This is a genomic window from Acinetobacter sp. YH01009, from assembly GCF_013420765.1.
Lineage (GTDB): Bacteria > Pseudomonadota > Gammaproteobacteria > Pseudomonadales > Moraxellaceae > Acinetobacter > Acinetobacter amyesii.
Genome location: NZ_VOYE01000009.1, coordinates 1 through 57,671, shown reverse-complemented (window position 1 = coordinate 57,671; position 57,671 = coordinate 1). Strand labels below are relative to the sequence as shown.

The 57,671-nt window shown below is 42.1% G+C and carries 52 protein-coding genes (1 of these 52 running past the window's edge); 20 read left to right on the top strand and 32 right to left on the bottom strand.

Features of this window, described 5'->3' with window-relative positions; genetic code table 11:
- From FTT76_RS10530 to tviB, 12 genes are all read right to left on the bottom strand, one after another.
- Positions 1–1,102 carry the 5' portion of a DegT/DnrJ/EryC1/StrS aminotransferase family protein gene (locus tag FTT76_RS10530; protein ID WP_180190493.1) on the bottom strand. 68 nt of this gene lie to the left of the window's left edge, so the window shows 1,102 of its 1,170 coding nt (coding positions 1–1,102); it begins with the start codon at positions 1,100–1,102; the stop codon falls past the left edge of the window.
- Positions 1,103–1,137: 35 nt separating this feature from the next.
- Positions 1,138–1,794 (bottom strand): NeuD/PglB/VioB family sugar acetyltransferase, encoded by a 657-nt coding sequence (locus FTT76_RS10525; protein ID WP_180190492.1) that lies wholly within the window; start codon positions 1,792–1,794, stop codon positions 1,138–1,140.
- Positions 1,791–2,396 (bottom strand): sugar transferase, encoded by a 606-nt coding sequence (locus tag FTT76_RS10520; RefSeq protein ID WP_180190491.1) that lies wholly within the window; start codon positions 2,394–2,396, stop codon positions 1,791–1,793. The genes FTT76_RS10525 and FTT76_RS10520 overlap by 4 nt, the downstream gene beginning before the upstream one ends.
- A gap of 153 nt (positions 2,397–2,549) precedes the next feature.
- Entirely contained in the window at positions 2,550–3,089 is a 540-nt protein-coding gene (locus tag FTT76_RS10515) for a serine O-acetyltransferase (protein WP_180003610.1), read from the bottom strand.
- Positions 3,090–3,121: 32 nt separating this feature from the next.
- Complete coding sequence (locus tag FTT76_RS10510) at positions 3,122–4,261, bottom strand: glycosyltransferase family 4 protein (protein WP_180190490.1); 1,140 nt, start codon at positions 4,259–4,261, stop codon at positions 3,122–3,124.
- A complete protein-coding gene (locus tag FTT76_RS10505) occupies positions 4,258–5,352 on the bottom strand; it encodes a glycosyltransferase (RefSeq protein WP_180190489.1) in 1,095 nt (364 codons plus the stop codon). Before FTT76_RS10505 ends, FTT76_RS10510 begins: the two co-directional genes overlap by 4 nt.
- Complete coding sequence (locus tag FTT76_RS10500) at positions 5,349–6,467, bottom strand: glycosyltransferase (protein ID WP_180190488.1); 1,119 nt, start codon at positions 6,465–6,467, stop codon at positions 5,349–5,351. Before FTT76_RS10500 ends, FTT76_RS10505 begins: the two co-directional genes overlap by 4 nt.
- 31 nt (positions 6,468–6,498) lie before the next feature.
- The gene (locus FTT76_RS10495) at positions 6,499–7,047 is read right to left on the bottom strand and encodes an acyltransferase (protein WP_180190487.1); all 549 of its coding nucleotides are present in this window, start codon (positions 7,045–7,047) and stop codon (positions 6,499–6,501) included.
- Between the two features lie 119 nt (positions 7,048–7,166).
- A complete protein-coding gene (locus FTT76_RS10490) occupies positions 7,167–7,760 on the bottom strand; it encodes a DapH/DapD/GlmU-related protein (protein WP_180190486.1) in 594 nt (197 codons plus the stop codon).
- Positions 7,760–8,932, bottom strand: coding sequence for an oligosaccharide flippase family protein (locus FTT76_RS10485; RefSeq protein WP_180190485.1), 1,173 nt, complete (start codon positions 8,930–8,932; stop codon positions 7,760–7,762). The genes FTT76_RS10490 and FTT76_RS10485 overlap by 1 nt, the downstream gene beginning before the upstream one ends.
- 10 nt (positions 8,933–8,942) lie before the next feature.
- Positions 8,943–9,965, bottom strand: a complete 1,023-nt coding sequence (locus tag FTT76_RS10480) for an NAD-dependent epimerase/dehydratase family protein (protein WP_180190484.1) — start codon at positions 9,963–9,965, stop codon at positions 8,943–8,945.
- Positions 9,966–9,979: 14 nt separating this feature from the next.
- Positions 9,980–11,257, bottom strand: coding sequence for a Vi polysaccharide biosynthesis UDP-N-acetylglucosamine C-6 dehydrogenase TviB (tviB, locus tag FTT76_RS10475; RefSeq protein WP_180190483.1), 1,278 nt, complete (start codon positions 11,255–11,257; stop codon positions 9,980–9,982).
- Between the two features lie 399 nt (positions 11,258–11,656).
- On the opposite strand from tviB, the gene FTT76_RS10470 reads away from it, so the two are divergent.
- From FTT76_RS10470 to FTT76_RS10415, 12 genes are all read left to right on the top strand, one after another.
- Positions 11,657–12,733, top strand: coding sequence for a polysaccharide biosynthesis/export family protein (locus FTT76_RS10470; RefSeq protein ID WP_218955898.1), 1,077 nt, complete (start codon positions 11,657–11,659; stop codon positions 12,731–12,733).
- Complete coding sequence (locus tag FTT76_RS10465) at positions 12,733–13,161, top strand: low molecular weight protein-tyrosine-phosphatase (RefSeq protein WP_180190482.1); 429 nt, start codon at positions 12,733–12,735, stop codon at positions 13,159–13,161. Before FTT76_RS10470 ends, FTT76_RS10465 begins: the two co-directional genes overlap by 1 nt.
- A gap of 16 nt (positions 13,162–13,177) precedes the next feature.
- Positions 13,178–15,370, top strand: a complete 2,193-nt coding sequence (locus FTT76_RS10460) for a polysaccharide biosynthesis tyrosine autokinase (RefSeq protein WP_180190481.1) — start codon at positions 13,178–13,180, stop codon at positions 15,368–15,370.
- A 246-nt stretch (positions 15,371–15,616) separates the two neighbouring features.
- Complete coding sequence (locus FTT76_RS10455; RefSeq protein ID WP_078191625.1) at positions 15,617–16,330, top strand: FKBP-type peptidyl-prolyl cis-trans isomerase; 714 nt, start codon at positions 15,617–15,619, stop codon at positions 16,328–16,330.
- 54 nt (positions 16,331–16,384) lie between these two features.
- Complete coding sequence (locus tag FTT76_RS10450) at positions 16,385–17,077, top strand: FKBP-type peptidyl-prolyl cis-trans isomerase (RefSeq protein ID WP_180011068.1); 693 nt, start codon at positions 16,385–16,387, stop codon at positions 17,075–17,077.
- Between the two features lie 193 nt (positions 17,078–17,270).
- A complete protein-coding gene (locus FTT76_RS10445) occupies positions 17,271–18,011 on the top strand; it encodes a dienelactone hydrolase family protein (protein ID WP_168379440.1) in 741 nt (246 codons plus the stop codon).
- Positions 18,012–18,062: 51 nt separating this feature from the next.
- Entirely contained in the window at positions 18,063–18,422 is a 360-nt protein-coding gene (locus FTT76_RS10440) for an HIT family protein (protein WP_180190480.1), read from the top strand.
- Positions 18,423–18,575: 153 nt separating this feature from the next.
- Positions 18,576–19,622: an A/G-specific adenine glycosylase gene (gene mutY, locus FTT76_RS10435; RefSeq protein WP_180073494.1), complete on the top strand. Its 1,047-nt coding sequence runs from the start codon at positions 18,576–18,578 to the stop codon at positions 19,620–19,622.
- Between the two features lie 67 nt (positions 19,623–19,689).
- The gene (locus tag FTT76_RS10430) at positions 19,690–20,217 is read left to right on the top strand and encodes a M23 family metallopeptidase (protein WP_168379469.1); all 528 of its coding nucleotides are present in this window, start codon (positions 19,690–19,692) and stop codon (positions 20,215–20,217) included.
- A gap of 15 nt (positions 20,218–20,232) precedes the next feature.
- Positions 20,233–20,478, top strand: coding sequence for a hypothetical protein (locus tag FTT76_RS10425; protein ID WP_180003637.1), 246 nt, complete (start codon positions 20,233–20,235; stop codon positions 20,476–20,478).
- 20 nt (positions 20,479–20,498) lie between these two features.
- A complete protein-coding gene (locus tag FTT76_RS10420; RefSeq protein ID WP_180026208.1) occupies positions 20,499–21,068 on the top strand; it encodes a DNA-3-methyladenine glycosylase I in 570 nt (189 codons plus the stop codon).
- A 24-nt stretch (positions 21,069–21,092) separates the two neighbouring features.
- On the top strand, positions 21,093–22,115 hold the full coding sequence (locus FTT76_RS10415) for an NAD(P)-dependent alcohol dehydrogenase (RefSeq protein ID WP_180026209.1): 1,023 nt from the start codon (positions 21,093–21,095) through the stop codon (positions 22,113–22,115).
- A gap of 70 nt (positions 22,116–22,185) precedes the next feature.
- Here FTT76_RS10415 and FTT76_RS10410 read toward each other — a convergent pair whose 3' ends face one another.
- Complete coding sequence (locus FTT76_RS10410) at positions 22,186–23,622, bottom strand: PLP-dependent aminotransferase family protein (protein ID WP_180190479.1); 1,437 nt, start codon at positions 23,620–23,622, stop codon at positions 22,186–22,188.
- 107 nt (positions 23,623–23,729) lie between these two features.
- On the opposite strand from FTT76_RS10410, the gene FTT76_RS10405 reads away from it, so the two are divergent.
- Entirely contained in the window at positions 23,730–24,158 is a 429-nt protein-coding gene (locus tag FTT76_RS10405; RefSeq protein WP_257235086.1) for a hypothetical protein, read from the top strand.
- Positions 24,159–24,190: 32 nt separating this feature from the next.
- On the opposite strand, the gene FTT76_RS10400 is transcribed toward FTT76_RS10405, so the two are convergent.
- Together FTT76_RS10400 and dapB are read right to left on the bottom strand one after the other, a co-directional pair.
- Positions 24,191–24,835, bottom strand: coding sequence for an START domain-containing protein (locus FTT76_RS10400; RefSeq protein ID WP_180003644.1), 645 nt, complete (start codon positions 24,833–24,835; stop codon positions 24,191–24,193).
- A gap of 58 nt (positions 24,836–24,893) precedes the next feature.
- On the bottom strand, positions 24,894–25,715 hold the full coding sequence (dapB, locus tag FTT76_RS10395; RefSeq protein ID WP_078194102.1) for a 4-hydroxy-tetrahydrodipicolinate reductase: 822 nt from the start codon (positions 25,713–25,715) through the stop codon (positions 24,894–24,896).
- A 198-nt stretch (positions 25,716–25,913) separates the two neighbouring features.
- On the opposite strand from dapB, the gene FTT76_RS10390 reads away from it, so the two are divergent.
- Positions 25,914–27,557 carry a PglL family O-oligosaccharyltransferase gene (locus FTT76_RS10390; RefSeq protein WP_180049565.1) on the top strand — a complete coding sequence of 548 codons (1,644 nt, stop codon included), beginning with the start codon at positions 25,914–25,916 and terminating at the stop codon, positions 27,555–27,557.
- 84 nt (positions 27,558–27,641) lie between these two features.
- On the opposite strand, the gene dnaJ is transcribed toward FTT76_RS10390, so the two are convergent.
- The 4 genes from dnaJ to FTT76_RS10370 all read right to left on the bottom strand — a co-directional run bounded on the left by dnaJ (position 27,642) and on the right by FTT76_RS10370 (position 33,621).
- Complete coding sequence (dnaJ, locus tag FTT76_RS10385) at positions 27,642–28,760, bottom strand: molecular chaperone DnaJ (RefSeq protein WP_111885156.1); 1,119 nt, start codon at positions 28,758–28,760, stop codon at positions 27,642–27,644.
- A 106-nt stretch (positions 28,761–28,866) separates the two neighbouring features.
- Positions 28,867–29,244: a hypothetical protein gene (locus tag FTT76_RS10380; RefSeq protein ID WP_180011060.1), complete on the bottom strand. Its 378-nt coding sequence runs from the start codon at positions 29,242–29,244 to the stop codon at positions 28,867–28,869.
- A 133-nt stretch (positions 29,245–29,377) separates the two neighbouring features.
- Entirely contained in the window at positions 29,378–32,515 is a 3,138-nt protein-coding gene (locus FTT76_RS10375; protein ID WP_180190478.1) for an efflux RND transporter permease subunit, read from the bottom strand.
- Positions 32,515–33,621: an efflux RND transporter periplasmic adaptor subunit gene (locus FTT76_RS10370; protein WP_180049569.1), complete on the bottom strand. Its 1,107-nt coding sequence runs from the start codon at positions 33,619–33,621 to the stop codon at positions 32,515–32,517. The genes FTT76_RS10375 and FTT76_RS10370 overlap by 1 nt, the downstream gene beginning before the upstream one ends.
- Before the next feature lie 151 nt (positions 33,622–33,772).
- On the opposite strand from FTT76_RS10370, the gene FTT76_RS10365 reads away from it, so the two are divergent.
- The 4 genes from FTT76_RS10365 to FTT76_RS10350 all read left to right on the top strand — a co-directional run bounded on the left by FTT76_RS10365 (position 33,773) and on the right by FTT76_RS10350 (position 39,859).
- The gene (locus tag FTT76_RS10365) at positions 33,773–34,396 is read left to right on the top strand and encodes a TetR/AcrR family transcriptional regulator (RefSeq protein WP_143221706.1); all 624 of its coding nucleotides are present in this window, start codon (positions 33,773–33,775) and stop codon (positions 34,394–34,396) included.
- A gap of 153 nt (positions 34,397–34,549) precedes the next feature.
- The gene (gene ppc / locus FTT76_RS10360) at positions 34,550–37,234 is read left to right on the top strand and encodes a phosphoenolpyruvate carboxylase (protein ID WP_180005349.1); all 2,685 of its coding nucleotides are present in this window, start codon (positions 34,550–34,552) and stop codon (positions 37,232–37,234) included.
- 297 nt (positions 37,235–37,531) lie between these two features.
- Positions 37,532–38,836, top strand: coding sequence for a solute carrier family 23 protein (locus tag FTT76_RS10355; protein ID WP_078191643.1), 1,305 nt, complete (start codon positions 37,532–37,534; stop codon positions 38,834–38,836).
- Between the two features lie 114 nt (positions 38,837–38,950).
- Positions 38,951–39,859 carry a LysR family transcriptional regulator gene (locus tag FTT76_RS10350; protein WP_180190477.1) on the top strand — a complete coding sequence of 303 codons (909 nt, stop codon included), beginning with the start codon at positions 38,951–38,953 and terminating at the stop codon, positions 39,857–39,859.
- A 3-nt stretch (positions 39,860–39,862) separates the two neighbouring features.
- Here FTT76_RS10350 and FTT76_RS10345 read toward each other — a convergent pair whose 3' ends face one another.
- From FTT76_RS10345 to ilvD (FTT76_RS10305), 8 genes are all read right to left on the bottom strand, one after another.
- Positions 39,863–40,600 carry a sulfite exporter TauE/SafE family protein gene (locus tag FTT76_RS10345; protein WP_180190476.1) on the bottom strand — a complete coding sequence of 246 codons (738 nt, stop codon included), beginning with the start codon at positions 40,598–40,600 and terminating at the stop codon, positions 39,863–39,865.
- A 159-nt stretch (positions 40,601–40,759) separates the two neighbouring features.
- Positions 40,760–41,422 (bottom strand): hypothetical protein, encoded by a 663-nt coding sequence (locus tag FTT76_RS10340; RefSeq protein WP_180049575.1) that lies wholly within the window; start codon positions 41,420–41,422, stop codon positions 40,760–40,762.
- 61 nt (positions 41,423–41,483) lie between these two features.
- Positions 41,484–41,666 carry an IS3 family transposase gene (locus tag FTT76_RS10335; RefSeq protein WP_373685654.1) on the bottom strand — a complete coding sequence of 61 codons (183 nt, stop codon included), beginning with the start codon at positions 41,664–41,666 and terminating at the stop codon, positions 41,484–41,486.
- A gap of 267 nt (positions 41,667–41,933) precedes the next feature.
- On the bottom strand, positions 41,934–42,248 hold the full coding sequence (locus tag FTT76_RS10325) for a hypothetical protein (RefSeq protein WP_180049577.1): 315 nt from the start codon (positions 42,246–42,248) through the stop codon (positions 41,934–41,936).
- A gap of 228 nt (positions 42,249–42,476) precedes the next feature.
- Positions 42,477–42,764 carry a chorismate mutase gene (locus FTT76_RS10320; protein ID WP_078191648.1) on the bottom strand — a complete coding sequence of 96 codons (288 nt, stop codon included), beginning with the start codon at positions 42,762–42,764 and terminating at the stop codon, positions 42,477–42,479.
- Positions 42,745–44,067 carry a hypothetical protein gene (locus FTT76_RS10315; RefSeq protein WP_180049579.1) on the bottom strand — a complete coding sequence of 441 codons (1,323 nt, stop codon included), beginning with the start codon at positions 44,065–44,067 and terminating at the stop codon, positions 42,745–42,747. Before FTT76_RS10315 ends, FTT76_RS10320 begins: the two co-directional genes overlap by 20 nt.
- Positions 44,068–44,218: 151 nt before the next feature.
- Positions 44,219–45,904, bottom strand: coding sequence for a dihydroxy-acid dehydratase (gene ilvD, locus FTT76_RS10310; RefSeq protein WP_180049581.1), 1,686 nt, complete (start codon positions 45,902–45,904; stop codon positions 44,219–44,221).
- Between the two features lie 687 nt (positions 45,905–46,591).
- Positions 46,592–48,421, bottom strand: coding sequence for a dihydroxy-acid dehydratase (gene ilvD / locus FTT76_RS10305; RefSeq protein WP_180107271.1), 1,830 nt, complete (start codon positions 48,419–48,421; stop codon positions 46,592–46,594).
- A 437-nt stretch (positions 48,422–48,858) separates the two neighbouring features.
- On the opposite strand from ilvD (FTT76_RS10305), the gene fmt reads away from it, so the two are divergent.
- Both fmt and rsmB read left to right on the top strand, forming a co-directional pair.
- The gene (fmt, locus tag FTT76_RS10300; RefSeq protein WP_180190475.1) at positions 48,859–49,818 is read left to right on the top strand and encodes a methionyl-tRNA formyltransferase; all 960 of its coding nucleotides are present in this window, start codon (positions 48,859–48,861) and stop codon (positions 49,816–49,818) included.
- A complete protein-coding gene (rsmB, locus tag FTT76_RS10295) occupies positions 49,818–51,125 on the top strand; it encodes a 16S rRNA (cytosine(967)-C(5))-methyltransferase RsmB (protein WP_180049583.1) in 1,308 nt (435 codons plus the stop codon). Before fmt ends, rsmB begins: the two co-directional genes overlap by 1 nt.
- 74 nt (positions 51,126–51,199) lie before the next feature.
- On the opposite strand, the gene FTT76_RS10290 is transcribed toward rsmB, so the two are convergent.
- The 5 genes from FTT76_RS10290 to FTT76_RS10270 all read right to left on the bottom strand — a co-directional run bounded on the left by FTT76_RS10290 (position 51,200) and on the right by FTT76_RS10270 (position 56,988).
- Positions 51,200–51,307, bottom strand: a complete 108-nt coding sequence (locus FTT76_RS10290) for a methionine/alanine import family NSS transporter small subunit (RefSeq protein ID WP_078194501.1) — start codon at positions 51,305–51,307, stop codon at positions 51,200–51,202.
- 1 nt (position 51,308) lies between these two features.
- Complete coding sequence (locus tag FTT76_RS10285) at positions 51,309–52,793, bottom strand: sodium-dependent transporter (protein ID WP_111885142.1); 1,485 nt, start codon at positions 52,791–52,793, stop codon at positions 51,309–51,311.
- Positions 52,794–53,160: 367 nt separating this feature from the next.
- A complete protein-coding gene (locus FTT76_RS10280) occupies positions 53,161–53,691 on the bottom strand; it encodes a DUF1287 domain-containing protein (protein WP_373685453.1) in 531 nt (176 codons plus the stop codon).
- A 117-nt stretch (positions 53,692–53,808) separates the two neighbouring features.
- On the bottom strand, positions 53,809–55,254 hold the full coding sequence (locus FTT76_RS10275) for an aldehyde dehydrogenase family protein (protein ID WP_180049585.1): 1,446 nt from the start codon (positions 55,252–55,254) through the stop codon (positions 53,809–53,811).
- Between the two features lie 360 nt (positions 55,255–55,614).
- On the bottom strand, positions 55,615–56,988 hold the full coding sequence (locus FTT76_RS10270) for an MFS transporter (RefSeq protein ID WP_180049587.1): 1,374 nt from the start codon (positions 56,986–56,988) through the stop codon (positions 55,615–55,617).
- Between the last annotated feature and the right edge of the window lie 683 nt (positions 56,989–57,671).

Here is a 57,671-nt window from a genome sequence, read left to right as displayed (position 1 = left end):
GGTGTACAAGGAACATTAAGCTTGTTGCACCGAGCTGTTTAGCTTGCGGTAAAGACTGCGCAGGACGCCAAGGCGTATCATCAAAAGCTTTTTCTAAATACACTTCTGAACACGAGCCACTAAAACAAGGCACATTCAATGCATTGATTTCAGCCATGATTCGATCACGCGACCAGCCGTTGGGTAATGCATCGACATTGACTTGAACATAGCATTTATAGGCTGCATGCACATATTCAACAGATGGTTTTACTACAGTAAAATACGGACTATTTTCAAACGCCGCTTGGATACGCGCCATATTGGCATTACGTTTTGCAGTCCATTCTGGCATTTGTTTGAGCTGTAAACGGCCAATCACCGCCTGCATTTCCATCATGCGCCAGTTGGTGCCAAATGAGTCATGCAGCCAGCGGAATCCCGGCGGATGTTGCTTGTTATACACGCTATCAAAGTTTTTGCCGTGATCTTTATACGACCACATTTTTTTCCACAGACTTTCGTCATTGGTAGTAACCATGCCGCCTTCACCGCCAGTGGTCATAATCTTGTCTTGGCAGAAAGACCATGCACCAATATGCCCGATTGAACCTGCTGATTTGCCTTTGTACATTGCACCATGCGCTTGGGCACAATCCTCAATCACAAAAATGCCTTTTTCCTCAGCCAATTGCATGATTGAATCCATATCACACATCCAACCTGCCAAATGCACACAGATAATCGCTTTGGTATTTGGAGTGACGACTGCTTCAATTGTACGGCGTGAGATATTTTGTGAATCCAGTTCGACATCCGCAAAAATCGGATTGGCACCTGCGGTGACAATTGAACTTGCTGACGCTAAGAAGGTCCGTGAGGTGACAATCACGTCATCACCTGCACCAATACCCAAAGCTTTGAGGGCTAAATCGAGTGCTACTGTACCATTGGCCACGGCAACTGCATGCTTAGTTCCTGCAAACTGTGCAAATTCCTTTTCAAATTCACGGCATTCCTGACCTGTCCAATAATTCACTTTATTGGATAATAGGACTTTTGACACCGCATCGGCTTCTGCTTGGGTAAAGCTTGGCCAAGGCTCAAATGCACTGTTTAACATGGAATTTTCCCAGTCTAAAAATCGAGTTTAAAAATCTATTTTTTCGTCACAATACGGGCAGGATTGCCCACCACTGTTGCGCCTGCTGGGACACTTTTAGTCACGACAGCACCCATACCAACAATAGCACCTACACCAATCACTAAAGGCTGATCAGGTGTGCCCTGCTTAATCATCGCACCCGCGCCAATATAGGCATGGTCATGAATATGAATATTGCCGTTACATTTTACGCCTGGCGCGAAAGTAACGAAATCCCCAATCACACAATCATGCTCGACATAACTGTATAAATTGGCATGAAAACACTTGCCGATTTTGACATTGGAGCCAATGCTGACAAAGGGACTCAAAGCAGAACCTTCAGCGAGTTCAATTTGATCCATTAAAACCACATGGTCCGCAGTGATCGACCAAAGCTGAATGCCATCTGCTTCTAAACGCTGAGCGATTTTTTCACGCACACGACTATTGGCAATCGCAATTTGCACGTATTTTTCAGAAGCAAATTCATTTAGAAATGCTTGATAATTCATGGCACGATGACCATTGACCGAAGCGATGTCTGTTAAAGCATCATCGATAAAGATAATTTCAGCCGCATCACCTTGACGTGCCAATTGCTGACGCGCGACAGGCATGAGACTGCGTCCACAACCTGAAGCACCATAAATTGCATAAAGTGTGGTCATTTTTTTTGTTCCGGTGTGCCGGTAAATTTCGTCATGGTCGCCTCGCCTTCGGCGCTGATATCATCTTTGGCAATGACTTTTTTTATGGTTTTCAGCATGATTTTAAAGTCGAGCCATAGCGAATGGTTTTCAACATACCATGTATCAAGTTCAAATTTCTTTTCCCATGAAATGGCATTACGACCATTCACCTGAGCATGACCCGTGATGCCCGGACGCACATGATGACGCTTGGCCTGCTCACAATTATAGAGTGGTAAATATTCCATCAATAATGGTCGTGGTCCAACAATACTCATATCGCCTTTAATCACATTCCACAGTTCAGGCATTTCATCCAAACTGGTGGCACGGAGCATTTTTCCGAATGGCGTCAGACGCTCACTGTCAGGTAATGGATTGCCCTGCGCATCGAGTGCATCTTTCATGGTACGGAACTTCACCATTTCAAAGGGCTTGCCATACAGACCCGGACGTAGCTGACGGAATAAAACAGGAGAACCTAAATTCTTTTTCACCTTATAAGCCACCAAAGCATAAACAGGAGACAGCAGCACCAGCGCAGATGATGCGATCACAATATCCAATAAGCGCTTTAACATGGTTCACTCTTAAGATTAGATGAAGATGGGGAAATGGTATCCATTTCTAGCAATGATTATACCCTGTTCGAGACCATCAGATTTGTAAAATATTTCAACCGTCAAAGGGACTCAAGTAGTGCCCATTCCAAAAGATCCCGAAAATATAGTCGTTTAGAGATCGGTCCAACGACGATTGACTGCATGACCCGGGTTATTCATGCTGATCACCTTCGCGTAGTTTCCTACCGCAGTTGCATTTTCAGGAATGTCTTTCGTCACAACGCTGCCCGCACCGATAGTGGCATTATTGCCAATTTTTACATGCTCAATAATGCAGACATTTGGCCCAATATAAACATTGTCACCAATTTCTGCTGCTTGACGGCCGCCATTGGCACCAATCGTTGTAAATTGCGATAAATTTACATTATTGCCAAGCACAGTCGTAGGGTTAACAACCAGCGGCCCGCCATGACCAATAAACAGACCATATCCAATTTGAGTTGTGGTATGAATATCAATGCCGTACTGCTTTTTTTTATAATAATAAATGGGATAAGCCAACTTTGCCCAAAATGATTTTGCACTGGCCAAACGCAGCCAAAATGAAAAATTAAAACCACGATTGAAAAAATAAGTTTTCAAAAATGATTTAAAACCAAGATTGCCCGTATAACGGTATAAATCACTTTTTATATATTTTAAAGTCATCTGGATCGCCTCTTAAATTGGGTGAATCGCCTTTAATGGATACCCATTTCAGCCAGCATATGCTTATTCACTTGATGCACATCATATTTATTCAGCGCAATTTCTCGCGAACGCTGTCCCATATACTCAATCAGTTTTGGATCTTCAATAAAGTATTGCATGCATTGCACCAAATCATCTACAGACTTCACTCCGACCAAATAACCATTCACACCGTGCGATACCGTTTCACGACAACCTGGTGCATCGGTGGTAATAATAGCCCGTCCCATAGCCATCGCCTCTAATACCGTACGTGGCGTGCCTTCACGGTAGGAGGGCAACACGTAGACCGAGCTTTCCGCAATTGCAGGACGGACATCACTGAGTTTGCCCCAATATTTGAGGCGATCATCGGCAATCCATTCATCGAGTTCGGCTTTAGAAATAGCTGATGGATTATCATCAATCCAACCGACCAAATGAAATTCCGATTCAGGATATTGTGCTTTGATGATGCGCGCCGATTCAGCATATTCGCGCACACCTTTATCACCCAAAAGCCGTGCAATGAGTAAAAATGAGGCTTTAACTGTCCCCACATCATTTTGCGGTAAGGGCAAGACATCAAAGTCTTGCACATTCACCCCTGAACCATTCACCACCACCGTCGGCTTTACGACATCAAGCAAATGCATGTCTTGGAACAGCTTAAGGTCGTCAGGATTTTGAAAAAAGACTTTGTCGCTACGTTTGAGCGCTTGCGCATATAAGCCATGCACCAGTTTTTGAAATAGACTGCGCTTACCCGCTTCTACATTTTGAAAGGCATAACCCAGACCAGTAATTAAAGCAAAACGATGCGGCACTTTCACCAGCCATGACGCGAGCGTGCCATAAATCACAGGCTTAATCGTATAGGACAATACGTAGTCAGGCTGAATTTGACGGATCTTCTGATAGAGATGTTTTAACAGTTTTAAATCCGACAGCGGATTGGTGCCTGTGCGCTGCATGGGAATTTCATGCAGATGATAGCCAAGGGCTTGCAGTTTTTGCTGTTCTTCAGGGAATGATGCGAATTCAGGCGCCATAATATGAATTTCGTAGCCTTGTGCATGAATAGCTTCCAACAGTTTCCCGCGGAAATTTAAAACAGAAGGCAAAAAACTGCTGATCATCAGAAATTTCAACGGCTTTGCTCCCAAACTTGCATATATTGCTGACTCACTTTCTCAATACTGAAATGTGCTTCTACGCGCTCACGCACGGCTTGTTTCAACTGCAATTTTTCATCATTGCTTTGCTGCACATAATTTAAAATTGCTTGCACCAATACAGCCGAATTGCGCGGCGGTACAATTTCGCCAAGCTCTTGCACAATATATTGCGCATCACCAACATCGGTGCTGATACAAGGCAAACCTGATGCCATGGCTTCGACCAACACATTCGGAAAACCTTCGGTAATTGAAGTCATGAGGAATGCATCAATCGATTGATAAAAAGCAGGCATATCTGAGATTTGATCAAGCAAATGCACTTTTTGACTATCCAATTGATATTGATCGAATAAAGCCTTTACTTCAGGATTCTCTAAACTCGCTCCGCTACCTGCGACTTTAAAGATGATGTTTTTATCTTTCAGTAAACCCATGGTTTCAAACAAATACGGATAACCTTTGGCCGTGTGATAACGCCCTGCAAAACCAATCACGATTGGTTCATGCAATTGGGGATTAGGCTGAAATTTATCGAGAAACACGCCATTGGCAATCACTTGGCTATTGCCATTTTTAAAGCCGAAGGCCTGATGCTGCTGCATAGACGAATGCGCACAATAAATAATAGCACTAGGTTGCTGTGACAGTATTTTGCTTATGCCCAAGGCAATCTTGGTGCTGATTGATTCATCTTTAGGAGAAGCAAGAGAATGATGAATACCCCATACGACCTTTGGTTTTTTCGCTAAACCAATAACACTCAGACTGGTCAATGCATTGGCATGGTACATCCAGCATTGCACCCTTGCGGGCTGTAGCTTTTTGAGTAATGCGCGCAGCTGACTCACCGTACTCAGCGTATTTAAACCGTTCCAACCGAGCGCATAATGCGACTGACAACGCTCTAAAGTACTTTGGTACACCTCGGAAGTTTTCATCAGTGCAATGATCACGTGCTGATAGTCATGTTCAGTTTGCTGAATTAAGCGTGCCAACATCATTTCGGCACCACCCACGCCTGCAAAGTTGGTGATCACATGTACCATCAAAGGTTTGCTCATGCCGCCGACTCCATCATTCGCAAATACTGCTTGAGCACGGTTTGCTTATGAAACTGCTGAATATGTGATTCAAAATCAGCATCTTGATATTGCACATAATCTGCAAATATCGCTTGCTGCATCGCTTGGGTTAAACCTGCCTGATCATTACATTCAACCAATAAACCAAACTTAGAGTTTTCTAGAATTTCCATTGGTCCACTTGGACAGTTGGTACTCACCACTTTCACTTTAGAGGCTAAGGCTTGAATAAGTACACCCGGCAAGCCTTCCCAATTCGAGCTTAAAACAAATAGCGATGCATATTTAAAATAAGCGTATGGATTGGCATCAAAGCCCGGTAAATCCACCACGTCTTTCAAACCCAAGTCAGCAACTAGAGCTTCAAATTCAGCGCGCAATTCCCCTTCCCCCAAAATGATCAGACGTGTTTCAGAATGCTGATCATGTAAGGCTTTAAAGGAACGAATTAGAAAACCAAAGTTTTTTGCTTCAGTCAGGCGACCTACCGCCAAAATTACTTTATTTTGATCATCAAAAAATCGGTGTGTTACAGGCGCTTTAAGCTTTTCAAAATAGGCATCATCCAGCACAGGGTTATAAATGGTGCTGAGGTTATTTTTTTTATAGCCATAATATTCACGAAAGTCCGTTTCTACACCTTTGGAGACACAGACTACTTGCTGGGCCATGGGATAGGTCCAATTCACCAAAGTTTTCAGCACAAATTTGGTAATGCCCTGCAATTTCAAATTCTTAGATGGCGTCGATACTTCACGGAAAATTAATGCGGTTTGAACGCCTGCCAGCTTTTTGGCAATGCCCGCCACAATATTGGTATGGGTTTGCGTTGCCACCAAACAATCATAGTGCTCAGCTTTCAGCTTCATCTTTAACGGTGTAATGCTATTCATCACCCGACCGCAATTAAAATTGACCAATTGAATTTTCCGGCTGACTTCAGGCAACAGCTTAGCTTTATCACCTGTGACATCACACACGCCCAAATGAATATTCAGACCTTGTTCAGCAAAGCTGTTCGCCAGTTGAATGACTGTACGTTCTGCACCGCCACCGCCCAAGCTCGGCAAAAAGAACATAACTTTATTCAACATAATCAGACCTAAATTTTAAAATGGGAGAATATTAATGCAGTGTTTTTGAGGCTTGAATCGCCATGGCACGTTCCACCCGCTCACGATAATCCGTGATGCCCGCCAGCTCACTGTCGCTGGCACAGGTACTTTGAATTTTGGCTTGATAGTCTGCAAAACTGGATACCACTTTGGCAGGTACGCCAATCGCCACGCTATGATCAGGAATGTCTTTGGTCACCACCGAGCCAGCACCAATTACCACATTGGAGCCAATGCTCACACCGGGCATAACGATTGTATTGACCCCAATAAATACATGCGAACCGACTTGAATTGGTGCAAAGCGTTGGTAGCGTTTACCTTGCGCATCTTTCACCAAACACGTACTGCCATCATGAGTAATAAATTTCACCCCTGAAGTTACAGTCACATGATCACCAATGCTGACCAAAAATGGTTCTGAGCCCCAGCTTTTAATATAAATTCGGCAATTTTCACCGACTTTTACGCCTTTTTTACGTGCATAAGCCACACTGCCCTTTGCCATAAAATAAGCCAAATCAAACAGCTGTCGAAAAGCAGAAACCATAAATGACATACACAGTACCTGAATGAAGCGAGGCAACTTAAAAGGAGGAAAATAAGTCAGCTATTTTACGCTGAAAATCCACTTTACGATATGGAAACCGCAGTCACGATGCAGGATGAAAAATAAGATCAGATCGATTTGATTTTTTTGGCAGGACTGCCGACATACACCCCTGACACATCCAAAGGCTTCGACACAAGACTACACGCACCAATCACGGAATCATTTGGAATCGTTACGCCATCAAGTATTGTGACACGGGCACCGAGCCAAATATTTTCACCCAAGCTGACCCCTTGTTTAGTGATGGCATCTTTCACCAACACATCAGGTTCACCAAACTTATGATTGCTCGCAATGATGATACTTTGCGTGCCGATACGGGTATTATCGCCAATGCTCACACCGCCACAACCATTGATAAATGACTTAGAATTGATACTCACGTCTTTGCCAATAGACACCTTGCCACCAAAGCATTTGATATAACAGCTTTCACCAATAAAACTGTGATCTGCGATTTCTAAAATTGCGCCTTGCTCGACAATTAAACTGACATGATCGCCAATATAAACATTCTGACCGATTTTGACCTGACCGCTGATATCGACCGTACAGGCTTTGCCGAAATAACGAAATTTCGTGCCAAAAGCCACATTATAAAATTGCTGACGGCATTGTGCAGTGAACCAATTCATCAGTTTTAACAGTTTAAAAAACATCAGCTTTTGTTTCTCCACACCACATATAAAATGGCAAAGTTATAGATGATGAGTGCCACCGGCACCGCCAAGAGCATATAAATTTTATCGGCACATAAAACATATAAGCCTGCAAATAAAGCGAACTTAATGATGAGCTCTACGATTTGCAGTTTAAATAATACTTGGCTATTTCGCTTAGCAATTAAATAGGCTGAACTTGGCGGATTACAGAAAACCGCCCAATAGCCCAAAGCTAAAATTTGGAAATAGCTCGAAATACCCACCCATTCACTGCCAAAAACCCATAAATATAAAGATTCAGGCAATACAAAGACCAAAGCAAATAATGGCAGTGAAACCAGACTGAGTAGTACACTCGCCTTTAAAGCACTTTGATTGGAATCCGTGGTTTTAAATTTGCGAATAAAGAACTGACGCAAAGTTTGCGAAATCAAATTAATCGGAACACGCAAAGTCCTTTCGACAATGGCATAGAAGCCCATCGCCTGCACACCGACAAAATGCGACACCACATAGTATGGCAAGTTATGTGAAAAACTATTCAGCAAGGCATGCGGGGTATTGGCATAAATAAAATCTTTGTAATGTTTAAATGCATGCCAACTGACTTGATAGAGCTGATACTTCAATAGGTAGAGCAACATCGCCACGATCATCAGGATCGAGCTGACATTGTAGCTATTCACCAAACTGATCTGCATGAACAGTGGCAAACTCAATTGCACTGCAACCACAATCGCACTTCTAAAAATATTTAAGCTCGCACAAAAATATTCCTTATGCGCAGCAAATTGATAGTTATAAACGCTCTGAATCAGCGTATTGGCAAGTACACCTGTAGCGACCGCACCTGCCATTTCAACATTTAAAATCAAGCTGATGACGATGCCACTCATCACAGCGATTACTGTTGAGAATACAGCCCCTTCAAAAATCAGGCTTTTTTTATCTTGTTCCTCAGCGACCAACAGCGCTTGATCCAAACGCAAATTGGCTACTGTTGAAAGTACACTGACAATCGCCAAAGCAATGCCATACGCGCCAAAATCAGCAACAGAATATAGGCGTGTTAAAACAGGAAGTGCGATAAATGTCATTATCGCACCTGCCAGTAAACTGAGTGTAATCAATCCAATGGACTGATACTTTGCGAAGAGTTTCGCAATCATCGGTTCAAGATCATTTTAAATTGTTGACGTACCAATGCATGGCCAATTGAATGCCTTCGGCAATTTTAAACTGCGGTGCATAACCCAAGCCTTGCTCAATTTTGGCAATACTGGCTTGCGAATGACGTACATCACCTGCACGGAATTCACGGTATACAGGATCGCGCTCAAAGTTCACCGCATTTTCAGCAAGTGCCACCTGAATGGCGCGATATAGCTCATTGAGCGTAGTACGGTCACCTACAGCCACGTTATACACTTGGTTTTTCGCTTCATCAGATGCTGTTGCCGCCAAAATATTGGCTTGAACCGTGTTATCGATGAAACAGAAATCACGGCTGGTTTCACCATCACCATTAATGTACACATCTTCGCCAGCAATCATCGATGAAGTCCATTTTGGAATCACAGCCGCATAAGCGCCTTTCGGATCTTGGCGCTGACCAAAGACATTAAAGTAACGCAAGCCAATCGTTTTAAAGCCATACGTTTTTGCAAATACGTCTGCGTATAATTCATTGACGTACTTCGTCACTGCATATGGAGATAATGGCTTACCGATGTTTTCTTCTACTTTTGGCAATGCAGGGTGATCACCATAAGTCGAACTGCTGGCTGCATATGTAAAGCTGGCAACACCTTCATCACGCGCAGCAGTGAGCATATTTAAGAAACCGCTAATATTGGTGTCATTGGTGGTGATCGGATCGGCAATCGAACGCGGTACAGAACCTAAAGCGGCTTCATGCAGGACATAATCCACGCCTGCACAGGCTTTTTGGCAGTCGGAAAATTGGCGGATATCACCTTCAATGAAACTGAATTTCGCCCATTGTTCAGCCGTCACTAAGCTTTGTATTTCATCAAGATTGTACTGATGACCTGTGGCAAAGTTATCTAAACCCACTACGGTTTGGTTGAGCTTGAGTAAGGTTTCTAAAAGGTTTGAGCCAATAAAGCCCGCAACACCTGTTACCAGCCATGTTTTAGGCGCTGTTTTAAGGTTTTCACATACCTGTTGATATTGATTCATGATGGTATGCCCTCTTATAAACGAAGATCAGATTCAGCTTGAGATAAGACGTATTTCAAGTCATACAGCACATGATCAGCTTTACCCAAAGCACGGATCGCCTCTACACCCATGTCTTTAAACTGGTGATGCGCAACCGCTAAAATTACTGCATCATATTTGCCATTTTCAAGCGCCTGCACAGGGCTAATACCGTACTCATGTTCCGCCTCAGCTCCATCCACCCAAGGGTCATAAACATCTGCATCAATATGATATTCTTGCAGTTCTTTCACAATATCAATGATGCGGGTATTGCGGATATCCGGGCAGTTTTCTTTAAAGCTTAAGCCTAAAATGAGGACTTTGGCATCTTCCACTTGAATGCGTTTTTTCAGCATAGCTTTCACCAACTGAGTGACCACATAAGCGCCCATACCATCATTTAAACGGCGACCCGCTAAAATAATTTCAGGGTTGTAGCCAATCGCTTGGGCTTTATGAGTCAAGTAGTACGGGTCAACGCCGATACAGTGACCACCAACCAAACCTGGGCGGAATGGTAAGAAATTCCATTTAGTACCTGCCGCTTGTAATACCGCTTCGGTATCAATGCCCATTTTATTGAAAATTAAAGCCAATTCATTAATTAAAGCAATATTCACATCACGCTGGGTGTTTTCAATTACCTTCGCTGCTTCTGCAACCTTAATGCTGGCTGCTTTATGCGTGCCTGCTTCAATAATCAAGTTATAGATTTGATCCACATAATCAGCGACTTCAGGTGTTGAACCCGAGGTGATTTTTAAAATATTCGTCACACGGTGCAGTTTATCGCCTGGGTTAATACGCTCAGGGCTATAACCTGCATAAAAATCTTGATTGAATGTTAAACCTGAGTTCTTCTCTAAAACAGGAATACAGACTTCTTCTGTTGCACCCGGATAAACGGTCGATTCATAAACAACCACATCACCTTTTTTCAACACTTTTGCAATGCTTTCTGAGGCTTTCACTAATGGCGTTAGATCTGGCTGCTTATATTCATCAATCGGGGTTGGCACTGTAACAATAAAGAAATTACAGTCTTTTAAATCTTCTAAATTTGCGCTGTAACTTAATTGAGCTGATTGTGCTAATTCTTCAGGAGAAACTTCTAGGGTATGATCACGTCCGCTACGTAATTCATCAATACGCTTCTGATGAATATCAAAGCCCACCACGGGAACTTTTTTTCCAAACTCAACAGCTAGCGGTAAACCGACATAACCTAATCCGATTATGGCAATTTTTAATTCGGAGAGTTGTAACATACTGAAGCCTATGTCATCGATGAATCATCAATCATCGTTATGTTGTAAATAGCGTTAAATTATATCAGAAAATCAAATTTCGATTGTGTAATGATGTTCTATGAGGCCTGTAATTTTAATCAAAAATATTTATAGGATTAAACAATTCACCCTATAAAACCAACTTTGTATATTTAAAAAAATTCAAATAACAATAAGATCTTTAAAAAGATATTCATCCATGCAAGTCTTGATTAAACTTACGATTTAAAACAAATGTAAAGCTATATTCTACAAGGTGAATAGTATAAACTTAACATTCTAAAATGAGTAATTTGGGTACTTAAACCCGTATTTCAATGATTCAAATATTTTATAAATAGGATTTGTATTCGAGTGAGTTACTATCGTTATAGCTGTATGTTAGCTTTGAGTCTAAGTATGACGGGTTGTGCCATTACTTCAGGCTTACAAACCTATGACCTTCCTAAAGAAGGCACATTTCAGACTGATTTAGGCTCGACAGTCAATGTTATTAAACTAACTCAAGAAAATTTAGTTGCTGTTCAACCCGCCCAAGTAAATCAGCAAAATTTTGCCCATCTATTCAATCAACAACAAAAAAGTTATCGCCTAAACTCAGGTGATATTTTATCTATTTATTTATGGGCATACCCTGAAATTACACCACCCACAAATACAATTAACAATCAAGATGCCATTATTTCTAATGGCTATCAAATTGATCAAAGTGGCTATATCCAATTTCCAATTATTGGCCGATATAAAGCTGCAGGAAAATCGCTGACACAAGTCAATCAGGAATTACGCAGCCAACTTGCTCGTTACTTAAAAACCCCAGATGTGATTGTTCGCGTACTTTCCTACCAAGGACAACGTTTTTCTGTCCAAGGTAATGTAATGAAAGGTGGTCAGTTTAATCTAACCGACCAACCAACAAGTATTTATACTGCGTTAGGTATGGCGGGCGGAGTAAATAGTCAATTTGGCGATAATACGTCTATTACCTTGGTACGCCAAGGACAAACTTACAACTTAAATAGCATTCAGTTAGAAAAGGCTGGCTATTCACTACATAATCTACTCATACAGCCTAACGATACAATTTATGTCAATTCACGCGAAAATCAGAAAATTTATGTAATGGGTGAATCTGGTAAAAATCAATCCCTACCAATGCGTGATCAAGGAATGAGTTTAAGTGACGTCTTGGGCGAAAGTCTTGGGGTAAACTCGCTTTCTGCAAGTCGAGGTAAAATCTACGTAGTACGTAGTGATATGAATAGCCCAATGACCGAAATTTATCATTTGGATTTAACCAGTATTGGTGACTTTGGACTCGCAAACCAGTTCAAAATGCGTAGCAACGATATTGTATATGTTGATGCATCTGGTTTAGCTCGCTGGCAGCGTGTAATCAATCAAGTGATTCCTTTCTCAAATATCATCTATAACTTGGACAGATTGGGCCAATAATGTTATTTAAAAATATTTTGGTGGTCTGTGTAGGTAATATTTGCCGAAGTCCTATGGCGGAGTATCTCCTAAAAAAAGATCATCCCGACCTGAATATTTATTCAGCTGGAATCTCAGGTATGATTGGACATGCAGCAGATGAAAAAGCTCAATACTGTATGCAAAAAATTGGCATCGATATGAGTGGACATATTGCCCAAAAATTAAATGCTGAACTGATCAAAAAATCAGATTTAATTTTGGTCATGAGTTCAAATCAACAAAAGCATATTGAACAGACATGGCCATTTGCAAAGGGAAAGACTTTTCGTTTAGGTCATTGGCAAGGTAAAAATGTTCCCGATCCATACCAGCATGATCAGGCCTTTTTTGACCAAACTTCACAATTGATCCAGTCTTGCGTTGCGGATTGGACTAAACATATTTAACTTTTGATGTACGATTATGAGCCAAAATACCAATACAGAAGATACAATTGATTTAAAAGAATTATTTTTCTCTCTGATTGCACAGTGGAAGTTAATTGCTCTATGTGTGATTTTAAGTCTCGTTTGTGCCCTGCTTTATTTAAGAACCACGCCTGATACCTACGCAGTAAATGCACTGGTACAGGTTGAGGAAAGTAAAGGAACTTCAGCAGCACTCTTGGGTGATCTATCAGGCATGATTGATCAAAAGCAACCAGCTCAAGCAGAAATTGAAATTTTAAAATCACGCTTAGTTCTAGGTACTGTGATTCAAAATTTGCATCTTGATCTTAAAGTTTCGGGTACAGAGAATTCATTTATTGATCGCCTATTTTCTCCACATGACTATGTGACTGAATATAAAAATAAATCAGTAACTTTTAAAGACAATGAAAAAAGTTTTGATATTCGACAGTTTAATATTCCAGCAGTATATCGAGATAAAAATATTGATCTCAGCTTTAAAGATAATCAGTTTACATTAACTGATCTTAAAACTGAGCAAATCATTTTAACGGGTAAATTAAACCAAGATAATTCATTACGCACCGCTGACGGACAGTGGGATATTTCGATTTTTACCCGCGACAAGTTAAAAGATCACTACTTGATTCAAAAGCAGTCATTGCCTGCCGCAGTAGAGAATATTTTGGCAAACTATTCTGTAGCTGAAAAAGGGAAAATGACCGGTGTCCTTGGATTAAATTATCAGGGTCAAGATAAAGAACATATTACCCAAGTACTCAATTCAATTTTAGCAGCCTATAGCCAGCAAAATATTGAACGCCGTTCAGCTGAAAGCGCACAGACCTTAAAGTTTTTGGATGAGCAACTACCTGAACTAAAACAACAACTGGATGTTGCGGAACGCGAATTTAACAAATTCCGTCAAGAGTTTAATACGGTAGATGTCACTAAAGAGTCTGAGTTGTATTTAACTCAAAGTATTACACTCGAAACCCAAAAAGCACAGCTTGAACAAAAAGTAGCTGAGGCGTCTGCAAAATACACCAGCGAACACCCAGTGATGCAGCAAATGAATGCACAATTGGGGGCAATTAATAGCAAAATTGCTGAACTCAATGCCACATTAAAAAAACTTCCAGATTTACAACGCCGCTATTTACAGCTATACCGTGAAGTTGAAGTAAAACAGCAACTCTATACCGCTCTACTCAACTCTTACCAACAACTCCGTATTGCAAAAGCAGGGGAAATTGGTAATGTCCGCATCGTTGATACTGCAGTAGAGCCAATTAAACCTATTAAACCTAAAAAGTTAATTGTCCTTATACTCTCGCTATTTGTCGGTGGCTTTATTGGTGTCTTAATTGCCTTACTCCGTAATATGCTCCGTTCAGGGATTAAAGATTCTACTGAAATTGAAAATAATCTGGATCTTCCGGTTTATGCCACTGTGCCACGTTCGCCTGTTCAAGAAAGCCGTATTAAACTCTTGAAGAAGAAGAAAACAATTCCCGTACTTGCAGTTAAAAATAGCGATGATATTGCAATTGAAAGCCTGCGCAGTATGCGTACTGCTATTCACTTTGCACTGACATCTGCAAAAAATAACCTGATTATGATTTCAGGGCCTGCGCCTGAAGTCGGTAAATCATTTATTTCTACCAACTTAGCTACGATTCTTGCGCAAAGTGATAAACGCGTTTTAATTATTGATGCCGATTTACGTCGTGGTTATTTAAACAAATACTTCAATCATGATAACCAACCAGGCCTTTCTGAGTATTTAAATGGTCAGCGTGATCTAGACAGCATCATTAAAACCACTGAAATTCCAAATTTAAGTGTGATTACTCGCGGTAAGAGCCCTTCTAACCCATCTGAGCTTTTAAGTTCTGGTAAATTCAAAGAATTCTTAGATTTGATTTCACCGATGTTTGATCATGTGATCATTGATACCCCTCCTGTACTTGCGGTGACAGACGGTATCATTATTTCGCAATATGCTGGTGTGAATTTGGTGATTGCTCGTTATGCGAAAACTCAGTTGAAAGAATTAGAGTTAACCGTGAACCGCTTTGAACAAGTGGGTGTGAAGGTCAATGGTATTATTCTAAACGACATTCAACGTAGCTCAGCTGGTTATGGTTATGGTTATGGCTATAACTATTCTTATGGTTATAAAGCTTCAAAAGACCAAGACTAATTCAAGCCTATTCAAAAAAGCCACCGAATACGGTGGCTTTTTTTATTTTCGAAATTTATGTTGCATGCATCATTCTGTATAAAAAATGTTTTATATATTCATACCGTTATAGTATAAAAATAAGAACATGACTATGATGATCTTTCCTGCACCTTACCTGATCATAGAGATAGGTAAGCGCTGAACAGGAAAAGTCTGCTAGAATTTCAGCAACTTTTTACATATAAAATAATTGTGGGAAAATATATGAGTAAGGCCCTACCTATCGCTGTCGCTGTATTACTCGGCGGTGCCGCACTTGTTCCTGTTTACTATGCAACTAAAACACCTGCTACGCAATCAGCAACATCAACTCAACCAGCTGCCAATGCTTCTGCTGTCGCTAAAATAAGTTATGCCCTTGGTTATGAAGTTGCCCATCAAACGCCTCCAGAATTAGATATTGATAGCTTTGTCACTGGCGTTCGTGCAGGCCATGCTCGTGCAAAACCTGCATATACTGAAGAAGAATTACAAAAAGCATATGCTGAGTTCCAACAAGAAATGCAAAATAAGCAGCTCGAAAGCAATAAGCAAGCACAAAGTAGCAGCGATAATTTCTTAACAGAAAATAAAAGCAAAGCTGGGGTTAAAACCACTGCTTCTGGTTTACAGTACCTAACAACGAAAGAAGGTACAGGTAAACAACCGCAAGCCACATCAGTTGTTAAAGTTCACTACACAGGTAAGTTAGTGGATGGCACAGTATTTGATAGTTCAGTACAGCGCGGCGAGCCAATTGAATTTCCGTTGAACCAAGTAATTCCGGGTTGGACTGAAGGTCTGCAGTTAATGAAGGAAGGTGGCAAAGCTACTTTATATATTCCCTCAAACCTAGGTTATGGTGCTCAAGGTGTTCCGGGAACGATTCCACCGAACAGTACTTTAATTTTTGATGTAGAACTCATTGAAGTTAAATAATAAAACCGGTACAGGAGAGCTTTTCGCTCTCCTGCTTTATTTTGAGACTCGGTCATGAAATTACAGATCAGTATGTTGTGTTTGGCACTCTGCTCAAGCACTGTATTTGCCAAAGATGTCAGTAATAAAAGTAGTGCTGCAGAACAAGTCGGTTATAGTTTTGGTTATTTAATGGGACGCAGTAATGCTGAATCCATTAAAGACTTAGATATTGATGCATTTGTTGCAGGTTTAAAGGCAGCATCTAAAGGTCAAGCTTCGTCACTAACAGATGAAGAAATGACCCGTGCCTTAACTCAATATAAAAAGCAAACCGAAGCGAAACAACTGATTGAACTGAAGCAAAAAGCGGATGCGAATGCCACCATTGGTTCAGCTTTCCTTGCTGAAAATGCCAAAAAACCGGGCATTCAGGTCACGAAATCTGGCCTGCAATATCAAGTCATTCAAGCCGGCAAAGGTAAGTCACCTAAAGCCAATTCAACAGTGAAAGTTCACTATGAAGGTCGCTTAATTGATGGCACTGTTTTTGATAGTTCAATTGCACGTAACCAACCTGCGATGTTTCAAGTAAGCCAAGTCATTCAGGGTTGGACGGAAGGTCTCCAGTTGATGAAAGAAGGTGCAAAATATCGCTTCTTCATTCCTGCAAATTTAGGCTATGGTCAAATTGGTTCAGCAGATGTCATTGAGCCAAACAGCACACTGATTTTTGATGTAGAGCTCATTGAAGTTCTCCCGAAATAACAATACTCCCTTCAGGAGCATCGACAAATCTCGGTGCTCCTCAATATTTCATCGTTCCATTATTTTCTTTTACAATTTTTTTGATTGATTTGACTTAAAATTCACATTGATATCTTATATTTATTTCATAAAAACCAATTTCCCTTTATTTTAAATCTCCATCAACTGTGTAGCCGCACATAAGGATTTGACCATGACCGTTAAAATTAAGACTCGCGAAATTCAATATACAGCAGCTGATGGAACTCAACTTTTTGGCTATTTTGCCGCACCAGAGTCAGACACTGCAGTCGCAGGTGTGTTAGTTGCCCCGGAATGGTGGGGACGCAATGAATATACCGAACAACGTGCGCGCGAATTGGCTGAACAAGGCTATGCTGCTTTCGCTTTGGATATGTATGGTGACAAAAAAGTCACCACAGATGCCAAGCAAGCTTATGAATGGATGATGCAGACTTTTGATCATGCCGACACCATTGTGACCCGTGCGTCTGCTGCATTAAACACTTTGGCACAGCAAAAAGAAGTAAATGCAGATAAACTCGCAGCTATAGGCTTTTGCTATGGCGGAAAAGTCGTGCTGGATTTAGCTCGTTCAGGTGCTGCATTAAAAGCTGTGGTGACCTTCCATGCAACACTTGCTACAGCGACTCCTGCACAAACAGGACAAGTCCAAGCAGAGATTTTAGTGCAACATGGTGAGCTCGACTCGATGGTGAGCTTAGATGATGTTGCGACCTTTAGAAATGAAATGGATGCTGCCCAAGTGCAGTATCAAATCAATATTTTTGAAGGCGCAAAACACGGCTTTAGCAACCCGATGGCGGATGAACGTGCCAAAGCCAACGGCGTAGATTTAGCTTATAACGCTGCTGCAGAACAACAAAGCTTAGCGGCCATGTATGCCTTGTTAGCACGCCAGCTTGGTTCTTAAAGCCATAAGAACCACTACCAATATTTAATTTATAAAAATGAGGAGAGCACAATGACAGAACTCAATTGTCCATATTGCAATTTTGACGAATATGACGTTATTGCAAAAAATGATTTTGGTATTGTACTTCCTGAACCACATACACTGTCTAAAGGGCATGCTGTCATTGTCCCGCTACGTCATGTTGGTTCATTTTTTGAAATTACTGATAAAGAACGTAAAAGTTTAATGTCCTTACTTGAACAAGCGCGTAATGAATTAAATTTACGCTATCAACCCACTGGCTTTCATATTGGGTTTAATGATGGACAAGTTTTTGGCGAAGCCACTGAACATGTGCATATTCACATTATTCCACGTTATGAAAACCAAACATTGGCGCTCGATACCCGCTGGGGCTTTAAAAGCTAAACTTTAAATTTACACTCACTAAGGAGCCTCGGCTCCTTTTTTGATGGCCACTATTTTTGCATTTCCCCTGATATACAGTTTTCGTTTTGAACAAAAAGAATGACTATTGAAAGATGTATACTAGGCAGGTTTTTTCAATTTTGACTGTATTGCATGTTTAACTTTTCTGATGCCCTTCTCGACTGGTTTGATGTCCATGGTCGTCATGACTTACCGTGGCAAGTGAAGGATGACCCTTACAAAGTATGGGTTTCAGAAATTATGCTACAACAGACTCAAGTCAAAACCGTCTTACAATATTTTGATCGATTTATTCAACGGTTTCCGACTGTTGAAGATTTAGGCCATGCCTCTTGGGATGATGTGGCGCCCTATTGGGCTGGCTTAGGCTACTATGCACGGGCTCGGAACTTACACAAAGCCGCGGGTATTGTTGCACGTCAGGGACATTTTCCAAGCAATCTTGAGCAGTGGATGGAACTACCGGGCATCGGCCCGTCTACCGCGGGTGCGCTGATGTCTTTAGGTTTAAGACAATATGGCGTGATTATGGACGGCAACGTCAAGCGTGTATTGTCTCGTTTCTTTGCTATTGAAGATGATTTATCGAAACCTGTACATGAACGGGCCATGTGGCAACTGGCGACAGAGCTCTGCCCCACTGAACGCAACCACGATTATACCCAAGCGATTATGGATCTGGGTGCAACCGTTTGCACGCCGAAAAAACCGCTCTGTTTATATTGTCCCATGCAACAGCACTGCAAAGCACATGCACAAGGTTTAGAGACTGAATTACCTTATAAAAAGCCTAAAAAGCCTGTTCCAGTGAGAGAGGCTCAAGTCATGCTGATTCAATCTGCAGGAGAATGGCTGTGGATACAACGTCCGAATAGCGGTCTATGGGGCGGTCTGTGGTGTTTACCTATTTTTGATCAACCCCATGAGTTTCAATCCCACACTCAGCAGCTTGGTCTGAAACCTACCACCACTCAAGTGCAGATATCACATAGCTTTACCCACTTCACTTGGCTTTTAGAAGCTACTGTATTTACCGTTGCTGCCGATCAAAAAGAACATTTGGCCATTGAATGCAACGCACAGTGGTTTACACCGATACAAGCCACTTCACTCGGTATTCCAACCGCCATGAAAAAACTCATTTCTACGCTAGAACTCGAAAGCCATTCTATGCCATAGTTTTGAACTGCTCATCAATTGAATAGGGACAAATGTGACTCAAGGATTTTTTCAGCTTCGCAAAGGGTTGTTCGGCGGTATTGGTTTTATTTTGCTTTTACTCAGCGCCTGTACGTCGACTCCACCCAAACCATCAGGCAGTACATTGCCTGCTCATGAAGTGAAAAAATTACAAAACATGCGTTTATCCAATCAATTGCCTGTTCCTGTTCATCAAGTCAAACGAAGTGCGCTTAAGGATACTTGGGGCGCAGCGCGTAGCCAAGGACGAAGCCACGAAGGCATTGATATTATTGTTCCACGTGGAACAAAAGTCCTCAGTGCTACAGAAGGTTTAGTTGCTGACTTACGTAATAACAATTTGGGTGGTAAAGTGATATGGATTATGGGACCCGCAGGTTCTTGGCATTATTATGCGCATCTTGATGGTCATAAGCGTGGCTTAAACGTCGGCGACTATGTCAAAAAAGGTGATGTCATCGGCTATGTAGGTAATACTGGCAATGCTCGACATACTGCACCACATTTGCATTATGGCATTTACTTGGGTGGTAAAGGTCGCAATGCCGTTAACCCCTATCCATATTTACGTTAATTTTAGGAAACATACATGTCAGAAGCGTTGATCAATCGTCTGGTGGAATTTGCAGAATCTGGTAATCAACAAAAAATCAGCCTCAATGGACAGTCTTATCAGGGCTGGATCATGGAGATCACTGAAGAAGCATTACTCATCAGCACCGGCTACGCAGACAAATCAGGTAAAGATGTATGGATTCAATTTGCCGATCTCGATCAAGCGGAACTGTTGTATTGGGACAATAAAAACGACCAATGGACAGCTTTTAAAATTTAAGTCAAAAAGGAGCATTCAACATGACGATACAACGCTGTGCTTGGTGCTCCGAAGATCCTTTGTATATTGCCTACCACGACACTGAGTGGGCTAAACCTAGTTTTGATGAGCAGCATCTCTTTGAAATGCTGTGTCTTGAAGGACAACAAGCAGGGCTGTCTTGGATTACTGTGCTGAAAAAGCGGGCCTGTTATCAGCAGCATTTTTTTCAATATCCCATTGCCGAAATCGCAGCGTTGAGTGACCTACAATTACAAGAAAAATTACAAGATTCAGGTTTGATTCGTCATATCGGCAAACTCACTGCCATTCGAGATAATGCCAAAGCATGGCAACAGTTAAAAGCCCAAGGGATTCATCCTGTGGAATTTCTTTGGAGTTTTGTCGAAGGTCAAATTGCCAATAATGATGTAGTTGAATATCGCAGCGCCCCTGCACAAACCGCTCAAAGTCAGGCCATGTCCAAAGCATTAAAACAGCATGGTTTTAAATTTGTCGGCCCAACGACTTGCTATGCTCTGATGCAAGCTATCGGCATGGTCAATGATCATGAAAATCACTGTGACTTTAAATACACACATGCAGAATGACCTCAAAACATAAAGGATAGAATAATGAGTGACAATACAATCCACGCCTATGCAGCAATGAACAGTGGTGAAGCCCTTGTTCCCTACCAATTTGATGCAGGTGAATTACAAGCCCATCAGGTCGAAGTTAAAGTTGAATATTGCGGGCTTTGTCACTCAGATATTTCTATTATCCAAAATGATTGGAAATCTTCGGTATATCCTGTGGTCCCAGGACATGAAGTGATTGGAACCATTACACAACTCGGCAGCGAAGCAAAAGGACTCAAAGTCGGACAGCGTGTAGGCATTGGCTGGACAGCAGAAAGTTGTCAACACTGTGACTCGTGTATCGATGGTCGCCAAGTGCAATGTACTGGAACCAAGACGGCGACAATCGTCGGTCATGCAGGTGGCTTTGCCAACAAAGTGCGTGCAGGCTGGCAATGGGTTATTCCCCTTCCGGATGATCTCGACCCAACCAGTGCTGGCCCTCTGCTCTGCGGCGGGATTACGGTATTTGATCCCATCTTACAGCACCAAATTCAGGCCATTCACCATGTTGCCGTGATCGGCATTGGTGGTTTAGGTCATATGGCGATTAAATTGCTCAAAGCTTGGGGCTGTGAAATTACCGCATTCAGTTCAAACTTAGATAAAACTGATGAACTTAAAGCTATGGGGGCTGACCATGTGGTGAATAGTCGTGATCTTGCCGCGATTAAAGCACAACGTGGTAAGTTCAATTTGATTTTAAGCACGGTCAATGTGACGTTGGATTGGCAAGCCTACCTTTCGACTTTGGCACCGAATGGAAGCGTTCACATGCTCGGCCTAGCACTTGAGCCGATGCAAATCCCCGCAGGTATGCTGATCAGTGGTGCTAAATCTGTCACTGGCTCATCAACAGGCTCTCCTGCAGCACTGCGTGAATTACTTCGATTCGCCGCACGTCAAAATATTGCACCTCAAATTGAAATGTATCCAATGTCTCAGGTGAATGAAGCGATTGAACGTTTGCATTCAGGAAACGTGCGTTATCGTATCGTGTTGAAAGCTGATTTTTAACGGCAAAAATCTAAGCCCAAAAAGCCTGCTGCATGCAGGCTTTTTTTGTATGCTTTATGGACTCATTAATCTAGATGACATTTGTGTTTCTGCATTCCTTACGCACCCAATCTGCAAGCAATAAAATGGCCTGCTGAATTTCTGTCGATAGCTCATGCCCTGCATTTAGGCGAATACAATTGTTATAACGATTGTCCTCACCAAAAATTAAACCTGGCACAATATTGATGCCATGTTTTTGCGCATGGTAATACAGCGCCAAACTGTCTATTTGTTCAGGCATCTGCAACCACAGAGCATAACTGCCTTGAGGTCGATTTAGACGGATATCAACCCCTTGAAAAGCATCGTAAATATACTGACGATACTGCTCGACTTGCACCATTAATTTAGGACGCAATTCAGCAAGATGTTGGCGATACGCACGACTAAAAATCAAATCGGCAAGTCCTAACTGCAAAGGCGTATTCACCGAATCATTTTGCAAAAGTAATTTGGGACGCAAATGTTGCAAATGTGGTGGAAGACAAAACCACCCCACCCGATAAGAAGGCGATAAAGATTTTGAAATCGACGCACAATAGATCACATAGCCCGCCCGATCCCAATATTTGATAGGCAATGGTCGCTTTGCATTGAAACTACACTCAGCATAAATATCATCTTCAATCACATAACATTGATATTTTTCAGCCAGTTGTGCAATTCGTTCCTTATCTTCATTACTTAAACAAAAACCCAAAGGATTTTGAAAATTTGCAGTCAATAAGCATACTTTCGCGCCTGAATCCCGCATCGCCTGCTCTAAACGATCTAAATCAAAACCTTCAGTATTGGCAGGAATTTCAACAATTTTCCGCTTCAATAAAGCTAATAATTGCAATTGCCCGTTATAGTTCGGCGTCGGGACAATGACACTCTCCCCTTCCGCACTCAGATTTTGCAACATCACTGACAAAGCAGGCATACAACCATTGCTGATGTAAATATCATCCTTAGGCATGTAAAAACCATCTTCAGCCCAATGTGCCGACAAAGCTTGACGCAATTGTGGATGACCTTGCCGATTGTTATATAAAAAATCTTCTGGTTTACAATGCTTTAATGCCCTTTGGATTGAACGTCTGATTGCTTCAACAGGAACAAAATTGGGGGACAACTGAATTGAACCCAAATGAATCAGGCGACTATTTGCAGATGCTTCATGGATCTGAATTTGCAATTCTAAATTCGAAATTTCACGAGGTCGGGAATCAAAATCAGGATGATTCGGCACGGCAATTTGCTGGGCTTTCTGTGAGGATTGTACAAAATAACCAGACTTTTCTTTAACATAAATGAGGCCTTTGGCTTCAAGTAATTCATAGCAGCGTTTCGCGGTATTTAAACTGATCTGATGCTGCTGTGAAAATTGACGTAGCGCATACAGACGCTGCCCTGCGGCCAATTCACCACTATAAATTTTCTGTGCCAACTGCTGCGCAAGCTGCTGATATTGAAAAGCCATCTGTACCCTTTTTTTAATCATTCTTGTATCTGTACCCATTAAGTTAACAGATTTAAGCTGATGGCATCAGGTTGATATCTCAAAAATAACGATAGGGGGAAAATTAAATGAATGACTTCACGCAGCTTCGAGCGGGTCTAATCATCATCAGTACACTCACGCTTATGGCGTGCCAACCCGAACAGCACACTCAAGCTCAAAGCCAGCAAAATTTTATCTGTAAATCTTTAATTCAAGGTTTTTTGAGTGCCCAAAAACTGACGCAATATGAACTTGAGCAGATCCAACCGATCACCAGCGGCGGGTTACATCAGACGCTATATATTTATAAAGCCAAGTCTGAAAACGGTATGAATATGATGCCGCAGCAAGCCAAACTTCGCTTTGCCTGTGAACAAATGACCGCGCGGCAATTTCAAATCAAGTTACATCCGCATCAATTTCCAGAACAGACCTTACTCAGCATCGAACTTCCAGAAACACAGCACATGCAGCAGTTGACTGCATTTCGCCTGCCTGAGATGCAAAGTCATTGATCGTTCATATTGAACTGAATCATTACTAAGGCTTATTTTAAAATTTCGGGAACGGTCGCAACAGTTTTGCTTTTACCCAGCTGCACTTTCATTTTTTGTAGCATTTGATAAGGCTGTTGCTGCACAAACATATTCACGAAACTGAGCGGAATGGAGCCTTCCGGATTGGCATAGCCATAGGTCGACACTTTGACTTTTTGATTGCCTAAACGCTGGAAGGTCCAATCGCCCTCATAGTCGGTTAAACGTACATAATTGGGATTGATCGGATAACCTTTTTTAACTGCTTTATTTTGGATGCTAATGATGCCTTGTGCATCTTTACGCATTTTGCCTTGTACCACTAAATCACGGTCTTTTAAGGGAAAAGGAAAATCCAACACCATATATAAACTGAATTCACCTTTCTGGTCATCGCGGGATAAGACTTTGACACTGCCCATATAAGGGACCCAATTCACTGCATTTTCCACATCTAAAATCAGGGAAACCGCTTTTTCGATGGGCACATCAAAACTAGTTTCAGCTTTGTATTGAAAGACAGGATTTTGAGCATTTTGGTAGGTCCAAACCTTAATATTATTTTTATTAATCGTGAGTTTGGCATTATCCATAGTTTTCGCTTGTACTGCCGCAGTGAATGCGACAGCACAGGCCATAAAGATGACTTTTTTCATTCCATTGATCGTCTTATTTTAATTTTATGCTGTTGTTATAACGGATTTTAACGCGCTTTTATACGTCAATATCGTTAAAACCCAGTACATCTTTCATATCGTACTTACGTGCTTCACGACCAACTACCCATGCAGCTGCACGTACTGCACCAGAGGCAAAGTTCATACGGTTGGTCGCTTTATGGGTAATTTCAACACGTTCGCCATCCGCAATAAACATCGCAGTATGTTCACCCACAATGTCACCACCACGAATCGTTTGGAAGCCAATGGTTTGACGTTCACGTGGACCCGTATGACCTTCACGGCAATACACAGCATCTTGTTTTAAGTCACGTCCTAAAGCACCGGCAATGGCTTCGCCCCACATTAGCGCTGTACCTGATGGTGCATCAACTTTATGACGATGATGGGCTTCAATCACTTCAATATCCACAGTATCGCCAAACACTTTTGATGCCAATTCAAGAAGTTTGATTGAAACGTTTACACCGACAGAATAGTTCGCTGCATAGACTACTGGGGTTTCTGTTGCTGTTTCATCGAGATAAGCTTTTTGCTCATCATTCATACCTGTGGTACCAATGACAATCGCAACGCCTGCTTCACGGCAAAGTTTAAGATGCTGTGCCGTTGCTGCAGGTGCAGTAAAGTCGATCACGACATCACAATCTTTTAAAACCTCAGCAAGGTTACCGACAACCTTTACGCCAACCGCGCCAATCCCTGCAAGTTCACCGGCATCTGCACCGACCAAGCTACTTTCAGGACGTTCTACCGCAGCAGCCAATTGATAACCAGCTTGCTGAACCGCCTGAATTAAGATGCGTCCCATACGACCGCCTGCGCCCAAGATACCAATACGTGGAGCTGCTGACATAACATTTTCCTAATGTTGATTCGAAATTGGTCTTACTATATCAAAACTCCATGCGCAGGCTAAGTTACAAACAAAAAAATCCTGCATTTTCCGAAGGACTTTTGCAAATCAAGCTCTTCGACAGACGCTGACTATTCCCTCACCAAGTTTAGGCATTTTCACGGTATGATAGGCGCGTTCTATTGATCTTGAATATTCATGAAAACCCTATTGTATCTTTGTGCGGCAGTCTGTATTGCACTGGCATGGCTGATTCCGATTCATTACCGACCTTGGGCCACGTATACCGGTGAGCTTTATACCTTTTTTGCCCTGTTTGCCTTAGCGGCAACGTTCTTTAAAGAAAAGCTCATGGTGGCAAAAATTTCCTTGCCCCTGTTGCTCTTAGCGTTGATTCCCTTTGTGCAACTGGCTTTTGGGCAGGTGTATTATTTTAGTATTGCCTTACTCTGTATGCTGTTTGTGTTCAGCTTCTGGCTGTGTATCAATCTTGGTTTTAGCCTCTCACAAGGTACGGAAAAACGCGAAAAAACCTTCCTATACCTGAGCTATACCTTTGTTGCATCTGGGGTCATGACAGGGCTCATCGCAATATGTCAGTGGTTAGATTTCGACTCGTTTCTTCCTTTTGTGATGAAAATTAGTGGAACTACGCGCCCATTTGCAAACTTTGCTCAGCCAAATAACATGGCCACGTTTCTGCTCATGTCCTTGTTAGCCTGCTTATATGTTTATGAACAGCAAAAAGTTAAAACCCGCTATTTGGTCACTTGTGCAATTCCTATTTTAATTGGGGTCGCGCTCAGCCAATCTCGCACCTCTTGGGTGGCAAGTATCTGTGTCCTAGTCTATTTGGCTTATGCACAGTACAAAGATTATATCCGTCTTCGCTGGTTTTACAGCTTGGCCTGGTTTATCGGCTTTGTGGCACTGATTGTATTGATGCCAAAATTAAGTCAAATCATGAGCCAAATATCCGACATGAATATTCAAGAAAGTCGTGACGTAGTCAAACGTGCTGGTGGAGATATGTCTCGTTTAGCCATTTGGCAACAAATGGCGCATGCCGTAGCTGCACAGCCTTGGTTTGGCTATGGTTGGCATCAGACTAGTAGCGCTTTTGTCTCGATCTCTGACACGGTGCAAGGGCCTGTATGGATTCGTAGCTCACACAATTTTATTTTGGATTTCTTATTGTGGAATGGCGCCATTATTGGTGTACCGTTCTTGACCTATTTCGCCTATTGGGGCATCCAATTACAAAAGTTAGCCAAGTCTGCATTATCTGTGATTGGCCTATTGATGGTCGGTGTCTTCATTATTCATGCCATGTTGGAGTTTCCGCAAAACTACGCATATTTCTTACTGCCTGCGGGTTTTATTATCGGGATTCTTCAAGCAGCGAAGCCACAGACGGCTACATTGAGTCTGTCACCATGGTTTATCCGCATTGTTTTCGTGATTGGTGCAGTGCTGATTACGGTGATTTATCGTGATTATGCTAATGCAGCGATTCAGCTGGGCCAGGCATCAAAATATGAAAAAACACCGGAGAAAATCACTAATCATGAGCCGATCTATTTGCTGACGGAATTTAGACATCGGGTGGCGATTATTCGTTTAAATCCGTACTCCATCGTTTCTGAACAAACCATTCAGGATACTGAAAAATTGGTTCGCAGCTATCCAGCGAAATACCACATCATTAAATATGCACGTTTATTGGCCTTTAATGGTCGTGAGGCTGAAGCACGTCATCAGCTACAGCGTCTTAAAAATATCTATAGGCTCGACATGAGCTATGAGAGTTTATTACTACCTATAGCACAGCCGAAACCTTAAAACGCTCATTAAAAAAGCCTGCAATTTTGCAGGCTTTTTTATAGCTAAGTTCAAATCACAGCGAACTCAAGCAAATCATATCAATTAATCAAATAAACGGTCGAAGAATGATTTTTTCTTCGGAGATGATTTATTGTCATCGCCATCCATCGTGTCTTGTAACTCTTTTAACAATTCACGTTGACGAGCCGTTAAATTCACTGGCGTTTCCACCACGATACGGCAGAGTAAGTCACCAGTCATGCTGGTACGTACAGGTTTCACACCTTTACCACGTAAGCGGAACAATTTGCCAGTTTGAGTTCCTTCAGGCACTTTCAAGCTCACACGGCCATCGAGAGTCGGAATTTGAATTTCTTTACCCAATGCAGCATCTGCAATGCTTACAGGCACATCCATATACAGGTCAGCGCCATCACGTTGGAAGATTTCGTGTTCACGTACCACCACTTCTACATATAAGTCGCCTGCTTGGCCATCACGGATCGCCTCGCCTTTGCCACTTAAACGTACGCGGTCGCCATTATCCACACCTGCAGGAATGGTCACTTCTAAAGTTTGCTGACGGTCAGAAACCCCTGAACCATGACATTTATTACATGGGTTCTTAATAATTTTACCTTGACCACGACAGGTGCTACAGGTTTGCTGCACAGAGAAGAAGCCCTGTTGCATACGCACTTGACCTGCACCATGACAAGTTTTACAGGTTTCAACGTCGTTTGGATTTTTAGATCCTTTACCATCACAGGCATCACATGGCGCTGGCGCAGTAAAGGTAATGGTTTTTTTCACGCCCTTCACAGCTTCCTCAAGGGTAAGCTCCATAACATAGCGTAAGTCTGAACCACGGCGTGCACGTTGCTGACCACCACGGCCACCACCGCCAAATGCGCCACCGAATATGTCACCAAACTGACTAAAGATATCTTCTGCGCTAAAACCGCCACCGAAGCCACCGCCGCCGCCCATGCCGCCTTCAAAAGCTTGATGTCCCATACGGTCATACATACTACGTTTTTCGCTGTCCGATAAAACTTCATATGCTTCTGCAGCTTCTTTGAATTTTTCTTCAGCTTCTGGGTTATCTGGATTACGGTCAGGGTGATACTTCATCGCCAACTTACGGTAGGCTTTTTTAATTTCATCATCACTTGCGGTTTTAGATACACCTAAAACCTCATAATAATCACGTTTAGCCATGTCTGGCGATGCTCCTCACGGAATTTAATTTAATACTTAACTGTGGTCTGAAATTGGGGAATCAAACCATTTTTTCAAGGGGTAGGCAGGAAAAAAATAAATCGACTTAGAAAACAGCCTTATTTTTAACGAATTTGGATAGACCTTGGATCCATGCATTTAATAGATACAAAAAGGCAATCGCAGAAAAGATCACACCAATTACCGTGCATGCAGTCACCCAAAGATAGGTGTCCCAATAATAGAAAAATAAAGGAATAAACCACAGTGCGGCAAAAATGGCCATCATGGAATAAATCACGACGGTGCGCATGACCCAAAGCGCTTGGGCTTGGAGCCAAACTTCTGCAGAATCGATTTGAGTTACTTTGCGTGCAAAGCCGTAGGCAAATACACCACTAATCAGGGTAAATAAAGCGAAAAACATGAAGACATAAGAAATCGCAATATAACGGCGATACTTAGCTAAACTCTCTGCTGTCATCTGTGATTCAACCCCGTACACCACAATATGCCGCGCTGCACTTGTGGTTGTTTTACTTTTTAAAAATGTCTTTGTAGATCAGGTGCTACTATAGAGAAAAATTCAATATTTCGCACCCAATATTATGACACTTTTAAGGATTCTGCTGAGTTTTTTTCACTTTAAACCACTGTGCATACAACGCAGGTAAAAAGAACAAGGTCAGTAGGGTCGCCACGATCAATCCACCCATAATCGCCACGGCCATTGGACCGAAGAAAATACTGCGAGAAAGTGGAATCATCGCCAATACAGCAGCCAATGCAGTCAACACAATTGGACGGCAACGACGCACAGTTGCATTGATAATCGCATCCCAAGCCGACTCCCCAGACTGAATATCTTGTTCAATCTGATCAATCAAAATCAGTGAATTGCGCATAATCATTCCTGACAGTGCAATCGTGCCGAGCATTGCCACAAAACCAAAGGGTTTATTGAACAATAACAGAAATAACACCACGCCAATAATGCCCAAAGGTGCAGTCAAAAATACGATCATCGCCCGTGACATGCTGCGTAATTGAATCATCAACAAAGTCATGACAACTGCGAGAAATAATGGCATGCCCACATTTACAGAAGTTTGACCTCGTGCTGACTCTTCCACAGTGCCGCCTACTTCGAGTAGATAACCATTCGGCATCTCTGCACGTAGCTGATCAAATGAATCTTTTAACTCACCCACCACCGTTGCAGGTTGCAATTTACTGCGAATATCCGCGCGCACAGTAATGGTCGGTAAACGGTTACGATGCCAAATCAAACCTTCTTCAAAGCTATACTCAATTTTCGCAATCTGCGCCAATGGCACTGAACCACCATTGCTGGTCGGTACAGCCAAACTGCTGAGAGAGCCGACATCCAATCGCTCCGCTTGATCACCACGCATCCGAATTTCAATCAGCTCTCGTTTCTCACGATACTGATTAATCACCGCACCACTAATTGAACTATTCAAGAAATTAGACAGATCTAGACTGGAAACCCCCATTTGACGTGCGCGATCTTGGTCGATGTCCAGTTTAATGACTTTGCTTGGCTCACCCCAATCCAAATGCACATTGGTGGTGTTCGGGTTTTCACTGACTTTTGCAGACACCCGTTGTGCCCACTCACGCACCAAGCTCAGATCTTCACCCGACACGCGGAACTGCAATGGATAACCCACGGGTGGTCCATTTTCTAAAAGTGAAACGCGAGTACGCACTTCAGGTAAAAGCTTACGGATTTCTTCTGCTAATGACTGACGGATTTCATTGCGATCATCTAAAGATGAAGCCAATACCACAAACTGAGCAAAACTGGCTTGGGGTAACTGCTGATCTAGAGGTAAATAAAACCGCGGTGAACCTGTCCCCACATAAGCCACAAAATTATCAATGCCTTGTTTTTTCGACAAGAACGCTTCGACTTTTTTTACGGCCGCTTCTGTGGCTTTCAGTGATGCACCTTCCTCAAGCTTTAAATCCACTAAAATTTCAGCACGGTTTGACGGTGGGAAGAACTGCTGTGGTACCGTTTTAAACATTAAAATCGATAACACAAAAATGCCAACCGTCGTTGCAATCACCGTCTTGCGATAAGTCACACAAGTGTCAACCCAACCACGGAAGCGTTGATAAAACGGAGACTGATAAGGATCGTGATGTTCGCCGGCATGATGCACCATCGGCTGAGGTTCAGGTTGTTTGCGCAAACGTGCCCACAGGCGCTGATACCATGGGACTTTTTGTACCAAATCTTTGTTGAAGTCGGGTAGTAATTTATCCCCCAGATAGGGAACAAACAGTACTGCTGCAAACCATGACACCACCAATGCAATAGTGACCACTTGGAAAATCGAGCGGGTATATTCGCCTGTGCTCGATGCGGCTGTGGCAATCGGCAAAAAGCCGGCCGCAGTAATCAATGTTCCTGTCAGCATTGGAAATGCAGTGGTCCGCCATGCATGTCCAGCGGCTTGTAATCGGCTATAGCCCTGCTCCATTTTAATCGCCATCATTTCGACAGCAATAATCGCATCATCCACCAATAAACCGAGTGCGAGAATCAATGCCCCCAAAGAAATCTTGTGCAAACCGACATCAAACATCTGCATGCCTGCAAAAGTCATGGCCAAGACTAAGGGAATGGAAAATGCCACAACCAATCCTGTACGGAAACCCAAGGAGAAGAAGCTCACCAATAGGACGATAATCACGGCCTCAGCGAGGACTTTCATAAACTCATTGACGCTGCGCTTCACGGCTACAGGCTGATCAGAAACTTTTTTTAGTTCCATACCCAAGGGCAAGGTTTTTTGCAGGCGGGCAAATTCTGTTTCAAGGTTTTTACCCAAAGCCAGAATGTCGCCTCCTTTACGCATCGACACGGCAATGCCTAAACCATTTTCACCCATAAAACGCATACGAGGCTGCGGTGGATCACTAAAGCCCCGATGTACATCTGCCACATCACCCAATTGAATCGTTCGACCATTCACCAATAAGGGCATCTGACGCAGTTCATCAATGTTTTGTAAATTGCCGCTGACACGCACTTGAATCCGGTCTGAATTGGTTTCAAAAAAGCCAGCACTGGCAACCGTGTTTTGCTGCTGCAAGGCTTGTTGAATCGCCGTCACGGGTATGCCCATTTGCGTGGCTTTGGTGTTGGAAATTTCAATCCAAACTTTTTGATCTTGTAGACCAATCAAATCCACTTTCGCAACGTCTTTGACTCGTTGTAACTGGAGCTGTAAACGGTCGGCATATTCCTTCATGGTGGCATAGTCAAAGTCTTTGCCGGTGAGCACATAGATATTACCGAAGGTGTCACCAAACTCATCATTAAAGAAAGGACCTTGCACCCCAGATGGTAATTGATGGCGAACATCATTGACCTTTTTACGCACGGTGTACCAAACATCGGGGACTTGCTGCGAACGTAGACTGTCCTTGGCCACAAAGGTCACCATGGATTCACCCGGACGTGAATACGCCATGATGCGTTCATACTGCCCCGTAGTCATCAGTTCTTTTTCAATTCGATCGGTGACCTGTAGCGAAACTTCTTTGGCTGTTGCACCAGGCCAATAGGTTTGAATCACCATGACTTTAAAGGTAAATGGCGGGTCTTCACTCTGCGACAATTTGGAATAGGAAAATATCCCAACGATGCCCAGCAGAATCATAAAATAAAGGATTAAACCTTTATTTTTCAGTGCCCACTCAGACAAGTTAAAATTCATTATTTAACTCCTGTCTGAATGTGTACCGCACGATTTTCACGATCAACGGGTTGTATTTTTTGTTTTTCGCGGAGTAAATGCACGCCGCCAACCACCACAAAATCCCCTGCTTGCAAACCACTGAGTACGGGCACGCTATCACGTCCGTATTCGCCTAAAGTTACTGGAACTTTACGTACCGTATTGTCTGCATTGACCACCATCACATACGCCTGCTGACCACTCGCAGACACACTCGATAACGGCACATGCAAAACATTCTGCTGTGCTTTGGTTAAAAATACCCGTGCACTTTGCCCCAGTTGAATGGCGCTATTGCCTTCACGTAATGCCACTTTGACACTATAAGTACGAGACTGATCGGCAGCAGGACTAATTTCACGTACATAGCCTGCAAATTTTTCCTGTGGTTTCGACCACAAGGTAACCCATGCATCCTGCCCTGTTTTAATTTCAGCAACAGCCTGTTCAGGCACACCAATGACCACGTCACGTTCACCTGCAATCGCCAATTGAAAAGCTGGTTGTCCTGCTGCAATCACTTGACCAATCTCAATATTACGTTCAGTAATGACCCCATTTTTATTGGCAATTAATTGGTTATAACCGGTCTGATTACGACTCACATCATAATTTGATTGAGCTTGCTTTAAGTTCGACTGTGCCGCTTTATATTGGTTTTCCACCGCATCGTACTGCGAGCGACTCACAGCATTGACTGGCAATAATTGCTTAAAGCGTTTTAGTTCATCTTCAGCAATCTGTGCAGCGGAACGCGCACTTTCAAGCTGTGCTTGTGCTGCATTCAGTTGCAACTGTGCATCTTTGACGTCTAATTTTGCCAAAACTTGCCCGACTCGGACTTGGTCTCCAACATCGACATAGCGCTCAGTGATTTGACCGCCAACCCGAAACGCTAAAGCTGTTTGCTGGCGGGCTTGTACATCACCCGCATAACTTTTTTGTTCAAAATGTGTGGCGCCCGGCTGAGTCACCATCACAAATGGCACTTCCTGTTCCGTTTGGGCTTTATCCTTGCTGCATCCCCATAAGGTCACACTGCAAACGATAATCATGCTGACAACTGTGGTCTTAATCGTACTCATGAAGTTCGCTCTTAATAAAAAGTCTTTTTTAGGGCAGAATATTATTCAATTAATTTGGTTATTTTTTAATTAATAAACCATGCGGTACATTAATTAGATTAATTATCCGAAATCAATGACCTTTTCGCCTTTTTTGGAATTTTTTCAGCAAATGAATGTCGGCCGCCCGAAAGACTTAGAAAAACGACAACGGATTTTAGAGTCTGCAAAACAATTATTTTTAGAAATGGGCTATCACGGTTGCAGCATGAATCAGATTGCGCAACATGCAGGGGTCACCAAACTGACGGTCTATAACCATTTTCAGGACAAAGCCACTTTATTTACCAGTGCAATTGAAGATACCTGTGAATATATTTTAAATACTCGCCCGCGACATCTGCACAGCGAAAGTCATTTTATGCAGGCTTTCGTAGAAATTTGTGAGTTGGGGCTGAACATCATGAATTTGCCAGAAGCCATTAAACTGGACTTATTACTTTTGGAGTTGGCTGCCGAACACAGTCCCTTGGTGGAACAGTTTTTCCGTGCCTCACATTTGAAAATGCGCCAAGTCTGGGAGAATTTCTTTCAAGACGCAGCAGCTTTAAATTTCATTCAGCAGGATAATCCTGCCCGACAAACTGAACTGATTGTGTCGCTACTGATGGGACTACGCCATCAAGAAGTCTTATTGGGCATGCGCCCAGTACCTGAAACAGCAGAGCGACAGGCCATTATTCACTCTGCCATCGACATCTTTATGCTGAAATATCAACTCGGCACACAGAGCTAAGCATTTTCTGAAATATTTCAAGGCTAAACTGAAACAAATGGCATAGCTATTGCTCATTTACCTAGAAAAGTCATCCGACTTTTGTCTGTACCCCCCTTTTGCCACAGCACTTTCGGGGTATAGTCGAGACAGGAATACGCGGAGAAATAACAAATGATTCAACAAATTGATGCTCCATTACGTGAAGACGTGCGCTTACTGGGCAATTTATTAGGTGAAACCCTAAAGCAGCATGCAGGACAAGATTTGTTTAATCAGGTAGAGCAAATTCGTGCTTTGTCTAAAGGCGCACGCGATGGACAAGTTGAAGCCGAAAAACAGTTAGAACAATTATTTTTAAATTTAAAAGATGAAGAAATTCTGCCACTGACCCGTGCATTTACGCACTTTCTCAACTTTGCCAATATTGCCGAACAATACAATGTGGTACGTAGCCGTCGCCAAAGTGAGTTTGATGAGCAAGCACCTTCACCGAATCCACTCGATCATTTATTTGAAAAATTTAAAAGCAATAACATCAGTGCGGAACAACTGTTCCAACAAATTTGTGAATTAAAAATTGAATTGGTCCTGACTGCACATCCAACCGAAGTCAGCCGCCGTACCTTGATCCAAAAATATGATGGGATTAATGATTGCCTGTTTAAAATGGATCAACAAAAACTTACGCCACGCGAACGCAAAGCCGTACTGGATGATTTAAAACAACTAATTTGCTCGGCATGGCAAACGGATGAAATTCGTCAACATCGCCCGACGCCTGTCGACGAAGCTAAATGGGGCTTCACGACCATTGAACAGACCTTGTGGAATGCTGTACCCAAATTCATGCGTGAATTGGATGGCATGGTTCAAGATCATTGTGGCAAGACGTTGCCTTTAAATGTTGCCCCTGTGCGCTTTGCGTCATGGATGGGCGGTGACCGTGATGGTAACCCAAACGTCACCCATAATATTACTCAAGAGGTGCTGTGGCTTTCACGTTGGAAAGCTGCCGACTTGTATTTACGCGATATCGAAGACCTGCGCTGGGAACTTTCGATTCAAGAATGCAGCAAAGAGCTTAGTGATGCCTTGGGTCATTTCCACCCTGAACCGTATCGTGAATATCTACGTGATGCGCGGGAACGCCTCAAAGCCACTCGTCACTGGTTGGCACTAAAACTCCGTGGCGAAGATGCTGACGATAGCCAAGTCATTAAAAGCCGCCATGAGCTGCTCGATCCACTATTGGTTTGCTACCGTTCACTGATTGACAGCGGTTTACCTGAAATTGCCAATGGTCAGTTACTCGACTTTATTCATCGGGTAAATTGTTTCGGTATCGAATTACTCAAATTAGATATCCGTCAGGAATCCACGCGTCATCGCCAAGCGATTTCTGCCATTACCGAATATTTAGGTTTAGGTAATTTTGAAACATGGACGGAGCAAGCCCGTCAAAACTTCTTAATTCAGGAACTGCAAAGCAAACGCCCACTGCTACCGAAGTTTTTAAATGAGCCGAAACAAAGTCTGATTGAACATCCAGATGTACAAGAAGTCTTTGCGACCATGCGCACTTTGGCAGAACAGCCACCTGAAAGTTTAGGGGCTTATATTATTTCCATGGCAGAGCATCCGAGCGATGTCTTGGCCGTATTGTTACTGCAAAAAGAAGCGGGCATCAAACAAGCGCTACGCGTTGTGCCACTGTTTGAAACTTTAAAAGATTTGGATGGTGCCGCCCGTACCATGAATACCCTATTCAATATGCATTGGTATAAGCAGCATATTCAGGGTAAACACGAAGTGATGATTGGCTATTCAGACTCAGCCAAAGATGCGGGCTTTATGTCGGCAAACTGGGCGCAGTATCGTGCGCAGGAAGAATTAACTGCGGTTGCGAAAAAGCATGATGTGCAACTGACATTATTCCATGGCCGTGGCGGTTCAATCAGCCGTGGTGGTGCGCCGACACAGCAAGCGCTGTTTTCACAGCCACCAGGCTCGATTTCAGGGGCGATCCGTGTCACAGAACAAGGGGAAATGATTCGCTTCAAGTTTGGATTAGAAGGCATTGCCTTACAAAACTTGGAAATTTACACCGCTGCGACCTTAGAAGCGACCTTATTGCCACCGCCTGAACCGAAACAGGAATGGCGTCAGCTCATGCACAGCATGACGGATCTGTCGGTACAGGTGTATCGTCAAACCGTGCGTGAAAATCCGCATTTTGTAAAATACCTACGGACTGTAACGCCAGAACTGGAACTACAAATGTTACCGCTCGGCTCACGCCCAGCCAAACGTAAAGTTAGCGGTGGGATTGAGTCTTTACGTGCGATTCCTTGGGTGTTCGCATGGACGCAAATCCGTTTGATGCTACCTGCTTGGCTTGGTACAGGTGCTGCGATTAATCAAGTGATTGATCAAGGTCAAAAGCAGACACTCGAAGAAATGTTAGAGCAATGGCCGTATTTCCAAACCCTGATTGATATGTTGGAAATGGTCTTGTCCAAAGCCGATGGTCATGTGGCGCTTTATTATGAGTCTCATCTGACGGATGACGCAGACCTCAAACAGTTGGGCGAAGAGTTACGTCAGCGTTTACGTGATGCGGTACAAACGCTATTAGCACTCAAAGGTGAATCGAAATTACTCAGCAGTAACGATGTGCTCGACCAATCCATGAAAGTACGTAAGCCCTATCTACTGCCGCTACATTTACTACAAGCCGAGTTAATGAAACGCCGTCGTGCTTATTTGGCAGCACGCCAAGCAGAAAATACGCCTGTTGATCATGCCTTGATGGTAAGTATTGCCGGTATCGCTGCCGGTCTACGTAATACTGGCTAAAACTTCCAACCCCAAACGAAGCACATCCATGGATGTGCTTTTTTTTTAAGCAATCACTTTAGCTTTAAATTGTTTAGGAATATATAAAATAAGAAAAATTTATGAACTAAGATAAAAAACCAACAATGATTAATTACATGATTTAACATTAATTTTACATATAAAAAACTTTTACCACTTGGTAAAAATACATGTAAAGTCAGGTAATTAATTTGAACAAAATATTTTTAAAAGTAATTAAATCTTCTAAAAAACAAGAGTATGATGTGCACAATTTATCTTTTGAGTGCTCATTTTATGTCCAATTGGTTTCCCAAATGGCGCCCATACGAAGGCAATATTGATGCACGTCCTGTCGGTACCAATGAGTATCTTCCGCCTGTGCAAAGTGTTGTATTGGGGATACAGCATGCCTTTGCAATGTTTGGTGCAACGGTTCTTGCACCATTCTTGATGGGCTTTGATGCCAACCTTGCAATTTTAATGTCGGGCATCTGTACCATCTTGTTCTTCTTTATGACTGGTGGTCGTGTACCAAGTTATCTGGGCTCAAGCTTTGCCTTTATTGGTGTGGTCATTGCCGCAACAGGTTATGCAGCGTCAGGTACTGGCGCGCCAAATGCCAATATCGCGATGGCTGCTGGCGGGATTATGGCCTGCGGTATTTTATATGCCATTTTTGGTTTTATCGTGATGGCAACGGGTACCCGTTGGATTGAAAAACTCATGCCACCTGTAGTGACAGGTGCAGTGGTGATGATCATTGGTCTCAACCTTGCCCCAGTGACCATTAAAGGGGTTGCCGGTAATAACTTTAATATGTGGATGGCTTTAGTAACCGTACTATGTATGGGTTCAATTGCTGTGTTCACCAAAGGTTTATTACAACGTCTATTACTCTTAGTTGGCCTTCTACTCGCTTACTTGGTGTATTACATCATTTCCAATGTCATGGGTCATGGCACACCAATCAATTTCGTTCCCGTACAAGAAGCCGCTTGGTTTGGTGTTCCGCACTTCCATTCACCCGTCTTTGACTTCAATGCCATGCTCATCATTGCACCGATTGCGTTGATTTTGGTTGCAGAAAACCTTGGTCACATCAAAGCTGTAGGTGCGATGACAGGTGAAAATCTCGATCCGCACATTGGTAAAGCCTTCGTTGCAGATGGTGTTGCAACCACACTTTCAGGCGGTGTCGGCGGTCCGGGTATGACAACCTATGGCGAAAATATTGGTGTGATGGCGGTAACACGTGTTTACTCGACCATCGTATTTGTATTTGCGGGTGTATTCGCCATCTTCCTTGGTCTTTCTCCAAAGTTTGGTGCGATTATTCATACTATTCCGCAAGCCATTTTGACAGGTGCATCGATTGTTGTATTTGGTCTAATTACCATTGCAGGTGCGAAAATCTGGATTGAAAACAAAGTCGATTTCTCAAAAAATAAAAACCTGATGGTGGCAGCAGTCACGATTATTTTAGGTACAGGTGACTTTGCACTTCAATTTGGTAACTTCAACTTAGGTGGTATTGGTACTGCTACATTTGCAGCGTTGATTTTGAACTGGTTCTTTAGCTTGGGCGACAAATCAGAATAAGCCCCAAGACATTTAAAAAAGAATACAACATTCATTTGAAAAGCGGCCGAAAGGTCGCTTTTTTTTATAGCTACTCTTTCGGTAAGATAAGGCATTAGCCAAGGAATACACCGTATGCGACTGGATTTGTTCGACCTTCAATTGGTACTGCACATTGTTGACAGCGGTAGTCTGACCAAAGGCGCTGCTCGTTCTGCCATCTCGCTACAAGCAGCCAGTGAACGAATTAAAAAACTCGAACAGCATTACCGCACGGCTCTGTTCACTCGCCAAGCCAAAGGAGTCAAACTGACCCTTGCCGGTCAAACCTTGGTTGAACATGCGCAGCGCATCTTGCGTGAGGGGCAACAATTAGAACACGCTATGCTGCCCTTTGCTCACGGGCTGAGTTCCAATATGACCTTATGGTGTAATTCATCTGCACAAAGTGAATATTTACCGGTCTTGCTACCACGTTATTTGCTAGAAAATCCCAACACACAAATTGAGCTGCATGAAGCCGAGTCTAAAGACATCATTGCAGCGATTGAACAAGGCAATGCACAACTAGGTCTAATTTCGGGTTTCTTTAAATCCGAAAAGTTACAAACACTTGAGTTTGCAAATGATCCTTTGGTACTGATTTGTCCTCTAACTCATGAATTGGCCTCGATATCTAGCGTCAAACCCGCAGAGATTTTAAATTATCCCTTTGTCGGTTTGATGCAATATCATTCCTTGCAACAATCGATCGAGGCACAAGCCAAATTATTCGGCTGTGAAATTCAGTATCGGCTGCGTTTGCCGAACTTTGCCGCGATCGCGCAAGTGATAGCGAATGGTGTGGGCGTTGCCATCATGCCAAAACGTGCGGCCCAACGATTAATCAGTTTGTATGCCTTTGCACAAGTTGAGCTCAGCGGTGAATGGGCCAATCGAAAACTGCTCCTCACCGCACGTAATTTTGATGATCTACCCTTAAATTATCAGCATTTTAGTCAGTTTCTACTGTCACAAAAATCTGCGTTGGATAGCGAAGTCTAGGCTTTAAATCACGCCAAACTGGTGCAGCATCATATAGCTACCGAGGGCAATCAACCCGATAAAAAACACCTTACGGAATTTTTGTTCTGGAATGCGGTAACGGATTTTTTTCCCTGCCCACATGCCAATGAGCGCTGGAATCAGTGCCATGGCTGACATAGCATAATCAATCGGAAGATATTCCACAGGATTTTGCTGTAAGAACACTGCCAAACAAATGGTTGATGTGGTAAAGGCCAAACCGAGTGACTGTACGAGATCATCGCGTTTGAGCTGCAAACCTTGCAAATATGGCACCACAGGGATCACCACCACACCGGTCGCAACAGTCAGCGCTCCACCGAGATAACCGATCATTGGAGATAGCCATTTTTCATGTGGTGCAAAGTTCGGCAAGCTTTTAGCACAAAGCCCATACAATCCATATAGTGCCAACATGCCCCCCAGTAAAGCTTCACTTTTAAATTCACCATGTCCTAAAGTTGGAAAAATACTCCAAATTGAACCGACGATAATCCCAAGTAACAAGGGCCAAAAGCGTTGAATTAGTCGCAGCACCTGCCCTTCGGCAAATAATTGCCAAAAGTTGGTGACCATAGATGGAATGATTAATAACGTCGCTGCCTGAAATGGACTGATCACCATGGTGAGTAAGCCCATCGATACCGCAGGCAGGCCTAACCCAATCGTGCCTTTAATTAGACCTGCGATTGCAAAAACTGTGATGACGAACCAAATCATGGCGAAACTCACTGAAGAATTGGTTCTATGCTATGCAATTCAGGCGCTTTGAAAAATCAGTGTTTTTGGAATAGAGCCTCAATGAAAAGTTGAGGCTATGCTTAAAATCAACTATAGACAAGGTAGTTGGATTCAATAAAAAAATAATTACAATTTATTTTAATTACTGTCATAACTACTCATTTGCTCTTCAGCTAATTCATAAGAACTTTCGAATTGATATTTCACCGTTTCATCTTGAATCGAATCAATAAATTTTTTTATTTTATTTTTATATTCAACGTTCCCAGATTTATACATTGATAGCAAATAGCCCCACTCACCATAAATATACTGAGGGTCATTTTTTGATACTTTCCTTAATTCTTCTTTTAAAATCAATGCTAAATCGGAATAACATTTTTCATATTCATCTTTCGATCTTTTAGCATAATAGCTTAACTCACACTGAGTCACTAAAAGTTCCTGACTGAAAGAGTCCTTTAACATTTTATTATTAAGATTATAAGCCTCTTCATACATGCCTGTTGCTAAGTAGATTTGCATTTCAATCTTTTGTCGTTCTTGATCATTCGTGATCTTTTTTATTTCAGACAAACTATCTTTCATTACTTTATCTGCGTTTTCTTTATCTCTCAGATTAAGTTTATTAATAGTATTTTTATAATCATTTATTATAGCTGTATCTTCTTTAGACAGCGTTGAAATTGATTCTTTTTTTTGAGCTTCTTTAACTTCATTCTGATTCAAACTAATTTTCTCAGACGAACAAGCAGTACTACCGAATATCAAAATGGTTAAGAAAATAAAAAAATGCTTCATCAAACTTTTCTCGATACAGAGTTTAAGGTTAAGACATGAGTTTTAAAGCTAAGAAATGATCCTAGACAGTATCGTGGACAACAGATCCCTCTAAATTCTTAAAATATTTCTGTTCAAAGGCTTCAGGACTTAACTTGCCAATTGCAGAATGCCTTCTGATTCGATTGTAGTAAATTTCAATATATTCAAACACGAAAGCATTAGCTTCCCTGAGCTGCTTGACGTCTTTTTCTAAGTCTAGAATACACTGTTGTCTTGCTGGAAGTTGACGTTTGCTTGAACCAACTGGATTAGCTTAGCAAATCCAGTTATCTAAGGTTGATACCCTACACCTAATTTATGGGCGATTGAAACTACAGACTCGTGTGAGTTTGAAAGCGCATAATAATTAGCTTGTTTATATTTTTAGACTACAGCGTTTAGCTATTTTTATATCTCTAAAGTTAACCTTACTTTATCTTTAGAGGGAAAATGTGCCCATTATTTTGTCTAGGATCAAACGACTATCTATTTATTCAGGATCTAAGTAGATAATTCCCACATCAATTTTATTAAGATGGTCAAAGCCTGCCCTATCTTCGGCAACTTGATCTACATAGAGGTCAGCATATTCAATTCTTTTTGTTTGATAATTAGGGAATGAAAAAAATAAATCTCCTGTACTATTAGCATAATCTACTGGAGGTTTCTTTAAATAGTATTTTTCAGTTTTAGCAGCAATAAAGAATTTTCCATTCGCATCTAATTTAGTATCAGGATCTGAAAGAATACCATTTACGCCAATATATCCTAATTTGTTTTTTAGAGGTAACTGGCTTTGTTGCATAAATATGTAAGCATCTGATTTAAATAAATTTAATTTTGGATCAAAAAATAATCAAAACCTTTAAAATCATATAGTTATGAAATCTTTGTGCAACAAAGCCTAATTGGATAAAGAATAACAAATAAAAAAATTAATAAAATTTCAAAATGTAAATCAAATCATTATTTTTCAGTTGGTGATATTAAAAAAGAACATTAATAAATTTGATCTAATCTCAAAAACTAAAAATTACGGTCGAATCTCTTTCAACTCACGTTGAATAAAATGCTGAATCATATCGCGGTATAAACGTTCCACAATATCTGCATTTACACCGTGCTCTGTGGCTTGTAGACGAATTTTACTTATCACCGCTTCGACACGTTCTGGTGATTGAACATCCTGTACTGAACGCTTAAAACGCACCGCTTGATCGACATAAAACTGACGTGCAGCAATGAGCTCAATAATCCCCTGATCAATCACATCAATCTGTGCGCGGGCTTGCTCTAATGACTCAACTTTTTCTTTCTTCATCTTCTCTGGCTTCACTTTCAGCGGTGTTTTCACTTTTATACTTCTCTTCTAACACATTACTGAAAATACTTTCAATCATCCAAACGCGGTATAAGCTATTAAATACATAGCTTTGACCTGCAATACGTAATTCTAAAACAGGAAAATCGGGCTGTGACTTCATCTCACAGTGCATATCATTTTCTTTTAATTTTTCAGCAATATCGTTAGTAGTCAGTTCAGAAATCTCTAACTCATACTGTAAAGCCTGAAAATGTGCTTTGAAGGATAAATCACGCCCTTTGGTCCATACGGCTTCCAAAATACGATACATCACATCAATACGCTGCTCTTCGGGCGCACTGTAGTAAAGCTGTGACATAGCTAATGTCGCAGCTTCTGTAGGCCGGCAAAATGGCGTGAACTTAACTTCTGTCCGTTTAGACAGACGTGTTGCCAAACTCCAATCAAACAGATCACGACCGTGATACGACAATGGATACACATTCAGCTGAATATTATAATAGTCCGCCAATTCCTCACGAATATAAGCCAACAGTAACCATGAAATCGGATCTTCCATCGCGATGTAGAGATCAAGCTCAGGATCGAGTCCCTGAATTTCATTCAACTCTTCTGCATCACTGATCAGGTGCTCACGCCATTCAATATGATTGATCATAAAGATCGGGTTATCTGTCAGGAGTTTTTGTTGTTTTAAACGGCGCGTTAAACGAAGTAAATCATCTACCGCATGGTACTTACGTTCGCCAAATTCAAAATAACCCGTCAAAATTGGTAAGTCAGAAAAGATCCGTTCTGGAAAATCTTGAGCTTTATGATGACGGCTGGCCATCGCATACAGTGTTCTCAGCTTGCCATACTGCTTTTGCCACAACATGTGGAACACATCTTCAAGTAAATAGAGAAAATCTTGGCCACGTAATGGGGTATTTTTTAGAATAATTTCGGCTTGTTCTAAAGCTTCAGCGGTCGGTTGTTCAGGTGTTTCATGAAAACTAAAACGATGCTGCCGCGCTAAAATTTGGGCATCATTCAGACAATATTGTTGCCATTCAATCGATGACATTTGATTAGGAGGTTCTGCACTCTGACGACAAATAATCACTTTTAGTGGCTTAATTTCATCACTGAGAATTTCTTCTAATTGAGGCAGTTGCTGCGCAGCCAAATAGCTATAGACATCATCCAGTCGAAGATAAACACTCAGACCTTGTTCCGTGGGTAACACCGCTTGTCGGGTCGGTTTCTGATAAAACCAACTCGATCGGATTGGATCGAACCAACGGCGTAACAGTGACATGCGTTTTTTGCCTCAAAATGATGAATTGTGCTGAGCACTGCCAGCACATGCTTAAATTCAACTTCTATTATGAAGCTGTTTTAAATGAGATATAAGCCTTGTGCAAAACTTATATCAAGTCAGGGCTAAATGTTCAATGTTTAACAATGGATTAGACGTCTAGATTTAGGTCAGTCACCGCACCTTTCTCCGCACCAGAGGTCAGCTTGGCAAATTTAGCCAAAGCGCCATGGGTATAATTCGGTTTCGGTTTGACCCAGGCCGCGCGACGTGCAGCAAGTTCATCCTCAGCCACATGCCACGTCATTTCACGGGTTTCAGCGTTAATTGATATTTTATCGCCGTTTTTGACCAAGCCAATTGGGCCGCCTTCATAGGCTTCTGGTGTCACATGACCAATCACAAAACCATGGCTGCCGCCCGAGAAACGCCCATCGGTCAACAGTGCGACGGATTGGCCTAGACCTTTACCAATAATCGCTGAAGTCGGTTTCAGCATTTCAGGCATACCCGGTCCGCCTTTCGGCCCAACACCGCGGATCACCACCACTTCACCTTCTTGTACTTCGCCATCTAAAATACCGCGCATGGCACCCTGCTCACCCTCAAATACCCGCGCAGGCCCTTCAAAATATAGCCCTTCTTTACCGGTAATTTTAGCCACTGCACCCGTCGGTGACAGATTGCCTTTCAGTACCACCAAGTGCGAATCCTTTTTGATCGGTGCATCAAATGGCAGAATAATTTGCTGACCTTCAGGATAATCCTCTACCTCGGCTAAGTTTTCTGCCAAAGTTTTGCCCGTAACCGTCAGGCAAGAACCATCGAGCATACCTGCCTTCAGCATGCGCTTCATCAGCGGCTGAATACCACCAATGGCGATCAGTTCCGACATTAAATATTTACCCGATGGCCGCACATCGGCCACCACAGGAATGTCTTTGCCAATGCGCGCAAAATCGTCCAAAGACAGTTCCACGCCTGCGGTATGCGCCATGGCAATCAAATGTAGTACGCCATTGGTTGAACCGCCTAAAGCAATCAGCACTTTAATCGAGTTTTCAAAAGCGGCTTTGGTCATAATGTCGCGCGGCTTAATATCGAGACGCAGCAGGTTCATCACGGCTTCACCTGCGCGTTGGCAATCTTCAATTTTATCTGCTGAAACTGCTTCCTGCGCCGATGAACCTGGCAAGCTCATGCCTAAGGCTTCAATCGCTGAAGCCATCGAATTGGCCGTATACATACCGCCGCACGAACCCGGCCCCGGCAGCGCGACTTCTTCAATCTGCTTCACTTGAATTTCATTGATTTCGCCTTTGGCATGCTGACCCACTGCTTCAAATACCGAGATCATGTCGGTATGACCTGCTCCGGGTTTAATGGTGCCACCATAAATAAACAGACCCGGACGGTTTAAACGCGCCAAACCCATGATACAGCCCGGCATGTTCTTGTCGCAGCCGCCTATGGCAATTACGCCATCATAGGCCTGACAGCCCACCACAGCTTCAATAGAGTCGGCAATGATTTCCCGCGACAGCAGTGAATACTTCATACCTTCAGTACCATTGGAAATGCCGTCAGAAATCGTAATAGTATTAAAAATAATGCCTTTACCGCCTGCGGCATTCACCCCGCTTTCAGCTTCACGCGCCAAGCCATCAATATGCATATTACACGGCGTGACATTGGCCCAAGTCGAGGCGATGCCTATAAATGGGCGCTTAAAGTCAGCATCTTGGAAGCCCGTGGCACGCATCATGGAACGTGCAGGCGCATTCTCTATGCCTTCATAAACAGGAGCAGAATGTTCGCGGATATTATTTTTACTCATTGTTCTTCCTTGGCGATCGCTGATTTTGGCTTCAGCTTTGGCGGGTTCTTTTAAATTTATTGTATAGAAAGCGCTCGGCATGTAAAAGAAATTACATCTCAACAAAAGAGATTTTTAGCGCATGCAATACCATTCAATCACATGACAAAGCGACATGGATGTCGCTGTTTTCCTGTATGGCAGGGATGCAATATCAGGAGAACAAAAGATTTTTGTTACTTTGGATCTTTCAAAAGTAAGGGATTGCCTACACAAAGCCATATAAATTATAGCTACTATTCGAGGCTGTCTTTTTAGAATTTTAATGACATCCACTAATTATTAAATTTTATTTAGTTGCTTCAAGAAACATTATTTTTAATCAGATTAAGAAATCTATAACTTAGAATTATTGTCCCATTATTTCATTTAAAAGCTGATTACAGCGGAGTCTTACCTCTATAAAAGCTAATTTTCGGAGCACGTATGTTACTTTTGTTTTGGCAAAAGTAACCAAAACCATTTGTCATCCGCAAAACTCGGCAACTGGTTGCAACTCAAAAATTGATCGCAGAAAAATCCACTTTTAAATTACCGTTTGCCTCAGACAGTTGCGGATGACATTTCCTCGTATCCAATGCAAGTTATGTAGATGTAAATTAAAAAAGCACCCCATGTGGAGTGCTTTTTTATTTGGAGATCTAAAATTTAGATTTCACGTACTGCGCCTTTCGCCGCACTCGTAGTATGCATTGCATAGGCTTTCAATGCTTTCGAAATTTTGCGTGGACGCTCTTCAACTGGATGCCAACCTTTGGCTTCTTGCGCTGCACGGCGAGCCGCCATCGTAGCGTCATCAACAGCTAAGTTGATGGTACGGTTTGGAATATCGATTTCGATTAAATCACCATCTTCCACCAAACCAATTGCACCGCCTTCTGCTGCTTCTGGAGATACGTGACCAATTGAAAGGCCTGATGAACCGCCCGAGAAACGACCGTCAGTCAATAATGCACATTCTTTGCCTAGACCTTTCGATTTTAAGTAGCTGGTTGGGTACAGCATTTCTTGCATACCCGGACCACCACGTGGGCCTTCATAGCGAATCACCACCACATCACCGGCTTTGATTTCATTACCCAAGATCGCCTCTACTGCTGAATCTTGGCTTTCAAACACACGTGCAGTACCATTGAATTTCAAGATTGAATCATCTACACCCGCAGTTTTTACGATACAACCATCGAGCGCAATGTTGCCATAAAGCACAGCTAAGCCACCGTCTTTCGAGAACGCATGTTCAGCATTACGGATCACGCCATTTTCACGGTCACCATCTAGTCGTTGGTAATATCGATCTTGTGAGAATGCAGTTTGCGTTGGTACACCGCCCGGCGCTGAACGGAAGAATTGGTAAACGTCTTCATTTTCAGTACGGATAATGTCCCATTTATCTAAAGCATCTTTTAAGCTTGCTTCGTGAACAGTACCCACAGATGTGTCCAATAAGCCTGCACGGTCTAATTCACCGAGAATGGACATGATACCGCCAGCACGGTGTACATCTTCCATATGTACGTCGTTCTTCGCAGGTGCAACTTTACAGAGTACAGGCACTTTGCGAGATAGACGGTCAATGTCGTCCATCGTGAAATCAACGCCAGCTTCATTGGCTGCAGCCAACAAGTGTAGAACGGTATTGGTTGAACCACCCATCGCGATGTCTAAAGTCATGGCATTTTCATACGAGGCTTTGGTCACCATTTCACGTGGCAATACGCTGTAATCATCTTGTTCATAATGACGTTTAGCCAATTCAACAATTAAAGAGCCTGCGCGTTCGAATAATTTTTTACGGTTTGCATGTGTTGCCAGTGTAGAACCGTTACCCGGTAAAGACAGGCCCAATGCTTCTGTTAAGCAGTTCATTGAGTTTGCGGTGAACATACCTGAGCATGAACCGCAAGTTGGGCATGCAGAGCGTTCGTATTCTGCTACTTCTTCATCGGTATAGTTGTCATCTGCAGCCACAATCATGGCATCAATTAAGTCGATGGCTTTGTCGTTGCCACGGATTTTAACTTTACCCGCTTCCATTGGACCACCAGAGACAAATACCACTGGAATGTTCAAACGCATTGCCGCCATCAACATCCCTGGAGTAATTTTGTCACAGTTGGAAATACATACCATGGCATCGGCACAGTGCGCGCTCACCATGTATTCTACTGAGTCTGCAATCAAGTCACGTGAAGGCAATGAATACAACATGCCATCATGGCCCATCGCAATACCGTCATCGACTGCAATGGTATTGAACTCTTTGGCTACACCGCCTGCTTGCTCAATTTGACGCGCCACGAGTTGACCAAGGTCTTTAAGATGAACGTGACCCGGTACAAATTGAGTAAATGAGTTCACGACGGCAATAATTGGTTTACCGAAGTCTTCATCTTTCATACCAGTTGCGCGCCATAAGCCGCGCGCACCCGCCATATTTCTTCCGTGTGTCGATGTTTTTGAACGATAGTCAGGCATTTTATATTTCCAACAAAGTTTGAGCTTGAAATGAATCCTACAGATTCACTCTGGCTAAATCATACTGACAATGATGTAAAATCAGTCGAATTTTAAACCTATCATACACCAAGCCATTGTTTTTAAAGATGGCTTTTTAAGCTGAGATTTGGGCAGATGGGTCTATAAATAAAACCGAGTGATTTGACGACAAAAATCTTTTAACTGAAATCTACTATACCGCCATCAATGGCTGCACAATACAAAACTTTCATGAATAATTTTTAAATTTTATATAAATATAATTTATTTAAAAATTGCAAATTTGCGATTTTGGGTTATGAAATCATTGAGCTTGGACAGCTTCAAAGTTGCAAAAATCAATTTCTAATGTTCTAAATTACGCATTAATCATTTGCTATAATCCACATATTCAACACAGATTCGGTTCATTCATTTTGAAAATCATCTTTGCCGGTACGCCAGAATTTGCCGCAACAGCACTAGCTGCATTGCTCAAAACACAACATGAAATTGTTGCGGTATACACTCAACCTGACCGCAAAGCTGGACGTGGACAAAAACTCACAGCTTCTGCCGTAAAGCAATTGGCTTTGGAGCACCATATTCCGGTTTACCAACCGCTTCATTTCAAATCATCGACTGAAGAAGGTTTAGCCGCACAAGCGGAATTAAAGGCCTTAAATGCCGATGTTATGGTGGTTGCAGCCTATGGTTTGATCTTGCCGCAAGTGGTGCTAGATACCCCGAAATATGGCTGCCTAAATATTCATGGCTCATTGCTGCCACGTTGGCGTGGTGCAGCACCGATTCAACGTGCCATCGCAACAGGTGATATTGAAACAGGTGTCACCATTATGAAAATGGCAGCCGGACTCGATACAGGCGACATGATGTATAAAACCATCTGCCCGATTGAAGTAACGGATACCTCTGCAACTTTGCATGACAAACTTGCAGAGCAAGGTGCAACTGCAATTGCTGCCGTTTTAGACACTGAACAAACATTGCAGCAATATCTGGACAGCCGTGAAGTCCAAGACGAAGCGTTAACGGTTTATGCACATAAGCTTTCAAAAGCCGAAGCAAAAATTGATTGGTCCATCGATGCTGTACAAATCGATCGTAACATTCGCGCCTTTAATCCATGGCCGGTAGCCTTTATTCAGTTGGATGAACAAAACAACTTACGTGTTTGGCATTCTGAACTTTCTGCTGTGTCTGCACCGAACGCTCAAGCAGGTGAAATCATTGCCATCGACAAAAAAGGCATACACGTTGCCTGTGCCAATGGCAGCGTGATTATTTTGACTTCTTTGCAATGGCCGGGTGCTAAACCACTCAACCCTGTACAAATTTTACAAACCCAAAAATTGACTATTGGACAAATTTTATAATGAAGCAATCTCCCAACGCCTCGACCCGAGACCTTAATTTACGTGCTCAGGTAGTGAAGACGTTATTGGCTGTCCAAAATGGTCAATCGCTGCAATCGGTACTCGCGCAGCAAATGAATATCGTGTCAGATAAAGACCGTGCGTTATTCCATGAATTGGTGCTTGGTTGTTTACGTCAATGGTACGCATTGAAACAACTGACTTTACCATTACTGTCTAAACCAGTAGATAACCAAGTGGTTGAAACCTGTTTATACCTTGGTTTGTACCAATTATTGTGTACCCGTGTCGCAGCTCATGCTGCAATTTCTGAAACGGTGGAAGCTGCAAAACAATTGGGTATGGGAAGTCTAAGTGGCTTAATCAACGCAATTTTGCGCCGTGCAACACGTGAAACAGAACAGTTCTACGACGTACTTGAACAAGCAACCAATTTACCAAGTTGGTTAACCAAACGTCTGAAAAAAGACTGGGGTGAACAATTTGACGAGCTCAGCTATGAGCTTAAACAAATTGCGCCACTGACGTTACGTGTTAATACACGTGAAGTCAGCCGTGATGAATACCTTGATATTTTGCAAGATGAAGGCATCGATGCACATCGCTGTGAACTGTCTGATGTCGGTATCGTGATGGATGAAAGTCTACATATTCCAAGCTTACCGGGCTTTGAAGCAGGTGGTTTTTCGGTACAAGATGAACATGCTCAACTGTGTGCAACACTATTACCAAATCTCGATGGTAAATTTGTGATTGATGCTTGTGCTGCGCCGGGTGGTAAAACCGCACATATTTTAGAGACTTTCCAACCGAAGAAACTCATTGCACTGGATCAAGATGAAAAGCGTCTAAAACGTGTGGTTGAAAACCTTGATCGTTTGGATCTCGATGGTAAACATGTTGAAATTCAGACTGCCGATGCCATCACCTATACTACTCCTGAGCTTGCTGATTGTATCGTGCTCGATGCACCATGTACTGCTGTCGGTGTAATGCGTCGTCATCCTGATATACGTTTACTACGTCAATCGGGCGACATTGCAAAAACTGTAGTGTTACAAAAACAAATTTTGGAAAACATGTGGAAGCAGCTTAAAGTCGGCGGCACGCTGCTTTATATCACATGCTCGATTTTAAAAGCTGAAAATGAACAGCAAATGGTTGAGTTCTTTGCCAATCATGCCGATGCCCAAGAAATTAAAATTGAAGCGGATTGGGGTGTTGAACAAATTCATGGTCGTCAATTGTTCCCGAAAGTGGGTTATGGCGATGGCTTCTTCTACTGCCTCATTCAAAAAACAGCTTAATCTACAATAGAATTTGCTTTTTAGTACCACATAAAAAAGGAACCCTCGGGTTCCTTTTTTATCAACGATGAAGCTTAATCTTCTTCATCTGGATGTTTTGCTAAATGGATCGACGCTAAGATCAAGCCGCCCCAAAGTAAAACCATTGAAATGATCATCATGATTAATGCAGATGTATTCATGTTATTTCTCCTCAGGGTTTTTGTCTTTCATGCAACTAAATACAATGGCACCAAGCACAAAGATCGCAATGACTAAACCGGCTACAGGCAATAACACGTCAACTGGATAACCACCATAGCCTTTAGATGCAACGTCTTTAATGGTTAATCCTAAAGCTACTAATAATGAAAGCGGAGTAACAACCGTTAATAAGAAGTTCCAACCAAAGCCCAATTTGATACTTGAATATTGATTCACATGATCACGTAATTGCGCAAGCAATGGACGACGGAACCACGACACCAAGATAATCGAGAACAAACCACCCGCCACGATACCAATGTTATTGGCAAAGTAGTCAATGATGTCAACGAAAGTAATCGCACTGTGGGTTGAGAAAATTAAGGTCGATACAATGGCAGAACCACCCGCAACAATCGTTACAGCTTTTTTACGTGACCAGCCGAATTTATCTTGGAACGACGCAATTGGCACTTCCAAAATACTCACCATTGAGGTGATCCCTGCTACAGCCAGTGACGAGAAGAACAAGAAACCAAATAAATCGCCGCCAGCACCTAAGCTAGAAATGATTTTCGGGAAAGCAATAAACGCAAGACCAATACCGCCTGAAACCACTTCATTTACAGGTACGCCCGCACTATGTGCCATAAAGCCCAATGCCGCAAAAATACCAATACCCGCTAAAATTTCAAATGATGAGTTGGCTAATGCAACGACTACACCTGAACCGGTCAAGTTGGTTTTTGCTTTTAAGTAAGACGCATAGGTCAACATAATCCCGAAACCAATCGATAACGAGAAGAAGATATGACCAAAGGCTGCTAACCATACTTTATAGTCAGTCATCGCATCCCAGTTTGGCGTAAAGAATGCATTTAAACCTTCTGTAGCACCCGGTAAACGCACTGCTTGAATCACCAAAATCGAGAACAAAATCACCAACAATGGAATAAAGATTTTATTCGAAAGCTCTACACCCTTCTTCACACCACCATATAAAATGAACATGGTAATCGCCCAAACAATCACCAATCCAAAAAATAAGGTCGGTACAAAACCAAAGGCAATTCCATCGGCATTTTGCAAGTAGGTATTAAAGAAGAAGCCTTGCGTATCTTCACCCCATTTTTGACCAATTGAGTAGAAAATATAACTGCCGGCCCATGACAATACGCTGGCATAGTAGATCCCGATGATGAGTGTCACCATCACTTGCCACCAGCCTAATGCCTCACTGTTCATAAGTTTTTTATATGCAGTAGGCGGTGCTTTTCGGAATTTATGCCCCACTGCATAATCTAAGAATAATAAAGGCAAACCCGCTGCAAAAATTGCAATTAAATAGGGAATTAAAAATGCACCGCCACCATTTTCATATGCTACGTAAGGGAAACGCCAAATGTTTCCCAAACCTACAGCGGAACCAATAGCGGCAATGATAAATCCTGATCGTGCCGACCAGTTTTCACGATTATCTGACATAGAACACCTAAACCTCAGGCATCTTTAACTGCTGCTTGTTATGGTTATATCGCGAGCAAAAAAAGAACCATAAAAATAAAATTCTGGGTGTTTGATCTGGTGAGATACCTTGTGAGCGTCTATACCAAATTGCAAACAGAAAAATCACATGCGCATTTTGGTTAAAAACACCACAAATAACTTTCCCTTTGTATGAATTAACAATACTCACTTTTTTTAAGTTTTTCTGTAATTTCTACGGCAAATATTCCATTTTTATAATGTGTTTAGGCTTAAATGTTCATTTAATCAGCTTATTTTTCATACAATTTAAGTTATCAATAATATAACTTTTAGGAATATCTTATTTCCAATTAAATTTTTAAAGTTATTTCACTCGATAATGTCCGGTAATTTGATAGGCATGTAAAATATCTTCTTCCTGTGTGCCCTCTCCAATATTATGGATGATGAGCGGAACATCGCTAGCTTTCACTTTACGATCTGAAACCACGCCGATATGCACTAAACCACGTCCTAAGTCCCAAGTGACAATATCTCCTGCCAAATACTGCTTATCTTTGACAACATAACCCTGACGTTGCATCCATGTTTGAATATTGGGAACACGCCGATGATCAATATTTTTATCGGTTCCTTTTAAGCCCCATTTTTGTGGATACTGCTTAAAATTGGCTTTCATATCTTCATGAATGGTTTGTTGTAAATCAATCCCTTGCTGTCGTAATGCACGAATTACCACGTCGGTACAAACACCCTTGATTAAAGGGACATCTCCCATTGGATAACGCAGTGCAGTATACGCAGGATCATAATATAAGGTTTTCCCAATTTGACTGCGTGCATCCGTCACCATTTGAGTGGCGTTAAAGGCAAAGACAGCCATATTCACGGTCATCAAACTGACCAATAATAAAATTCGTTTCATTTTTCTTATTCACTTTAGATTTTTTGAAATGATTCAAAAACTGGGCTTCGAACAGATCCATGCTAAACCAAGCCCATGTTTAAACGGCTACAATTTTATCGCCAATACGCGTTCTTCTTGCATATCTCGAATGGCAGACTGAATTCCTTCACGGCCTAAGCCAGAATCTTTTACGCCACCATAAGGCATGTTATCGACACGGAAAGATGGAATGTCATTAATAATCACTCCACCGACATCTAAGTGATTCCACGCATACAGCATTTTATTCAAATTTTGCGTATAGACGCCCGCTTGTAAACCAAAACGGCTGCTATTAATTTTGGCGATGCCTTTTTCAAAATTTTTGTATTTCTCTAAAATCGCTACAGGGCCAAAGATTTCATCTTTATACACTTCTAGTGATTCATCGACATTTTCCAATAAAATTGGATCGAGCAAAGCCCCCTGATGTTCACCACGAACCAATGCTTTAGCACCTTTTTTTACTGCTTTATCGACCCATTTATGCACGCGTGTTGCTTCCGCTTCCTTAATCATTGGACCGACCATGGTGCTTTCCAACTGAGGATCAGCCGCTTTAAGCTGCTTCATTCTCGCCACAAGTTTTTTCTTCACATCGGCATAGATATCGGCATGCACCAAGATGCGTTGTACGCTGATACATACCTGCCCTGCGTGGTTATACGCCCCACCGACTAAGCGCTCAATAAATGCCGCTGAAATTTCCGTATCAGGCTCAACCAATACCGCAGCGTTGCCACCGAGTTCCAAAGTCACTTTTTTACGTCCCGCACGCGCTTTCATATCCCACCCCACAACATCGGAACCGGTAAAGCTGAGCAGTTTAAATCGGTCGTCAGTGACCAATACATCTGCATGTTCACGTGGACAAGGTAAAACCGAAAAGGCACCTTTAGGTAGATCTGTTTCTGCTAAAACTTCCGCAATTTTTAAAGCTGAAATAGGCGTCAAACTTGCAGGCTTCAACACAAATGGACAGCCTGCAGCAATGGCAGGTGCAATTTTATGCGCAGTCAGATTGATCGGAAAATTAAACGGGCTGATCAACGATACAGGACCAATTGGCACATGTTTAACCATACCTTGATATCCAGATGCTGCTGCGGTAACCGCCAATGGGATCATGCGACCATCATCCATCTGTGTGACAGCATCGGCAGCAATTTGAAAGGTATTGATTAAACGTTCAACTTCAGCAGCTGCGGCTTTACGCGGTTTTCCACCTTCCGCAATTAAAATTTCAGTCAATTCTGCACGCATTTCATTAAAACGTTTAACACAGTGCAGTAAGATTTTTTGTTTTTGAAAAGGTTCCAATGCCGCCATTGCAGCGCTAGATTTAACCGCTGAATCAATGGCTTTTTCAATGGTTGCAGCATCTGCGAGTGCAACGCGTGCATATACGTCTTGGGTATATTTTTGATTCACTTCTAACCACTGATCGGTAGTCGCTGCTTTACCTGCAACATAGAGCGGATAATCTTTTATATCTTGTACGGCTTTGGACATGACGATATTTCCATGATCTTGAGACATTATTGATAAATGTGAATAAATCTATGCCTCTATCATGCGCTGACTGAGCACAGAGTTCACTATATTTAAGTAACAAAATAAACCACAAGCCTCAAACTTGATTACTTATACGCCCTGAACTTCATCCCCTATTTTCAGATCTCGGCTTGTACTGAAAAACGTATGATCGAGTCTCTATATAACAATGAAATTAAATTAGAAAAGGTGTGTAAAATAAAAAAATCTCATTATTTATCAATTTTTTAATAAATTATTCAACCTAAATTCAATGATAAGAATTATGAGTACAACATAAAAAAGCCCATCAAATGACGGGCTTTTTAAATCTATGTTTTAGCTATACGAACGCTGTGTTTTCACTGAAGCCTTATTCACATTTTCTAAAGCGGCAACCTCTTCATCCGTTTGCGCTTTGCGAATAAAGAACACTGCAATCGCTGCGATGACTACTGGAATTCCCACGGCCATAAAGTTAATTTGATGTGGCAATTCTTGTGATAATAAATAGCCGATCAGAATCGGGCCAACAATCGCACCTGTACGACCGACTGCAGATGCCCATCCAATACCTGTCGAACGTACAGACAACGGATAGTACTGTGCAACATAGCTATACAGCAAGATTTGCGAACCAATTGCCGATGCACCTGCGACAGCAACCAAAAGATAGATCACAGGCTGTGGTGAATTAAAGCCGAGTAACGATAGTGCCACAGCACCTGCGAGACATAATGTAATGATCACCGGTTTTAAATGGAATTTGTCAGCTAAAATACCGCCGCCAATCGTACCAATCACCGCACCAATATTCATCGCCAATAGGAAGGTCAAACTGCTACCTAATGAATAACCTGCGGCCATCATTAGTTTTGGTAACCAACTGCCTAATGCATAAAGGGTTAATAGACACATAAAGAAACACAGCCAAAACAACATCGTACTTACGCCACGACCTTGCTTATACAACGCTTTAACAGACGTTCCACCCGGAACCGCAACTTCAGTCAGTTCCAGTTGAGTATTTGCAGTCACCGTTTGCTCAGGTGCAATGGTTTGAATCATACGACGTGCTTCATCGTGACGATTCACCTTCACCAAAAATGTGAGCGATTCAGGTAAAAACTTCCAAGCAAATGGCAGCAGTAACAGTGGAATACCCGCAATGAAGAACATGATTTGCCAGCCATAATCCGCAGTAAACCATGAACCAAATAGAGCCGCCATGATGCCACCCATTGCATAACCACTGAACATAGTTGTCACTAAAGTACTGCGTAGATGCTTAGGTGCATATTCCGAAGTCAATGCCACAAGGTTCGGTAATACCCCACCAATACCAAGTCCAGCAATAAAACGTAAAGCACCAAATTCCGTAGGATTTGAAGCAAAACCACCTAAAAATGTGAATGTACTGAATAAAAATACACAAATCATGATAACTTTTTTACGGCCAATCTTATCAGCCAAAGTACCAAACATCATGGCACCAAACATCATTCCTGCAAGTGCTGTACTCGCTAGCATACCTGCCTGAACAGCTGTTAATCCCCAATCTTTCATCAATAAAGGCAGCGCAACACCATTGATCGCTAAGTCGTAACCATCAAATAAAATAAGAATTAGACACCACATCATGATGCTGAAATGCGATTTTGTGAACTTAGCGTTATCAACAACGCTATTCACATTCATTGTGCTTGTAGACATTGAACCTCACCTCCAATTGTGAGTTTTATTTTTCGCTACAATGCCGTTTTTGACTGTAAATTGTCCAAAATTACAAAGGTATAGACCCATACCTTTCAGATATATCCATGTTGTTTGGGAATAAAATGTCATAAAAACTCGAATATTTTTGAAATATTTATACATAAAAAAGTCGATGGACTGCGGGTCTAGTTTTTATAATGATTAATTATCAATGTGTTATTAGAAGCTAAATCACAATCAGACGATAGATTATTTGATATGAAAATTGTCAGAATAAAACTCAAATTTTATAGAAAAAAATCGCAGCTCTACGATCTAAGTCGTAGATTTCTAAATCATAAGTCATCAAGCATCACTTAAGTCGATAATTAGGCATTTAAACGGTTGTTTTGGCTTACTTACATTCAGGTTTTACGGCATTTAAAGCTGAGAATTCCTTAAATTGATGATTTTTTGAATGCATTGATTGTCTAATAATCACCCATGTTTAGATGATTCAAGCATCAATTTATCTATATTTTTCTCCTTTTCCCTTTTTCCTTTTTTCTCCTTGCATAAAAAAACACCCCCTGAGATATCAGGGGGTGTTTCGAATAATGAGCTGGCGATGACTTACTCTCACATGGGTAACCCCACACTACCATCAGCGCTAAGAGGTTTCACTTCTGAGTTCGGGAAGG

Coding starts and splice junctions, on each gene's coding strand:
- FTT76_RS10425 (WP_180003637.1), top strand. CDS start 20,233: ATGTCAGAAGCGTTGATCAATCGTCTGGTGGAATTTGCAGAATCTGGT.
- FTT76_RS10315 (WP_180049579.1), bottom strand. CDS start 44,067: ATGTCACTGTTACGCCGTTGGTTCGATCCAATCCGATCGAGTTGGTTT.
- dnaJ (WP_111885156.1), bottom strand. CDS start 28,760: ATGGCTAAACGTGATTATTATGAGGTTTTAGGTGTATCTAAAACCGCA.
- FTT76_RS10410 (WP_180190479.1), bottom strand. CDS start 23,622: ATGGCTTTTCAATATCAGCAGCTTGCGCAGCAGTTGGCACAGAAAATT.
- FTT76_RS10450 (WP_180011068.1), top strand. CDS start 16,385: ATGAAATTACAGATCAGTATGTTGTGTTTGGCACTCTGCTCAAGCACT.
- FTT76_RS10270 (WP_180049587.1), bottom strand. CDS start 56,988: ATGTCTACAAGCACAATGAATGTGAATAGCGTTGTTGATAACGCTAAG.
- ilvD (WP_180049581.1), bottom strand. CDS start 45,904: ATGAGTAAAAATAATATCCGCGAACATTCTGCTCCTGTTTATGAAGGC.
- FTT76_RS10485 (WP_180190485.1), bottom strand. CDS start 8,932: ATGATTGCGAAACTCTTCGCAAAGTATCAGTCCATTGGATTGATTACA.
- FTT76_RS10280 (WP_373685453.1), bottom strand. CDS start 53,691: ATGACCGTGAATATGGCTGTCTTTGCCTTTAACGCCACTCAAATGGTG.
- FTT76_RS10460 (WP_180190481.1), top strand. CDS start 13,178: ATGAGCCAAAATACCAATACAGAAGATACAATTGATTTAAAAGAATTA.
- FTT76_RS10490 (WP_180190486.1), bottom strand. CDS start 7,760: ATGTTTTTTAAACTGTTAAAACTGATGAATTGGTTCACTGCACAATGC.
- FTT76_RS10320 (WP_078191648.1), bottom strand. CDS start 42,764: ATGAAGAAAGAAAAAGTTGAGTCATTAGAGCAAGCCCGCGCACAGATT.
- FTT76_RS10285 (WP_111885142.1), bottom strand. CDS start 52,793: ATGTCAGATAATCGTGAAAACTGGTCGGCACGATCAGGATTTATCATT.
- FTT76_RS10525 (WP_180190492.1), bottom strand. CDS start 1,794: ATGACCACACTTTATGCAATTTATGGTGCTTCAGGTTGTGGACGCAGT.
- FTT76_RS10275 (WP_180049585.1), bottom strand. CDS start 55,254: ATGTCCAAAGCCGTACAAGATATAAAAGATTATCCGCTCTATGTTGCA.
- FTT76_RS10365 (WP_143221706.1), top strand. CDS start 33,773: ATGAATGTCGGCCGCCCGAAAGACTTAGAAAAACGACAACGGATTTTA.
- FTT76_RS10455 (WP_078191625.1), top strand. CDS start 15,617: ATGAGTAAGGCCCTACCTATCGCTGTCGCTGTATTACTCGGCGGTGCC.
- FTT76_RS10340 (WP_180049575.1), bottom strand. CDS start 41,422: ATGAAGCATTTTTTTATTTTCTTAACCATTTTGATATTCGGTAGTACT.
- FTT76_RS10345 (WP_180190476.1), bottom strand. CDS start 40,600: ATGATTTGGTTCGTCATCACAGTTTTTGCAATCGCAGGTCTAATTAAA.
- FTT76_RS10445 (WP_168379440.1), top strand. CDS start 17,271: ATGACCGTTAAAATTAAGACTCGCGAAATTCAATATACAGCAGCTGAT.
- rsmB (WP_180049583.1), top strand. CDS start 49,818: ATGAAGCAATCTCCCAACGCCTCGACCCGAGACCTTAATTTACGTGCT.
- FTT76_RS10390 (WP_180049565.1), top strand. CDS start 25,914: ATGAAAACCCTATTGTATCTTTGTGCGGCAGTCTGTATTGCACTGGCA.
- ilvD (WP_180107271.1), bottom strand. CDS start 48,421: ATGCCTGACTATCGTTCAAAAACATCGACACACGGAAGAAATATGGCG.
- FTT76_RS10375 (WP_180190478.1), bottom strand. CDS start 32,515: ATGAATTTTAACTTGTCTGAGTGGGCACTGAAAAATAAAGGTTTAATC.
- FTT76_RS10495 (WP_180190487.1), bottom strand. CDS start 7,047: ATGTCATTTATGGTTTCTGCTTTTCGACAGCTGTTTGATTTGGCTTAT.
- FTT76_RS10355 (WP_078191643.1), top strand. CDS start 37,532: ATGTCCAATTGGTTTCCCAAATGGCGCCCATACGAAGGCAATATTGAT.
- FTT76_RS10440 (WP_180190480.1), top strand. CDS start 18,063: ATGACAGAACTCAATTGTCCATATTGCAATTTTGACGAATATGACGTT.
- FTT76_RS10505 (WP_180190489.1), bottom strand. CDS start 5,352: ATGAGCAAACCTTTGATGGTACATGTGATCACCAACTTTGCAGGCGTG.
- FTT76_RS10415 (WP_180026209.1), top strand. CDS start 21,093: ATGAGTGACAATACAATCCACGCCTATGCAGCAATGAACAGTGGTGAA.
- mutY (WP_180073494.1), top strand. CDS start 18,576: ATGTTTAACTTTTCTGATGCCCTTCTCGACTGGTTTGATGTCCATGGT.
- FTT76_RS10500 (WP_180190488.1), bottom strand. CDS start 6,467: ATGTTGAATAAAGTTATGTTCTTTTTGCCGAGCTTGGGCGGTGGCGGT.
- FTT76_RS10400 (WP_180003644.1), bottom strand. CDS start 24,835: ATGAAAAAAGTCATCTTTATGGCCTGTGCTGTCGCATTCACTGCGGCA.
- FTT76_RS10470 (WP_218955898.1), top strand. CDS start 11,657: ATGTTAGCTTTGAGTCTAAGTATGACGGGTTGTGCCATTACTTCAGGC.
- FTT76_RS10325 (WP_180049577.1), bottom strand. CDS start 42,248: ATGCAACAAAGCCAGTTACCTCTAAAAAACAAATTAGGATATATTGGC.
- FTT76_RS10465 (WP_180190482.1), top strand. CDS start 12,733: ATGTTATTTAAAAATATTTTGGTGGTCTGTGTAGGTAATATTTGCCGA.
- FTT76_RS10350 (WP_180190477.1), top strand. CDS start 38,951: ATGCGACTGGATTTGTTCGACCTTCAATTGGTACTGCACATTGTTGAC.
- FTT76_RS10370 (WP_180049569.1), bottom strand. CDS start 33,621: ATGAGTACGATTAAGACCACAGTTGTCAGCATGATTATCGTTTGCAGT.
- FTT76_RS10380 (WP_180011060.1), bottom strand. CDS start 29,244: ATGACAGCAGAGAGTTTAGCTAAGTATCGCCGTTATATTGCGATTTCT.
- FTT76_RS10290 (WP_078194501.1), bottom strand. CDS start 51,307: ATGAATACATCTGCATTAATCATGATGATCATTTCAATGGTTTTACTT.
- FTT76_RS10420 (WP_180026208.1), top strand. CDS start 20,499: ATGACGATACAACGCTGTGCTTGGTGCTCCGAAGATCCTTTGTATATT.
- ppc (WP_180005349.1), top strand. CDS start 34,550: ATGATTCAACAAATTGATGCTCCATTACGTGAAGACGTGCGCTTACTG.
- FTT76_RS10405 (WP_257235086.1), top strand. CDS start 23,730: ATGAATGACTTCACGCAGCTTCGAGCGGGTCTAATCATCATCAGTACA.
- FTT76_RS10480 (WP_180190484.1), bottom strand. CDS start 9,965: ATGAATCAATATCAACAGGTATGTGAAAACCTTAAAACAGCGCCTAAA.
- FTT76_RS10520 (WP_180190491.1), bottom strand. CDS start 2,396: ATGTTAAAGCGCTTATTGGATATTGTGATCGCATCATCTGCGCTGGTG.
- FTT76_RS10515 (WP_180003610.1), bottom strand. CDS start 3,089: ATGACTTTAAAATATATAAAAAGTGATTTATACCGTTATACGGGCAAT.
- tviB (WP_180190483.1), bottom strand. CDS start 11,257: ATGTTACAACTCTCCGAATTAAAAATTGCCATAATCGGATTAGGTTAT.
- dapB (WP_078194102.1), bottom strand. CDS start 25,715: ATGTCAGCAGCTCCACGTATTGGTATCTTGGGCGCAGGCGGTCGTATG.